47 protein-coding genes (1 of these 47 running past the window's edge) are annotated in these 57,671 nt (G+C 63.9%); 28 read left to right on the top strand and 19 right to left on the bottom strand.

Annotated elements, in window-relative coordinates; genetic code table 11:
• From CKO40_RS13790 to CKO40_RS13695, 20 genes are all read left to right on the top strand, one after another.
• Positions 1-545, top strand: partial view of a murein hydrolase activator EnvC family protein gene (locus CKO40_RS13790; protein ID WP_200346809.1) — the 3' portion only. It extends 781 nt beyond the left edge of the window; only the last 545 of its 1,326 coding nucleotides appear in the window; its start codon lies off the left edge, out of view; it ends in the stop codon at positions 543-545.
• A 139-nt stretch (positions 546-684) separates the two neighbouring features.
• Complete coding sequence (locus CKO40_RS13785; protein ID WP_200346808.1) at positions 685-2,379, top strand: S41 family peptidase; 1,695 nt, start codon at positions 685-687, stop codon at positions 2,377-2,379.
• Between the two features lie 123 nt (positions 2,380-2,502).
• A complete protein-coding gene (locus CKO40_RS13780) occupies positions 2,503-3,057 on the top strand; it encodes a DJ-1 family glyoxalase III (protein WP_200346807.1) in 555 nt (184 codons plus the stop codon).
• 64 nt (positions 3,058-3,121) lie between these two features.
• The gene (locus CKO40_RS13775; protein ID WP_200346806.1) at positions 3,122-4,150 is read left to right on the top strand and encodes an MraY family glycosyltransferase; all 1,029 of its coding nucleotides are present in this window, start codon (positions 3,122-3,124) and stop codon (positions 4,148-4,150) included.
• 7 nt (positions 4,151-4,157) lie between these two features.
• A complete protein-coding gene (locus CKO40_RS13770; protein WP_200346805.1) occupies positions 4,158-6,200 on the top strand; it encodes a polysaccharide biosynthesis protein in 2,043 nt (680 codons plus the stop codon).
• A 192-nt stretch (positions 6,201-6,392) separates the two neighbouring features.
• On the top strand, positions 6,393-8,378 hold the full coding sequence (gspE, locus tag CKO40_RS13765) for a type II secretion system ATPase GspE (protein ID WP_200346804.1): 1,986 nt from the start codon (positions 6,393-6,395) through the stop codon (positions 8,376-8,378).
• A 216-nt stretch (positions 8,379-8,594) separates the two neighbouring features.
• Positions 8,595-9,287, top strand: a complete 693-nt coding sequence (locus CKO40_RS13760; protein WP_338074178.1) for an apolipoprotein A-IV repeat region-like domain-containing protein — start codon at positions 8,595-8,597, stop codon at positions 9,285-9,287.
• Positions 9,288-9,329: 42 nt separating this feature from the next.
• Positions 9,330-10,538 carry a type II secretion system F family protein gene (locus tag CKO40_RS13755; protein WP_200346802.1) on the top strand — a complete coding sequence of 403 codons (1,209 nt, stop codon included), beginning with the start codon at positions 9,330-9,332 and terminating at the stop codon, positions 10,536-10,538.
• Positions 10,539-10,720: 182 nt separating this feature from the next.
• A complete protein-coding gene (locus CKO40_RS13750; protein ID WP_200346801.1) occupies positions 10,721-11,326 on the top strand; it encodes a Uma2 family endonuclease in 606 nt (201 codons plus the stop codon).
• Between the two features lie 111 nt (positions 11,327-11,437).
• Positions 11,438-11,899: a type II secretion system major pseudopilin GspG gene (gene gspG / locus CKO40_RS13745; RefSeq protein WP_242477032.1), complete on the top strand. Its 462-nt coding sequence runs from the start codon at positions 11,438-11,440 to the stop codon at positions 11,897-11,899.
• A gap of 219 nt (positions 11,900-12,118) precedes the next feature.
• Positions 12,119-12,580 (top strand): GspH/FimT family pseudopilin, encoded by a 462-nt coding sequence (locus tag CKO40_RS13740; RefSeq protein WP_200346799.1) that lies wholly within the window; start codon positions 12,119-12,121, stop codon positions 12,578-12,580.
• A 176-nt stretch (positions 12,581-12,756) separates the two neighbouring features.
• Entirely contained in the window at positions 12,757-13,230 is a 474-nt protein-coding gene (locus CKO40_RS13735) for a type IV pilus modification PilV family protein (RefSeq protein WP_338074177.1), read from the top strand.
• Between the two features lie 183 nt (positions 13,231-13,413).
• Positions 13,414-14,136 (top strand): prepilin-type N-terminal cleavage/methylation domain-containing protein, encoded by a 723-nt coding sequence (locus CKO40_RS13730; protein ID WP_338074176.1) that lies wholly within the window; start codon positions 13,414-13,416, stop codon positions 14,134-14,136.
• Positions 14,114-15,061, top strand: a complete 948-nt coding sequence (locus tag CKO40_RS13725) for a type II secretion system minor pseudopilin (RefSeq protein WP_200346796.1) — start codon at positions 14,114-14,116, stop codon at positions 15,059-15,061. The genes CKO40_RS13730 and CKO40_RS13725 overlap by 23 nt, the downstream gene beginning before the upstream one ends.
• Positions 15,062-15,120: 59 nt before the next feature.
• Positions 15,121-16,212 carry a PilN domain-containing protein gene (locus CKO40_RS13720; protein ID WP_200346795.1) on the top strand — a complete coding sequence of 364 codons (1,092 nt, stop codon included), beginning with the start codon at positions 15,121-15,123 and terminating at the stop codon, positions 16,210-16,212.
• A 38-nt stretch (positions 16,213-16,250) separates the two neighbouring features.
• Positions 16,251-16,862 carry a type II secretion system protein GspM gene (gene gspM / locus CKO40_RS13715; RefSeq protein ID WP_200346794.1) on the top strand — a complete coding sequence of 204 codons (612 nt, stop codon included), beginning with the start codon at positions 16,251-16,253 and terminating at the stop codon, positions 16,860-16,862.
• Positions 16,859-17,458, top strand: a complete 600-nt coding sequence (locus CKO40_RS13710) for a hypothetical protein (protein WP_200346793.1) — start codon at positions 16,859-16,861, stop codon at positions 17,456-17,458. The genes gspM and CKO40_RS13710 overlap by 4 nt, the downstream gene beginning before the upstream one ends.
• Positions 17,448-19,664: a type II secretion system secretin GspD gene (gene gspD, locus CKO40_RS13705; protein ID WP_200346819.1), complete on the top strand. Its 2,217-nt coding sequence runs from the start codon at positions 17,448-17,450 to the stop codon at positions 19,662-19,664. Before CKO40_RS13710 ends, gspD begins: the two co-directional genes overlap by 11 nt.
• A 3-nt stretch (positions 19,665-19,667) precedes the next feature.
• Entirely contained in the window at positions 19,668-20,612 is a 945-nt protein-coding gene (locus CKO40_RS13700) for a KpsF/GutQ family sugar-phosphate isomerase (RefSeq protein ID WP_200346792.1), read from the top strand.
• Positions 20,613-20,974: 362 nt separating this feature from the next.
• Entirely contained in the window at positions 20,975-22,039 is a 1,065-nt protein-coding gene (locus CKO40_RS13695; RefSeq protein ID WP_200346791.1) for a hypothetical protein, read from the top strand.
• 94 nt (positions 22,040-22,133) lie between these two features.
• Here CKO40_RS13695 and CKO40_RS13690 read toward each other — a convergent pair whose 3' ends face one another.
• From CKO40_RS13690 to tssA, 17 genes are all read right to left on the bottom strand, one after another.
• Positions 22,134-22,802: a hypothetical protein gene (locus CKO40_RS13690; protein WP_200346790.1), complete on the bottom strand. Its 669-nt coding sequence runs from the start codon at positions 22,800-22,802 to the stop codon at positions 22,134-22,136.
• Positions 22,789-23,595 (bottom strand): hypothetical protein, encoded by an 807-nt coding sequence (locus tag CKO40_RS13685; RefSeq protein WP_200346789.1) that lies wholly within the window; start codon positions 23,593-23,595, stop codon positions 22,789-22,791. The genes CKO40_RS13690 and CKO40_RS13685 overlap by 14 nt, the downstream gene beginning before the upstream one ends.
• An 11-nt stretch (positions 23,596-23,606) precedes the next feature.
• Positions 23,607-23,954, bottom strand: a complete 348-nt coding sequence (locus CKO40_RS13680) for a hypothetical protein (RefSeq protein ID WP_200346788.1) — start codon at positions 23,952-23,954, stop codon at positions 23,607-23,609.
• Positions 23,955-24,103: 149 nt separating this feature from the next.
• Entirely contained in the window at positions 24,104-24,268 is a 165-nt protein-coding gene (locus CKO40_RS25365; protein ID WP_420827381.1) for a PAAR domain-containing protein, read from the bottom strand.
• A gap of 408 nt (positions 24,269-24,676) precedes the next feature.
• Positions 24,677-25,201 (bottom strand): DUF4123 domain-containing protein, encoded by a 525-nt coding sequence (locus CKO40_RS13670; RefSeq protein WP_200346786.1) that lies wholly within the window; start codon positions 25,199-25,201, stop codon positions 24,677-24,679.
• Positions 25,202-25,282: 81 nt separating this feature from the next.
• Positions 25,283-27,451, bottom strand: a complete 2,169-nt coding sequence (locus CKO40_RS13665; RefSeq protein ID WP_200346785.1) for a type VI secretion system Vgr family protein — start codon at positions 27,449-27,451, stop codon at positions 25,283-25,285.
• Positions 27,452-27,465: 14 nt separating this feature from the next.
• The gene (locus tag CKO40_RS13660) at positions 27,466-29,016 is read right to left on the bottom strand and encodes a tetratricopeptide repeat protein (RefSeq protein ID WP_200346784.1); all 1,551 of its coding nucleotides are present in this window, start codon (positions 29,014-29,016) and stop codon (positions 27,466-27,468) included.
• Positions 29,003-29,761, bottom strand: coding sequence for a hypothetical protein (locus tag CKO40_RS13655; RefSeq protein WP_200346783.1), 759 nt, complete (start codon positions 29,759-29,761; stop codon positions 29,003-29,005). The genes CKO40_RS13660 and CKO40_RS13655 overlap by 14 nt, the downstream gene beginning before the upstream one ends.
• Before the next feature lie 34 nt (positions 29,762-29,795).
• Positions 29,796-32,543: a type VI secretion system ATPase TssH gene (gene tssH, locus CKO40_RS13650; protein WP_200346782.1), complete on the bottom strand. Its 2,748-nt coding sequence runs from the start codon at positions 32,541-32,543 to the stop codon at positions 29,796-29,798.
• Positions 32,544-32,610: 67 nt separating this feature from the next.
• Positions 32,611-33,609: a type VI secretion system baseplate subunit TssG gene (gene tssG, locus CKO40_RS13645; protein ID WP_200346781.1), complete on the bottom strand. Its 999-nt coding sequence runs from the start codon at positions 33,607-33,609 to the stop codon at positions 32,611-32,613.
• A complete protein-coding gene (gene tssF, locus CKO40_RS13640; protein ID WP_200346780.1) occupies positions 33,606-35,492 on the bottom strand; it encodes a type VI secretion system baseplate subunit TssF in 1,887 nt (628 codons plus the stop codon). The genes tssG and tssF overlap by 4 nt, the downstream gene beginning before the upstream one ends.
• A gap of 4 nt (positions 35,493-35,496) precedes the next feature.
• Positions 35,497-36,000: a type VI secretion system baseplate subunit TssE gene (gene tssE / locus CKO40_RS13635; protein ID WP_200346779.1), complete on the bottom strand. Its 504-nt coding sequence runs from the start codon at positions 35,998-36,000 to the stop codon at positions 35,497-35,499.
• Positions 36,001-36,048: 48 nt separating this feature from the next.
• Positions 36,049-36,846, bottom strand: a complete 798-nt coding sequence (locus CKO40_RS13630; protein ID WP_200346778.1) for a type VI secretion system accessory protein TagJ — start codon at positions 36,844-36,846, stop codon at positions 36,049-36,051.
• Between the two features lie 107 nt (positions 36,847-36,953).
• A complete protein-coding gene (locus tag CKO40_RS13625) occupies positions 36,954-37,433 on the bottom strand; it encodes an Hcp family type VI secretion system effector (RefSeq protein ID WP_200346777.1) in 480 nt (159 codons plus the stop codon).
• Positions 37,434-37,549: 116 nt separating this feature from the next.
• Positions 37,550-39,046 (bottom strand): type VI secretion system contractile sheath large subunit, encoded by a 1,497-nt coding sequence (gene tssC, locus CKO40_RS13620; protein WP_200346776.1) that lies wholly within the window; start codon positions 39,044-39,046, stop codon positions 37,550-37,552.
• Positions 39,047-39,099: 53 nt separating this feature from the next.
• A complete protein-coding gene (gene tssB, locus CKO40_RS13615) occupies positions 39,100-39,630 on the bottom strand; it encodes a type VI secretion system contractile sheath small subunit (RefSeq protein ID WP_200346775.1) in 531 nt (176 codons plus the stop codon).
• Between the two features lie 40 nt (positions 39,631-39,670).
• Positions 39,671-40,750, bottom strand: a complete 1,080-nt coding sequence (gene tssA / locus CKO40_RS13610) for a type VI secretion system protein TssA (protein ID WP_200346774.1) — start codon at positions 40,748-40,750, stop codon at positions 39,671-39,673.
• Positions 40,751-41,021: 271 nt separating this feature from the next.
• Between tssA and tagH the strand changes: the two genes are divergently transcribed.
• From tagH to CKO40_RS13575, 7 genes are all read left to right on the top strand, one after another.
• Positions 41,022-42,770: a type VI secretion system-associated FHA domain protein TagH gene (gene tagH, locus CKO40_RS13605; protein ID WP_200346773.1), complete on the top strand. Its 1,749-nt coding sequence runs from the start codon at positions 41,022-41,024 to the stop codon at positions 42,768-42,770.
• Positions 42,771-42,835: 65 nt separating this feature from the next.
• Positions 42,836-44,167: a type VI secretion system baseplate subunit TssK gene (tssK, locus tag CKO40_RS13600; protein ID WP_200346772.1), complete on the top strand. Its 1,332-nt coding sequence runs from the start codon at positions 42,836-42,838 to the stop codon at positions 44,165-44,167.
• A 10-nt stretch (positions 44,168-44,177) separates the two neighbouring features.
• Positions 44,178-45,554 (top strand): type IVB secretion system protein IcmH/DotU, encoded by a 1,377-nt coding sequence (gene icmH, locus CKO40_RS13595; protein WP_200346771.1) that lies wholly within the window; start codon positions 44,178-44,180, stop codon positions 45,552-45,554.
• An 84-nt stretch (positions 45,555-45,638) separates the two neighbouring features.
• Positions 45,639-49,193 (top strand): type VI secretion system membrane subunit TssM, encoded by a 3,555-nt coding sequence (gene tssM, locus CKO40_RS13590; protein ID WP_200346770.1) that lies wholly within the window; start codon positions 45,639-45,641, stop codon positions 49,191-49,193.
• On the top strand, positions 49,193-49,900 hold the full coding sequence (gene tagF / locus CKO40_RS13585) for a type VI secretion system-associated protein TagF (protein WP_200346769.1): 708 nt from the start codon (positions 49,193-49,195) through the stop codon (positions 49,898-49,900). Before tssM ends, tagF begins: the two co-directional genes overlap by 1 nt.
• 33 nt (positions 49,901-49,933) lie before the next feature.
• Positions 49,934-50,710, top strand: a complete 777-nt coding sequence (locus CKO40_RS13580) for a PP2C family protein-serine/threonine phosphatase (protein ID WP_200346768.1) — start codon at positions 49,934-49,936, stop codon at positions 50,708-50,710.
• 94 nt (positions 50,711-50,804) lie between these two features.
• A complete protein-coding gene (locus CKO40_RS13575; protein ID WP_200346767.1) occupies positions 50,805-54,254 on the top strand; it encodes an SUMF1/EgtB/PvdO family nonheme iron enzyme in 3,450 nt (1,149 codons plus the stop codon).
• A 15-nt stretch (positions 54,255-54,269) separates the two neighbouring features.
• Here CKO40_RS13575 and CKO40_RS13570 read toward each other — a convergent pair whose 3' ends face one another.
• Positions 54,270-55,058: an alpha/beta fold hydrolase gene (locus CKO40_RS13570; protein ID WP_207173642.1), complete on the bottom strand. Its 789-nt coding sequence runs from the start codon at positions 55,056-55,058 to the stop codon at positions 54,270-54,272.
• A 201-nt stretch (positions 55,059-55,259) separates the two neighbouring features.
• Here CKO40_RS13570 and CKO40_RS13565 point away from each other — a divergent pair, with 201 nt between their 5' ends.
• Positions 55,260-56,234 carry a tetratricopeptide repeat protein gene (locus tag CKO40_RS13565; RefSeq protein ID WP_200346765.1) on the top strand — a complete coding sequence of 325 codons (975 nt, stop codon included), beginning with the start codon at positions 55,260-55,262 and terminating at the stop codon, positions 56,232-56,234.
• A gap of 132 nt (positions 56,235-56,366) precedes the next feature.
• Here the strand turns inward: CKO40_RS13565 and CKO40_RS13560 are convergent.
• Positions 56,367-57,671 (bottom strand): autotransporter outer membrane beta-barrel domain-containing protein (locus CKO40_RS13560; protein ID WP_200346764.1); only part of this gene is annotated, 1,305 nt, incomplete at its 5' end.

Genomic DNA, 57,671 nt, shown 5'->3' with positions numbered 1-57,671 from the left:
CCGATCTGGAGCGGGCGCTGGCTGAGGACCGGGGCCGCGTAGCGGCGCTTGCGGCCGATGCCGAGGCGTTACATGCACTGATCGAGCGGCTGAAGCGCGAGGCCGAGATCCGCGATGAGATCGAGCTGGATCAAACCGAGATCAGTGAGCGGCGGGGCCAACTGACCTGGCCGATTGCGCCGGCGCAACTGGTGCGGCCCTTCGGCAAGGACCGCGGTTCCGGCGCGCTGCATGCTGACGGTGTGCTGCTCGCCGCGGCCCCGGGCGCCGAGGTGCGCGCGGTGCACCACGGGCGCGTTGCCTACGCCGATTGGCTCCGCGGCTTCGGCATGTTAATCGTGATCGATCATGGCGGTGGCTACATGACCCTCTACGGCCATAACCAGACGTTGCTCAAGGAGGTTGGCGAGTGGGTCGCGTCCGGCGATCTGATCGCGCTCTCGGGCAACAGCGGCGGTGCCGAGCGCGATGCGCTCTACTTTGCGATTCGCCATCAAGGGCAGGCGCTCGATCCGAGCGATTGGTGCCGGGTGCGGGCCGGCTGATGCCGGTCGGAGGCCCCGGAGGCTCCGGAAACCCCCGAGCCCCTGGGGCGGAACGCAATGGCGCTTCAGCGCTCCGACTACACTGACCTGACGAACCCCATTCAACCGGCCTGCGCTGTGGGCCAACAGGATAGAACCTATGATCGATCGCCAGCTTGCGCTTGCCTGCCTGCTCTCGTTGATCTCAGCGTCCATCGCGCTGGCCGAGCCAGGGCAAGGCGGTGAGGCCGTCCCGGAAACGGACGCGCCGCCAGCAGCCCCGCCAGCAGCCCCGTCACCAGCCTCCCCGGCAGCCTCTCCACCAGCCTCCCCCGCAGCCCCGGCCGGGTCGACTGAGACAGGCCCGGCCGAGTCGAACGAGCTCGACGGCCCGCCGGGTGCAGTCCCGGCCACGGTGCCGCCCGCGGTCCAGCCACCCCCACCCGGGTTCAGGCCCACCGGGACCCGGCCCGAGCCGAGCATCGAAGAGGCCCAGAAGGCTGCTCAGGCGGCCCTGGACGAACAGGATGACCCGGATGGTCTACCGCTCAAGGAGCTGCGCGTCTTTGCCGAGGTCTTCGGCCGCATCAAGAGCGACTATGTCGAGCAGGTCAAGGACCGGGAGCTGCTCGAGAGCGCCATCCGCGGCATGCTGGCCGGCCTCGACCCGCACTCGGCCTATCTGGAGCCCGAGCAGTACAACGACCTGCGCGTTGGCACCTCGGGCGAATTCGGCGGCCTCGGCATCGAGGTCGGCATGGAGGACGGCTTCGTCAAGGTGATCGCGCCGATCGATGACACTCCGGCCCAACGCGCCGGGATCCAGGCCGGCGATCTGATCGTGCGCATCGACGACAAGCCGGTCAAAGGCTTGAGCCTGAGCGAGGCGGTCGAGCTCATGCGCGGCGAGCCCGGCAGCACCATCAAGCTGACCCTGATGCGGGACAGCGAGGCCAAACCGCTTCAGGTCGAGATCGAGCGCGCCGTGATCAAGGTGGCCTCGGTCAAGAAGCGCCTGCTCGAGCCGGGCTTCGGCTACCTGCGGATCGCCAACTTCCAGGCCCGCACCACCGATGACCTGGTGAAAGCGGTCGAGGCCCTCCAGCAGAAGAACGACGGCCCGTTGAAGGGGGTCGTGCTCGACCTGCGCAACAATCCCGGCGGCGTGCTGAACACCGCCGTCGGCGTGAGCGATGCCTTTCTCGAGGACGGCCTGATCGTCTACACCGAGGGGCGGATGGAGGACGCCAAGCTCGAGTTCCATGCCGGCCCAAACGACGTGCTCGACGGCGCACCGCTGGTCGTGCTGGTCAACGGCGGCAGCGCCTCGGCCTCCGAGATCGTCGCTGGCGCGCTGCAGGATCAGCGCCGGGCGCTGATCATGGGCAACCCGACCTTCGGCAAGGGGTCGGTGCAGACGATCATCCCGGTCGACAACCGCACAGCGCTGAAGCTCACGACCGCTCGCTACTTCACCCCGTCCGGACGCTCGATCCAGGCGCTCGGGATCGAGCCCGACATCATCCTCGAACGCGGCAGTCTGACCTTGGCCGCCGAATCCGACGTGGCCCCCCTCAAGGAGGCCAACCTGATGCGCCACCTCGAAGACGATCGCAGCCAGAGCGACGAGAATGACGCATCGGCCTCGCCCGATAACCCGGATCAGGAGGCGGAGCAGGATCAGGAACAACCGTTGGCTGCCGAGGACTACCAGCTCTCCGAGGCGCTCAATGTGCTCAAGGGGCTGGCGATATTGGGCCAGACGCCGGCTGCCGCCGCCAAGGCCGGCGTTGCCGACGCTGACGCTGAAGCGGCCGCATCGAGCCCGGCGCCCGAATCGAGCAGCACGCCGTAGAACGATGCAGCGCGCGCCCCTGAAGCAAACAACAGCCACCGCACCGAGCGGCGCGCCCCAGAAACCCGAGCAGAATCTGGTGACGACGCGCACCCGAACCCAACTCGCATACAGGAGGAGCCCATGCCCCGTGTTCTGATCCCCCTGGCGCCCGGCTGTGAAGAGCTCGAGGCCGTCACCATCATCGACCTGCTGCGCCGCGCCGAGATCGAGGTCATCACGGCGGGCATCGAGCCCGGCCCGGTCCAGTGCAGTCGCGGAACCCGGCTCGTCCCCGATGCCGACCTCGATGAGGTCGCCGAAGACGAGTTCGATATGGTGGTCCTCCCGGGTGGACAGCCGGGCGCGACCCACCTGGACCGCGACACGCGTGTACACGATCTGCTGGCCCGTCAGGCCGCTGCCGACCGCTGGAGCGCGGCGATCTGCGCGGCGCCGCAGGTCCTCGCCAGCACCGGTCTGCTCGACGGGCGCACGGCGACCAGCTTCCCGGGCGCGATCGACGGCGCCCGCTATCCCCAGGTGCAATTGGTGGAGCAGCCGGTGGTCACCGACGGTAAGGTGGTCACCTCACGCGGACCGGGCACCGCGATGGATTTCGCCCTGCACCTGATCGAACTGCTGATGGGTCCCGAGCGTCGCGGCGCCGTTGAGGCAAAACTGATGCGGCCGGCCTGATGGCCCCTCTCGCGGGTATGCGGTCGTCTCCCGCGGCAACCGGATTGGACTGGATGAGCCCGATATGGACCTGATCGCCGCGGTGCCGGTATTGATAGCGGCAGTGATCAGCATCACGGCGACGGCAGGGTTGGCTAACAGGCGCTGGCCTGTGCTGCAGGTGCTCGACCAGCCCAACGCCCGTTCATTGCACGCGCGCCCGGTGCCGCGCAGCGGCGGTCTTGCGGTGCTCACCGGCTGGTTGGTGGCGCTGCTGCTGATCAGCGTCCTCGTTGGCCTGCGTCCGGAGCTCGCCTGGCTGGCCCTGGCGGTGATGCTCGTCGCCGCGGTCTCCTATTGGGACGACCGCCATGACCTCTCGACGCGCACCCGGCTCCTGGTCCATCTTCTAGCCGCCGGTCTGCTCTGGCTCGGCGGGCTGCGCTGGGACCTACTCGGGCTGCCCGGCCCGCTGGTCCCGCTTCCTCAATGGCTCGCCCTTGCGCTCACCCTGCTCTATCTGACCTGGATGATCAACCTCTACAACTTCATGGATGGGATGGATGGACTGGCCGGCACGATGTCGGCCGTCGGATTCGGCGCGCTGGCCTGGCTCGGCCTCGCCGGCGGCGACCTGCTCTACGCGACGACCTGCGCCGCCGTGGCGGCAGCGGCGGCCGGCTTCCTCACCGGCAATCTGCCGCCAGCGCGCATCTTCCTCGGCGACGTCGGGTCATCGAGCCTCGGCCTGCTGGCCGGCGGCCTGACCCTTTGGGGGGCATCCGCCGAGCTGTTCCCCCTGTGGGTGGGCTGGCTCGTCTTCTCGCCCTTCATCGTCGATGCGACTTGGACCCTGCTGCGCCGCGCCTTCCGGCGCGAGCGCTTCTGGGAGGCGCACCGCTCCCACCACTACCAGCGCCTGGTGCTCGCCGGCTGGGGACATCGCCGCACCCTTGGCTGGGCCGCGGTGCTGATCACTGCGGTGGCCGCGAGCGCCCTGGCGGCAGTCGATATGACGACGGCCGAGCAATGGCAGCTGATCGGCGCCTGGGGCCTCGTCTACCTGCTGATCCACCTGCGCGTCGGTCTCGCCGAGCGCCTCCAGCGAGGCTGATCCGGCCATGTGGCGGCGCTGGTACGAACGGCTGCGCTCGCGCACCGCGGCCTTCGCGCACGATCTGGTGATGGTGCCCGTCGCCTGGCTCGGCGCCTTCTGGATGCGGTTCAATCTGAGCGACGTCCCGGACGCGTTCATGACCGCCGCGGTCGACCAGCTGCCGCTGGTGATGCTCATCTGTGCCGTCGTCTACTGGTCGTTCGGGCTCTATCGCGGTGTGTGGCGCTTCGCCTCGCTGCCGGACCTCGCGCGGATCGCCAAGGCCGTGACGCTTGCCACGCTCCTGGTGGTGCTGGCGCTGTTCGTGCTCAGCCGCAACGAATTCCTGCCGCGCTCGGTACCGCCGCTCTTCCTGTGCTTCCAGGCGATCCTACTTGCCGGTCCAAGGCTGCTCTATCGGCGGCTCAAGGACCACCGCCTCGGCCTGCGACCGGGCGAGCGCGTGCTCGTGGTCGGCGCTGACCGCGCCGGCGAGATGCTCGTGCGCGACATGCTGCGCGATCCCGGCCGCAGGTACTTCCCGGTGGCCTTCGTCGATGACAAGCTGCGCCGGCACGGCGGCGACATCCATGGGGTGCCGATCAAGGGCGGCTCGGTCCAGATCCCGGAGCTGGTCGAGTCCTTGGGGATCGACCTGATCATGCTCGCGGTACCGACTGCGACCAACGCCCAGATGCAGAGGTTGGTCGAGCTCTGCGAGTCTACCGGGAGGCCATTCCGCACCGTGCCGCAGCTCAAGAATCTGCTCTCCGGTGCGGTCACCATCCGCCAACTGCGCGAGGTCTCGATCGACGACCTGCTCGGCCGCAATCCGGTGCAGCTCGATTGGGCTGCGATCCGCGCCGGTCTCACCGATCGTGTGGTGCTGGTGACCGGTGCCGGCGGCTCGATCGGCGCCGAGCTCTGCCGGCAGATCCTCGCTGCGCAGCCGAGGCGATTGCTCCTGGTCGACAACTGCGAGCTCAACCTCTATCGGCTCGACCATGAGCTCGCTGGGCGCGAGGACCGGCCCCCCTACGAGGTCCAGCTTGTCGACGTGACCGATCGCGCCGCGATCGAGTCGCTGTTCGCTGCTCAGCGCCCGCACACGGTGTTCCATGCCGCAGCCTATAAGCATGTGCCCCTGCTCGAGACCCAGGTCCGGGCCGCCGTGCGCAACAACGTGCTCGGCACCGAGACCGTTGCCGATTGCGCCAGCCGCCACGGCTGCGAGCGCGTCGTGCTGATCTCGACCGACAAGGCGGTGAATCCGGCCAACGTGATGGGAGCGACCAAGCGCGCCGCCGAGATGCTCTGCCAGGCGCGCGCTCAAGCGGCGTCAACGACCCGCTCGAGCGCCCTGACCGAGACGGCCTCGACCTCTATGGGCTCGTTGCCGACCGCGAGCCCATCGACAGACCAGCGAGCGGCCCAGCGCTCAACCGGACTGCTGATTTCGGCACCGGCAACGCGCTTTATCACCGTGCGCTTCGGCAATGTGCTCGGCTCCGCCGGCAGCGTCGTCCCGCTGTTTCGCCAGCAGATCGAGCAGGGCGGGCCGGTGACCGTGACCGATCCGGAGATCGAGCGCTTCTTCATGACCATCCCCGAGGCCTGCCAACTGATCATGCAGGCCGCGCTGATCGGCGCCGGCGGCGAGATCTTCGTGCTGGACATGGGTAAACCGGTCAAGATCCGCTACCTTGCCGAGCAGATGATCCGCCTCGCCGGGCGTGAACCCCACACCGAGATCCCGATCGAATATGTCGGGCTCCGCCCCGGCGAGAAGCTGTACGAGGAGCTGTTCTACGATCGGGAAGACCTGATGCAGACCGAGCATCCGAAGATCAAGGCCGCGCGTCGCGAGCGAATCGATGCCGACTCGCTCGACCATGATCTCAGGCGCCTGCGCACCGCCTGCGACGGCGCCCCGCCGGACGAGCTGCTCCAGCTCTTGCGGGAGCTGGTGCCGGAATGGCGGACGCCGCCGGCAACGCGCGGCGACCCTGCTGCCGCGCAACCGGCGGCTGAGCGGGCGTCGAGCCCGCCGGTGCGAGCGGCGAGCTAGCGCAAGACAGCGGAGCTCCCGAGACCGATTGCCGCTGCCTCCAATGGTCGTAGGAGCCCGCTTGCGGGCGACCAGGCCGCGCTCGCGGCTGCGAAAATCGCCCGCAAGCGGGCTCCTACAGCGCTGAGAGTCCGATGGCAGGAAAAGGCTCTCGGCATTTCTGACGCGATGCACTAGCGAGGTCGAATGAGCATGAAGCAAGCCAAAACCTCCGTCGCGCCGGAGGACACCATAGCGACGCGACTCGGACCGCAGCCATTCGGTGAGACCCGCGAGCCCCGCGACACCCGCGAGACCGGGCAGACGACACGCAACGCACGCGACCACCGGCGCGAGCCCAAGCTCGGATTGTTCGATGAGCCGGTTGGTCCGGATTACAGGCGCGCCCGCGAGAGCGGTGCCGACGAGCCGGTTGGTTCCGGGCAGGGCCTTTCCGATACCCGACCAGACTCCACGCCAGGCGAAGCCCCAGCTGTGACAACGAGCGAGCCGAGCACCGAGCAACGGCTGATCGAGGCCCTGCAGCAGCGCGGCAAGTGCTCCCCCGGCGATCTGGCGCGGGCGCGCAAACTGACCGAGGAGAGCGCCGATCCGCTTCGATTGATGCTCGTCCGTCTGGGGTTGGTCTCGGAGCGCGATATGGCCGCAGCGGCGGCCGAGGTGCTCTCGATCCCATTGATCGGCGCCGACGACTATCCCGAGACCCCGGTCGCTGAGGCAGACCTGAGCCTGCGCTTCCTGAAAGACGCCAAGGTGGTGCCCTTGTTCGAGACCGAGCAGGCGCTCGGCATCGCGGTCGCTGATCCGCTCGACAGTTTCACGACCCAGGCGCTGCAGATGGCAACGGGCAAGGAGATCGACCTCAAGGTCGGTCTGCCGACCGAGATCCAGGCCGTGCTCGAGCGGCTCTACGAGCAGCCGAGTGATGACGATGCCGAGGCCGAGGCCGAGGCCCAGGCCGAGCTCGGCAACTTCAGCGAGGAGGACATCGAGCACCTGCGCGATCTCGCCAGCGAGGCCCCGGTGATCAGGATGGTCAACCAGATCCTCCAGCGCGCGGTCGAGTCACGCGCCTCGGACGTCCACATCGAGCCCTTCGCCGATCAGCTCAAGGTGCGCTATCGGATCGACGGCATCCTCAAGGAGGCCGACTCGCCGCCGGTCAGCTCCACCGCAGCGGTGATCTCGCGCGTCAAGATCATGGCCAAGCTCAACATCGCCGAGCGCCGGCTGCCCCAGGACGGCCGCATCCCGCAGCGCATCCAGGGCAAGGAGCTCGATCTGCGCGTCTCGACAGTACCGACCATGTTCGGCGAGAGCGTGGTGATGCGCCTGCTCGACAAGGAGAGCGTCCGCTTCGACTTCGACGCCCTCGGCTTCGACGGCCTGCCGCGTGAGCGGATGCTCAAGGTGCTCGATCAGCCCTACGGCATCTTCCTGGTCACCGGCCCGACCGGCAGCGGCAAGAGCACGACGCTGTACACGGCACTGAGTCGGCTCAACACCGAGGACCGCAAGATCATCACCGTCGAGGACCCGGTCGAGTACCAGGTCCCCGGCATCAACCAGATCCCGGTCAAATCCTCGATCGGCATGACCTTCGCCGGCGCCCTGCGCGCGATCGTCCGCCAGGACCCGGACATCATCATGGTCGGCGAGATGCGCGATCTCGAGACCGCGCGCATCGCCGTGCAGTCGGCGCTCACCGGCCACGTCGTGATCTCGACGCTGCACACCAACGATGCCCCCAGCGGCGTCACCCGTCTGCTCGACATGGGCGTCGAGGATTATCTACTCACCAGCACCATCAACGGCATCCTCGCTCAACGGCTGGTGCGGCGGCTCTGTCCGAACTGTCGTGCCTCCTACCGGGCCCAGCCCGAGCTGGCCGGACGCTTTGCCCACATCAAGGGATTGTCGGGGGTGGTCGACCTGCACCGCGCCGTCGGCTGTGACCAGTGCAACGGCACCGGCTATCGCGGGCGTCTCGTCATCAGCGAGGTGCTGCTCATGTCCGAGGCCCTCCGCCAAGCCATCCTTGCCCACGCCACCGCGACCGAGATCAAGCGCATCGCCATCGACGAAGGCATGGAAACCATGTATCAAGACGGCCTGCGCAAGGCGCTCGATGGACGCACCACCATCGAGGAGGTGCTGCGCGTGGCTGAAGTCGACTAACGTTCATCGCACGGTGCCACCCCGGACGATCAATTTCGCGTGATTCACGCGAACAATTGCTTGCTACTCAGTGGCTTAATCGTCTATCGTCGCTGGTCGTCGTGACTGCCCGTAACCCAGGCTGCCGAACCGAGGCCACCCAGGATAAACATGCTCTCTGCCGTTGAGCTCTACGAGGCCCTTGCAAGCGCACCCGATGATCGCGCCCGCGCGCGCGTGATCGCCGAGGCCTTCGAGCAGCTTGAGGAACGCTACCCTCATCTTCCTGATCTCGCGACTCAGCAGCATCTGGGCGAGACCGAGCTGCGCCTGCAACGAGAGATTGAGCAGATACGCGCAAACCTGTCCGTGCAGGTCGAGCAGGTCCGTGCAGAGCTCAAGACGGACATTGAGCAGGTGCGTGCGGAGCTGAAGACCGAGATCGAACAGGTGCGCGCGGACCTCAGCATCGAGGTCGAGCGGATACGCGGGCACTTCAGTACTGAGATGGAGCAGATGCGCGGTCATTTCAGCACTGAAATTGAACAGGTACGGAGCGATCTGCGAACCGAGCTTGAGCAGATGCGCGGTCATTTCAGCACTGAAATTGAGCAGATGCGTAGCGATCTGCGAACTGAGCTTGAGCAGATGCGCGGCCATTTCAGCACTGAAATTGAGCAGATGCGGAGCGATCTGCAAACTGAGCTTGGGCAGATGCGCGGCCATTTCAGTACTGAAATTGAGCAAGCGCGTGGCGAACTGCGCACCGAGATAGAGCAGATGCGCGGGCAATTCAGTACTGATCTTGAGCAGATGCGGGGGCAACTGCAAACGGAGATCGAGCGCAGTCGCAACACGCTATTGGCCTGGCTGATACCGCTGATGTTCGCGCAGGTCGGCGCCATTACCGCGCTGGTCAAATTGCTCTGAAGGGTGGACGCTGCTGCCCAGCGCTCGATCCACCACACAGCCATGCCTCGATACTTCTATAAAGCGGTCAAGCTCGATGGCGAAGAGGTCGAAGGCGAGCAGGAGGCGGCCGATGAGGCGACCCTGATCGCGCGGCTGCAGGCCGACGGGCTGCTGCCGCTGAAGACGCGCTCGGCAGGCGGGTTGACCGCCCAGCTCGCGCGCCGGCGCCAGCGCGGGCTTCAGGCCAAGGACATCGAGGGCATGACCCGCCAGCTCGCGACCCTGCTGGAATCGGGTCTGACGCTGGACCGCTCGCTCGGCGTCCTCGCCGAATTGACGCCGGAAGAGCACGTCAAACGGGTGCTGATGGATCTGCAGGAGCGGGTGCGCGGCGGGGCAACCTTCTCGACCGCACTCGAGGCCCAGGGCGGCCAGTTCCCGAAGCTCTACGTCAACATGGTACGGGCCGGCGAGGCCAGCGGCGCGCTCGATCAAGTGCTCGGCCGGCTGGCGGACTATCTGGAGCGCAGCGCCGAGCTTCGCGGCACCGTGACCTCGGCGCTGGTCTATCCGTCGATCCTGCTGGTCGTCGCCGGCCTCTCGGTGATCATGCTGCTCGTCTTCGTCGTGCCCCAGTTCACGGTGCTGTTCGACGACATGGGCGCGGCCCTGCCAACGCCGACCCGTATCGTCGTTGGTGCCGGAGACCTGTTCCGCGACTACTGGTGGGCGCTGCTGGTGTTGGTCGCTGTAATCGCCGTGGTGCTCGAGCGCTGGCTGAAGAACCCGGACAACCGCCGCCGCTTCGATTACAGGGTGATGGCCGTTCCGTTGTTCGGCGATCTGATCTGGAAGATGGAGACGGCGCGCCTCTGTCATACACTCTCGACGCTGCTCAAGAACGGCCTGCCGCTGCTGAGCGGGCTCAACCTCGCCAAGGAGGTCGTGAACAACCGCAAGATCGGTGACGGCCTCGACGAGACCGCCGAGGACCTCAAGCACGGACGCGGTCTCGCCGAGCCGCTGACCAGCCGCGGCGTGCTGCCGCAGCTGGCGCTGCAGATGATTCGCGTCGGCGAGGAATCCGGCACGCTCGATGCGATGCTCGCCAAGGTGGCCGACATCTTCGACCGCGAGACCCGAACCAGCGTCCAGCGCCTGTTGACCCTGCTCGAGCCGGCGCTGATCATCGGCCTCGGCGTCATCGTCGCTGGTATCATCATCTCGATCCTGATGGCGATCCTTGGTGCGAACGAGCTGGTGTTCTAGAGGAGATGCTGATTGATCGGCCATCCTGGCCAAAAATCAGACGGGGCTCCTACCCCGCGTGAGAAACGCTGACCAATCAGCGTTTCCCTGGGGCGGTCCGCAACATCTGATGCCTGACAACATCGAGAATCATTTGCTCAGACCACGCAATAAAACCACGCAATGAGAGGCGTTTTACATTCATGGAAGCCGTCGCCCTGTCTCGCCCAGAAACGCTGCTGAATCGGCAGATTCTTGACCGCCAGCGCCATCGGCTGTGTCGCGCCGATTATCACCGCATGGCTGAAGCGGGGATCTTTTCTGAAGACGATCACATTGAATTGATCGACGGTGAAGTGATTGACATGCCGCCCATTGGTGACGAGCATGCGGGATTGACGACCCAACTCAATCATCTCGTCCATCGGAGTGGAATCAAGGATGCGCTCGTATCGGTGCAAAGCCCTTTGGTGTTGGGCGAGCACAGCGAGCCTGAGCCAGACCTGATGCTGCTACGTTTTCGCGCGGACTATTACAAGCACGCCAAGCCGCGCGCGGCCGATGTTCTGCTGTTGATCGAGGTCGCGGATTCTTCGCTGAGCTATGACCGCTCGGTCAAGCTGCCACTCTATGCTCAGCATGGCATCGCGGAAGTCTGGATCCTGAATCTTCAGGATCGCGTCGTGGAAGTTCATCGCAATCCAGATGGGCAGCATTATCGCGACACCTGGTTGGCCCGCGCCGGGGATCTCTTGCACTCGCAACAGGCGCCGGATTTTTCCCTTTGTGTCTCCGAGTTGCTCGCTTAGAGGCCCTATCAAAACGCCCGGATAGCCCGCCCACGTTGCTGATTTCTGATTTATTAGTCCACAGAGGGCATTCTGTTAGCGCTCTTAGGAGAGTCGGTGCTGCATTTAGCCATGAAGATTGAACCCATGCTCCCACAACAACGCTCAAAGCTAGAACGAAAAAGCCGCGGCTTCACCCTGGTCGAGCTGCTCGTCGTGCTCGCGATCCTCGGCCTGCTCGCCGGGCTCGTCGGTCCCCAGGTGATGAAGTTCCTCGGCAGCTCGAAGACCAAGACTGCAGCGCTGCAGATCGAAGATCTCAGCGCAACGCTCGACCTCTACCGGCTCGAGGTTGGGCGCTATCCGTCCACCTCCGAAGGACTCGAGGCGTTGGTCTCGGACCCGGGCAACGCCCCTAACTGGAACGGTCCCTATCTGAGGAAGGCGCAAGTGCCGGACGACCCCTGGGGCAACGACTACCAATACCGCTCACCCGGGCAGCACGGCCCCTACGATATCTGGTCGCTCGGCGCTGACGGCCAGGAAGGCGGCGAGGGCGAGGATCGGGACATCACGAGCTGGGAGCGTTCATGAGGTACCCCGCTCGGCGCTGCTCCATTGTGGCCGATACTGCCGCGATCGCGCCTGGCGGCCTGCGCCTGGTGGCCTGCGCCGGGCGGTGCTGTGCGGCTAAGAGGCCTGATCAAAATGCCCGGCTACCCCGCACACGTTGCTGATCTTTAAAGCCATAGAGGGCATTCTGTTCGTGCTTCTAAGTGACCTGCGAGCCGATTGGCCGCGGCGCATTCCGCCATGAACGAGCGCACGCGCATCGGCGGCTTTACGCTGGTGGAACTGATCGTGGTGCTCGCGATCGGCGGGCTGCTGCTCACGCTGACGCCGCCGCTGATCACGGCGGCACTGCCGGGCGTCGAGCTCAAGGCCGCGGCCCGGCGCACCGCTGGCGCCCTGCGTCAGACCCGTGAGATCGCGATCGCCAGCGGTCAGGATGCCGCTTGGCGCCTCGACATCGAAGCCGGGCGCTACCGCGTACCGGGCCGCAACCGCGATGGCGCGTTGCCCGACGGGCTCGAGATCGAGCTCATCGCAGCCCAGGACGAGATGGAGAGCGAGCGCATCGGCGGTATCCGTTTCTATCCCGACGGAACATCTTCCGGCGGCCGCGTGATCCTCAAGCACGGCGATCGCGGCTATCAGGTCGGCGTCAACTGGCTGACCGGGCGCATCCTCATCGCCGATTGGGAGCGCGAATGAGCGGTGCGCCGCTAGCTCGGCCGTGCTGTCGCGGCGTTGAGCCTCAGGGTGCGGGGCCTCAAGGAGCTGGGCTACCCCAGCATGGCCTTCACGTTCAGTGGCGTCAGGGCGACGGGCTGCCGCGCGCGGCCATCGAACACGCACCACGAGTGATTCGTGCTCAGCGGCGGCACGCTGTGCTGCATGTCCGGTCGCGGCCAGGGCTCGGCTCCGCTACCCGTCTGACCCTCAGGCCTAGCGGTCATGGCTATCGGCGGCGAGGAGGCGAGCGCGGTTTCTCGCTGCTCGAGGTCCTGGTCGCCTTTGCGATCCTGGCGCTGAGTCTCGGTGTCTTGCTCCAGATCTTTTCGCGGGCACTCAACACCACTGCGCTGAACGAAACCTATAGCCGAGCCGTCGCGCTCGCCGAGGCCAAGCTCGATCGCGTCGGTATCGCGATTCCACTCGAGGAAGGCGTGTACAGCGGCGAGCCCGAAGACGGCATGGACTGGATCATCTCCATCGAGCCCTACCAGCCCGGCGGCTGGCTCGGCGACGCGGCGGCGTTTGCGTCGTACCAGGTCACCGCTGTGGCCGCCTGGCCAAGCGCCAGCGGGACCCGTCGTGTCACGCTGCGCACCATCCGGCTCGGCCCGGAGTCGGGTCTCTGATGGTGCGCGGAACGCTGCCCAATGACTGTCTTGCAGCCACTGTCTCCCGCTAAGGCTTTGTCCATCAACTGCTGTCCGAGGCTGCCGCGGCCGGTGTTCTCGGAATTGGGAGCCCATTCGCGGACAGGCGCCAACCGGTCTTTAGACACTGGTTCCTTGCCCGGGCCTGCCTTCTCGGGACCTGTGCCGCCGTGTCCCGCGCACGCGCGCGGCTTCACGCTGGTCGAGCTGCTGATCGCCCTCGCCCTGATCGGCATCATCACCATCCTGCTGTTCTCGGGACTGCGCCTTGGGTCACGCGGCTGGGAGGCGGTCGAGACGACCTCAGAGCGGGTCGCCGACCTCCGTGTCGCGCGCCAATTCATCGCCCGGAGCCTGCGCCAGCAGCGCCCGGAGACCGTCGTCGTCGATGGCGTCGAGCAGCCGGTCTTCGCCGGTGAGCCACAGGCGATCGAATGGGTCGCGCCGCTGTCCGAACATGTCGGCATTCCGGGGCTCTACATCCTCAGGCTGAACCTGGAGGAGACCGAGGGCGCGCCGCGCCTGGTCCTGAGCCGCTGGCTGTTGCACCCTGAGATCCTCGAGGGCGGCGACGACTTCCCACCATGGGAGCCCTTGCTCGAGACCGGCGCCTCCGCGCTCGATGCGGGGCCGTTCGACCAAGACCTCGCGGCCGGCGCCCAAGGCCGCACCGTGCTGCTCCCGGCGGTTCAGCGCTTCCGTCTCGACTACTTCGGCCGGATCGAAGGCGACACCGAGCCGGCCTGGCATGAAGCGTGGCTCGACCAGCGCGAACCGCCGTCCGCCGTTGCGATCGATCTGACGACGCCGGTCCAGTCCTGGCCGGCGGCGCTGATCGCGTTGGACCTGAGCCTCGCGAGTGATGCAACCGAATCGCTGCGCTGACCCTTGCCGCCAGCGCGGGATCGCCTTGGTGCTGGTGATGTGGGTGCTCGCGTTGCTGACCGTGATGGCGCTCAGCCTCACCACAACCCAGCGCACCCAGTCGGCGCTGACCGCCAACCAGATCGATGCCGCCCGGTTTCGCGCCCAGGCCGATGCGGTGCTGAATCTGGTCGCGCTGAACCTGCTGAGCACCCCATTCCTGGCACCCGAGGATTCGAGCACCGTCTGGGTGCCGGATGGTGAGCCTCGGCAACTTCAGCTCGGCGGGGCGCGTCTCGAGCTGCGCCTGTTCGACGAAGCCGCCCGGCTCAACCTGAACAGCATCCCGCGGGAGCAGCTTGCGACCTTGATCGAGCTCGCTCAGGGAGAGGAAGGCTTCGACGAGGTCCAGCGCGACCAGCTCGCCGATGCGATCCTCGACTGGCGTGATCCCGATGACCTCGTGCGCCTGAACGGCGCCGAGGACCCGGATTACTTCGCCGCTGAGCGCCCTTTCGGCGCGCGCGACGGACCCTTTCGCAGTGTCGATGAGCTCCAGCAGGTGCTCGGTATGACGCCGGCGCTCTACCGCCGCCTCGCGCCCCATCTGACCGTGGCCGACACCGGGCAGCGCGTCTCGACGACCTATGCGAGCGCCGAGGTATTGGCCGTCACCCAGGGACTCCTGCTCGAGAACGCGCGCCAGCTCGTGCGCGAGCGCGACCAGCCGCTCTTCGATGAGGCCATGCAGGCCGCAACCCCTGCCGACCGCGGCGGCCCGCTCTACCGGGCGCAGGTCAGCCAAGGCGGCGCTGACGGCGGTCGGACCATGCAGGCATTGCTGCGCGTTCCCGGCGAGCGCGGCCGACCATTCCAGATCCTCTGGCGGCGCGATGGTCTCGGCAGCCCGCCGGACCCCGCGGCTGACTATACTGAGGGTTCCTGATCCGCCCTCTTCAGGGTCGGATCATCCGATGCCATGCAACACAGCCCGCGCACCCTCCGATGTCGCTGACCCCCCGGCTAGACGCCCTGCGCCTCCCATCCAACGGTCGCCTCCTCGCTCGCCTGCAGGGCTGGCTACAGCAGCTGTCGCAGTGCTTCCCGCCGCGGCTGCGCAACTGGATCGCCGAGCGACGTCCTCGCCGCGTCATCGAGGTCGATGGCACCCAGGCGCGTGTGATGCGTGACACGGGCGGTCACCGCCAGCAGCTCGGGGATCTCGCGCTGGACATTCGCGCCGAGCAGTTGCCGGGTCAAGCCGCTGAGCGGCAGCGCCCGGCCTGGGTCGAGACCCTGCTCGAGCTGCCCGCCGACGCGGTCCTGATCCGCAGATTGAGACTCCCGGCCCAGGTCCGCGACCAGCTCCGCACCGTCCTCGGTTACGAGATCGACCGGCTCACCCCGTTCAGCCGCGACGATGTCTACTTCGACGCCCGCATCCTGGGTGAGCAAGGCGCTGGCAAGCAGCTCGACGTCGAGCTGGCGATCTGCCGCCGTGATCAGACGCGCGGCTGGCTCGAGTATCTGCGCCGCATCGAGGCCCCAGCGGATCGCTTGACCTGGTCAGGCACTTGGGCCGGCGCCAATCTGCTGCCGCCCGCCGAGCGCCCGCGGCGGCGGCGCCTGGGCCTGCTCATCAACGCCGCGCTTGGCGGGATCGCGCTGCTGCTCGTGCTGATCCTGTTGGTCTCGCCGCTGTGGCAGCGGCAGCAGATCCACCAGGACCTCGAGAACCGGCTCCGAGAGCTGCGCGGCCGGGCGACCGAGGTCACCCGGGTCCGCGAGGAGCTCGAACAGGCGCGCGTGGGCAGTGTCGCGGTGCTGCAGCGCAAGGCCGAAGCGCCGAGGATGACCGATCTGCTGCGCGAGCTCACCGATCTGCTCCCGGACGGTACCTGGGTGCAGACCCTCAACTACCGCGATGGCGAGGTCGATATCCGTGGCGAATCGACCCAGGCGACGGCCCTGATCGCGCTGCTCGAGAACGGTCCTGGTATCAGCAACGTGACCTTCCGCTCACCGGTGATGCAGATCGCCAGCTCCGGCAACGAGCGCTTCCACATCGCCTTCGACTACCAAAGGCCCTCTCCCTGAGCCCATCCCCATGAGCCCATCCCCATGAGCCCATCCCCATGAGCCCGTCCGAATCGGCCGCTCCAACGCACTGTCTGATCGCTTGGGCCCTGCTGCTGCTGTTGCCGCTGACCCTGGTCGCGGCCATCGGCCTACCCTGGTGGGGCGAGCTAGACGACCTCTCGCGGCGCATCGCTGACGATCGTGACCAGATACAGCGGTATCAGCGCGTCGTCGCCACCCTGCCCGTGCTGCGCGAGGAGCTCGCCCGCGAGCGGACGAATGACGACTTCAAGGCCTTCTCCTTCGATGAGGCGACCCCGGCGCTCGCCGGCGCCGCCCTGCAGCGCCGCGTGCAAGAGATGATCCGCGCCGTCGACGCCCGCCCGATCAGCGCCCAGATCCTGCCGACCCAGGAGGCCGACTCGCCGCCCCGCGTGCGGCTGCGTGTCCAGATCCAGGCCCAGACCGACCAGTTGCTCGACCTGCTGTTCCGGCTCGAGGAGGCGCGGCCGTTCTTGTTCGTTGATCAGATGTCCATCCGCGCCAGCACCCGGCGGGTCCGGCGTGTCACCCGCGGGCGCTCGCGTGGGGCGCCGAGCGCGACGCCAGAAGACCAACTGACCGTGCGCCTGGATATCTTCGGCTATTCGCTGGGGAGCGCCTCATGAGGTCTGTGCTGATCTCGCTCATCGTCCTGCTTGCGTTGGCGGCGGCGCTGCAATGGCGAGGCTGGCCCCCGGCACCGCCTCCGGCGCCAGCCTCCGGTACCCTCGACTTGCCCGAGCCGCCCGCGCGGCCATCGATCGCATTGGATGACACCCGGACGGCCGAGGACTATCTCTCGGTCGCCGAGAGACCGCTGTTCAGCCCGGACCGACGTCCGCCATCGGATGAGCCGGCTCCCGTTGTAGACGCCGATGCAGCGACCGCCGAGGAGCTCGCAGGGCTCGATGTCAATGCCATCCTGATCCAGAGTCCGACTCTCGCAACGGTCTGGCTCGTCCCCCCGGCCCAACGGAACGAATTGGTCAAGAAACGCCGGGGTGACGACTACGAAGGCTGGGTGATCACCGCGATCGAGCCGGATCGGGTGCGTTTCGAGCGACAGGGGCAAAGCGAAACGCTAGAATTGAACGACTTCAATGCACCCCCAGTCCGGCGTTCGCCGCCGACGCAACGCCGCGAGGCCAGACGTCCGCCCGCGCGAACGCCACGGAAGCCTGCCCCTGCATCGCAGAACTCCGGCGCCGATGATGATCGATAACCAGCGGTTCTCCGCTCGCTTGCAATACCATTGGCCCGGTGCGCTCGCCAGCGCCCGGCCGAGAGCCTCGGCTGCTCGGCGCCTGCTGCTCGTGCTGGTGCTGTGCCTCCTGCAGCTGGGGTGCAGCAGCCTGGTCTGGGACCCCACCGAGAAGGTCGGCAGCGCCGAAGGTCACCGGCTCGCGGACGGGTCGGACTCGGAGCCCTTCCGCTCGTTTCGCGAGGACAGGGGCATTCAGCTGGAGGACGATCGGGTCGGTGAGCCTGAGGACTCGATCCAAACCGGCACCGGCACCTTTGTCCGGCCGGTGCGCGCACCGCGCTCGTCAGCGCCGGACATCCAGGGCGCCGATGTCACCCTCAACTTCGACAACACCGATATCCGCGAGGTGGTCAAGATCATCCTCGGTGATGTGCTCGAGCTGAACTACACGCTGCACCCAGCGGTTCAAGGGACGGCCTCGCTGACCACCGCCAGCCCGATCAGCCGCGATCTGCTGCTTCCCACCCTCGAGACCCTGCTGCGCATGAACAATGCCGCTCTCGTCAGGCGCGGTGGCAACTATGAGGTCGTACCGATCGCCAACGCGGTCCAGGGCCGCGTCGTGCCTCAGCTCGGCAGCTCCGAGCGGGCGCTACCCGAAGGCTACGCCGTGCAGGTGGTCCCGCTCGAGTATGTCGGCGCCGAGGAGATCGCCAACATCCTCGAGCCGCTCGCGCCCGAAGGCAGCATCGTCCGCGTCGACACGCTGCGCAATCTGATCGTCGTCGCCGGCACCGGGCCCGAGATGACCACGATGCTGGACACCATCCAGATGTTCGATGTCGACTGGATGGCAGGCCTCTCGGTCGGCTTCTTCTCGCTGGAGTACGCGAAGGTCGGGGACGTCGTCACCCAGCTCGAGACGCTGCTCGCCGATGAGAGCGTCGACGCCGCGAAAGGGCTGTTTCGGTTCATCCCCGTCGAGACCGCCAACGCCCTGCTCGTGGTCTCGCCGCAGCCGAGCTACCTCGCGCGGATGGAGGACTGGATCAAACGGCTCGACCTGGCCGAGGCATCCGGTGACGCCGCCCGCCGGCTCTATGTCTACCGGGTGCGCCACGGTGACGCCGAGAACCTGGCCGACATCCTCACCAAGCTGTTCTCGGACGAAGGCGGCGCGCGCAGCCGGCGCAGCATCGGCGGCGTGGCGCCCGGCCTGAATCAGGCCGCCATCGGCGGCGCCGAGGGCGAGGCGGGTACCGCTGGCGGTCAGTCCAGCGCGCGCTCCCGCGGTGCGACCGCCAGCTCGCTTACCCTCAGCTCCGAGGTCAGCATCGTCGCCGACAACACCAACAACTCGCTGCTGGTGCGCTCCAGCCCGCGCGACTATAAGCGCATCCTGAGCGCGCTCAAGGAGCTCGATATCGTCCCGCTGCAGGTCCTGGTCGAAGCGACGATCGTCGAGATCCAGCTCACCGGCAGCCTGCGCTATGGGGTGCAATGGCGCTTCAAAGGGCCGGCCGTCGACGATTACCAAAGCCGGCAATCATTGATCGCGACAGACGACTCCAACGTACCGGTACCGAATTTCCAGGGCTTCAACTGGTCGGTCGTGCTGCGTCCGAGCGAGATCCGAGCGACCCTATCGGCCCTGGCCGAAGACAACCTGGTCAACGTGCTCTCTTCACCATCGGTGATGGTCATGGACAATCAAGAGGCCAACATCCAGGTCGGCGACGAGGTGCCGGTTCCCACGACCCAGCAGCAAGGGACCGCTGTCACCGATCGGATCATCAACCAGATCGAATACCGCAAGACCGGCGTCCAGCTCTCGGTGACACCGCGGGTCACCCCGGGCGGCCTGGTGCAGATGCAGATCGATCAGGAGGTCAGCTCCGTCATTCCCGATGCCGCATCGATCGAGACCAATAACGCCCCCTCCTTCCGCACGCGGAACATCACGAGCAACGTCGCCGTGCGCTCCGGTCAAGCGGTCGTCCTCGGCGGCCTGATCGAGGATGAGAGCTCCGGTGGCAAGTCCGGTGTGCCGGGTCTCTACCGGGCGCCGATCATCGGCCCGCTCTTCGGGCAGACCAGCAGGGATGCACGCCGCACCGAGCTCGTCGTCGTCCTGACCCCGCGCGTGATCGCCGGCGACAGCGACATCGACGCCGTCACGCGCGACTTCCGCCGCAAGGTCAAGAACCTCGACCCCCGTTTCTGAGCGATGTCGCCACAAGCGGACCACGCTGCTGTCGCGCGCGAGGTGCTGCGCATCGAGGCCCGCGCGATCGCCGATCTCGAGGCCAACCTCGACGGCCGCTTCGCCGATGTCGTCGAGCGCATCCTCGCCGCCAGCGGCCGCGTCGTCGTCTGCGGCATGGGCAAGTCCGGCATCATCGGCAAGAAGATCGCCGCGACCCTCGCCAGCACCGGCACCCCGGCGTTCTTCATGCACCCGGGCGAGGCCTTCCATGGCGACCTCGGCATGGTGACACCGGATGATGTCTTCGTTGCGCTCTCCAACTCCGGAGAGACCGAAGAGCTGGTCAAGCTGCTACCGTTCCTGCGCGACAACGGCAACGCCATCATTGCGCTCACCGGCAACGCCGGCTCCACCCTCGCACAGCACAGCAGCCTGCATCTGTCGGTGGCTGTGGAGCGCGAGGCCTGCCCGCTGCAGCTCGCGCCCACCGCTTCGACGACAGCCACCCTGGCGATGGGCGACGCGCTGGCCGTCGCGCTGATGAAGGCGCGGAACTTCCAGGCCCACCATTTTGCGCGTTTCCATCCCGGTGGTAGCCTTGGGCGCCGGCTGCTGCAGCGGGTGCGTGACGAGATGCGCAGCTGGAAGCTCCCATTTGTTGCCGGAGATGCCGCTGCCGAGTCTGTGCTTGCTGTTATCAGCGAGGGAGGGCTCGGGATTGCACTCGTCACCGGCGCACTGGGCAATGTCCGCGGCATCATCACTGATGGCGACCTCCGTCGCGCCCTGCAGGTACGTCAGTCCGGCTTCTTCTCGGCAACAGCGGAGGATTTGATGACGCCCGACCCGGTGACGATCGGTGTAGACAGCAATATGAGTGCAGCCCTTGAACTGATGGCCAGGCACGAGATCACGCTGCTCGTCGTGGTCGATGACCAGCGCGTGGTCGGCGTTGTGCAAAAATAGCCTGTTGCTTCTTTGACTACACTGCGTCCAGTTTGGGATGTGCAGTTTTGACCGCGCCTAATGCGGAAAAATGACGTTTCTGTCTCTGGACGCGGTTTAGAAGCGGCAGTTGCACGGCCATCAGGGTGCGTTCCGCGTGCCAGCTCGCAAACAAGCCAGCAAGGCGCAACGAGACGGCATAGCCATGCTATTCCAATGCGCACTAACGCAGCGGGGCGCCGCGCGGGGTGTGCCCTAGAGACCGTAGCGCCCTGCACCAGAAGGGCAGCTTGAGAGTCGCTTAGAAGCCAACTTCCCTCAAACGGTCGTTCCTATGGGAAGCGGTCAACTGCTGTTTCTAGTTAATGCAATGGTGAGCACTGTTGGAAAGACTATTCGATCTGCATTGGCGTGGCGATCTGAAGGTCCAACTGAGGCCAATTGACGTCAAGGGCTCAGTCCTTGAGAATCGTATCAAAGAGCTAAGCTTTCTCAATTACGCTTTCGCGCTTTTCTATGCATTCCGGCAGGGTATCGCACGCTGCAGCGACCCCAAGATGCGTGAGCGCATGACGCAAACCTTAGAAGCGGCAGCCCAAAACGGCTCCGGCCATCGCGAATGCGATGACCTACGAGGGGCGATCTACCATGCGATTGCCTTGAAGGTGCAGAATGGCCACCAAGCCCCATATCAGTGGCAAAACAACAAGCTCGAGACCTATCAGAGCGTTGGCTTTGATCAGCCTACTGCCTTTGCAGCAATCGTGGGGCGGCCCGCAACCGTTTGGCAAGAGGGTGATGTAGTATCGGCGAAAGCCGCAGTTCGGTTTCTTGCCGAAATCGATGGGTATGTGGGCCTCCTGCAGCGGTATTTCGCTCGAATAGAAGAGCGCTGGCGCCTCGTGCACCGTGCTGGAATGGGGGTGCGCCAGCCTCAATCGGAGCTCGCTGCCACGGACTGGAACATGCTGGGATCTCTGCTCGGGAGTATCAGCCGGACGGTGTTTGACTCACAGGATGCTATGTGGTTATCCGTCTCCGAAATTGACCAAAGATTTAGCCATGCGGGCCGCCATTGCCTGGGAAGCGAGACGAACGTGCTGGGAGTCGCCCGGCGCATCGAGGCACTCGCTGCGCGGATGCTCAAGGGAAACGCTGTCATCATTAATCTTCGGGACGCGATGGAAGCGCTCTGCGTTCTCGCCACGTTCTACGCGCGAGCGTTCGAAATGATCCCCGGAGCACAGGCATGGATCAGCGGAATCGCCGCACACCGCTGGAACGAAGTGCAGCTTTTCGCGCATGCGGCCCAATCAATGACCTCGGCCGAGGTCCGAACAGGTCGAGCCTATTCGCGCGGGCAGGCATCACGGAGCAGCTTCCCACAGTTCGGCCACTATTGCCGATGCCTCAGCCGCGACGTACTCGATCGTGAAGCATTGCTTTAAAAAGCCCTAACAGCATGACCCCGCGGCCTGCAAAATCAGAAAGCGGCCTAAGGCATAGCAGCCATCGGCAGCTGGCCAGACAGGCGTTGACCTGCTAACCGCTAGTGGCTGCGGAAATCGGGCGCAGCACGTAGCTTCCATCTTGGAGCACGCTGACCTCCTCTTCCAGTAGGTCCGGGCGGTTTTCGAAACAACTCGGGAGAAGCCAAGGCGTAAGGCGGCTCCTCAATCGGAGGTCCGCTTCCGGAAAGAGCTTGAAAACGGCTCGTCCATCAACGTCGTACTGATCGAAAAAGCGCCCCTCATTCTTAAGAATGGCGCGGTATGACGTCTTCGATTCCGCCTGCGTGACAATGAATCGACACTGAGTCTTGGCGGTCGCTACCCATGCCTGTTGGGTGACTGCAATAAACCAGTACTCGAAGTAGCCATGGCCGATGGTCTCGCTCGCGACGACCGAGATGTCGTAGTATATTCCCCTCGAGAACGGGATAAAATGAGGCCAGCTAGTTTCACTGTCTAATCCAGGCTTGTTGTATGACCTTAATTTAAAACGGTCGAGCAAGGCTGACTGGATTTGATCACCTCGTCTGGGCTCCTGATAGAGCTCTGCAACGACCTCTGTAATGAGCCATTTGCTGGCATCTTCCAAACGCGCAATGGTGGTATCCTCAGGCTTGCGAGACATGGCGGCATCTAATTGGGGGCGGCGGATGGTACGTACGTAAGCCGGTGGTGATTCCGCAGAATCAGGACTTAACATGGGTCAGATAGGGCCCCACGTCCACAGCGATGTGGGTCAACGGGAATGCATGCGGACTAAAGAAATTGAACGTCCCATGGAATGCTGACCGGGCATCTAAGGTGCCGTCGGGCTTGAACATAATCTCACGATGGCCATCCTTTGCGACAAACCTTCGATATCCAATCGGAACCGAATCGTGGGTTAGAGGCGTCGTGGTTGTTCGCTCAAGCCAGCCATCGGTTTCTTGAGCGGCGCGGATATCCAAGGGCGCATTGCCGTTCAAAATCGCCCGATAGTGCAGATGAATGTCCGGGTCGCTGGTCAGAATCGCTCGTGCCTGGGCCGGATCGGTAAACAAGATGCCGACAAGATCGCGTGTTAGAGTCTTCCCGGTTTCGCATTCGTAAACGGCGAGCGATTGCTCGAGCGTTAGACCGCCAGTCCACTGATAGAAGCTTTCTTCGGAAAAGGTCACATCGACCGCTTCGCTGCCGATCAAGGAATTGAGCCAGCCATCGAACGGCGCGCCTTGACCATGTAATTCTTGACGGAAGAACGCCTCTATCGGAACGGAGCGCTTGGTGCGGGTGACGCGGAAGTCGGTCGGTGTATGGCTGAGGTCACGCGAAAGCGCATTGAACAACGCGGCGATCTTTTCAGTTGGCACGTTGGTCGGATTGCGAGCCTCTTTGTTACCGTCAGGAGTCTGTCCAGCGAGCGCAGGCCCGCCACCTAGTAAACCCCGTGCTGCGGCCCGTGCCGACGGGGACGCTTGAGCCCAGGCTTCTGAAAACAGCTTACCCCAGTGCACGATTATGGTCTCTATTCGTTGAGTGTTGTGAACACGACTTCGGTCCAGCTCCGCAGCCATTGAGCCTTGTCGCGTCCTGCGGTGTCGAGGGCCAAGACCTTCCCGGCCTCGGGAAAACGCTCATCAAAATCGTCGCCCAGTAACAAGGCGCAGAGCACGTAAACGGACACCTCGTATTCGCTTTCTAGCCTGTACCCGCGTGCCCGTTTGATCTGTTGGGCGATCGCGTCGACTGTGACCTCACGGTCATCCTCAAGGCTCTCGGGTACATGCTCGTTGAGGATGTCGAACAAGCGGTGCGCCAGGACGTCAGGCGCAACGCTCGCCAGTGAGTCCCATTGATTTGGACTTATCCTCATCGCCTCACCTCGCCTGAGAAGCCCAATACAGTGCAGTAGTCTTCCGGCATGCGGTAGTCTCGATCAAGCAGCCTGTTGCAACGGCCAAGGCGGTTCAGCCAGCGGAATAGGCACGGTGGCTGACCGAGTCCAAGGGCACCCAGTTCGAACTAACCGATCATGACCGTTAAGCAGCCTTTCACGATCTTATTCGCGGGGCCAAGTGCCTCGACCAGGGTGTCGCCGACACGGCAAGCAGGGAGATTGTTGACGGTAACAGTCATACTGCCGTTGACCACGACGCCTGGACCATGTGGTGGCGCTGGGAGTGGCATTGGACAGGCGTGAACGTCGGCGCCCCCGGCCATACTGGAGATCAGGCTCCCCATTGCTGCGGCTTCTGCTAGTTTCAGGCTTTCTTCGGCCGCCTTGGCTGCAGGCCCACCGGGCGTGCCTGCAGCAGCGGCCGTGGCCGCTTGTGCAGTGGTGATCCGCGCCTGAGAACCGGCTTTCGCTGCCTGCAAGGCGCCAGCTGAGGCTAGCGGAAGCCCTCGCCAAGCAGGCAAGTACCCAATGAGTACATTTGGGCTGCCCGGGCCAGGGCTTAATGGGGACATCATATGTGCCGTTGCATCCGTCGTACGTGCGGCCGGCTTGCCCGCCATCGTCATGCTCCTCCAAGGGTGAGGGTTATCGCTTCAAGGCCGAACCGTCGCCGAGCATCGAGATCCCTGCGGGACTGTTTAGCGACGATGCAGTGCCCCTTCCCGGAGCTCAAATATCTCCAGCATCATAGAATCGTCGCGTTCTGCCAGAAAACAACTGATCGGGCCGAAGAACTGGGCAAGTTGTTGGTCCTCACAGGTCGGCAAGTAGGCGCGTAGCACCCTTGGGTCGTAGAAACGAAACAGCAGCGGTTCGCTGTCAGGCGAATACACATGCAACGGTGTCTGCAGATGCTGACGCAATGTCTGAAAGGCTGCGGGTGTTACCAAAAACACGCCCCAATGCTTGCCCAGTCCTTCCTTCAAAAGCCACTCAAGAAACGCAGGTTGCTCGTTAAGGTGGGCCAGGTGAGGTGCGACCCGCCTCAGCTCGGAGTCGACCTCGCCAGGCAACAAGCAACCAGACTTGATCGCGTACTGACGAAGACGTTGAACGATGTCGGGGATCATCGCCGCACCATCCAAGACTGCGTACAGCTGCGAATCATCGCCGGCTGCAGCGCGGAGTCGCTCATGGTTTGCAGCGATGGTTTCTTCGCGCATACAAAGGTGCCTCGAGAAGTATCCGCCTACAAGGACCGCGGCATCGAAGCCGTTGGCCAGTACCAGCCCAGGATCAACGGACTAGCGGTTGAGCTCGACGAATGGTGTCCCCGACTGCGCCGCTTGAGTCATGGATTGGGCTTGAGGATTCGAATAGTCTCGCACTGTTGTCGAGTCCCAAGAGCGAGGCCCCGAGGCCTCGATCGGAGAGGCTTGCGTTTCAGTCACGCCTCCGGCGTCCGCTCGATCGGCTTCCTCGGCGTCTTGAGGACTGTCCGGCGCATTCGGTGTAGCGCCCGATCCTCGTCCGGCACTCCCACCGCTATTAATCATCACCATCGAGCCGCTCAAAAACAGGCCAGCGGAATTGATGTCAATGAAGTTGCCGCCCACCTTAAGCGTCAGCTGGGTCCCAGCTTCGATGACGACATTCATCCCTGCCTTTAGGTGGATTTCCATGCCCGCATCAAGTGCATGTTTCCTATCTGTTTTTTCTTGGATGTCACCCTTGACAGCCACAGAAAGTGTACCCTGAACTTTCTGGTTGTGATCTCCCTGAACCTTTTGGTGCTTGCCCCCTTCCACCTCCTCCATCTGGTCCGCTTGCACTTTGAGATGAGTGCAGTTCTCGATGTTCTCGAACCTGTCTTTCTTAACGATCAAGTGCCTATTATTACCGATCCACTCAAAGCTGTCGTTTTTGATCCTGGTGTCTTGATTTCTCTCACCATGTACAAAAATCTGCTCGTCCCCTTTCTTGTCCTCAAAGCGAATCTCATTGAACCCACCACCACCTTTGCTTGAGCAGCTTTTCAGTGTGGATTTTGTCTTTTCCGCCGGCAGTTCATAAGGTGGCATGGCATCGGCGTTGTAGACTCGGCCAGTGATAATGGGCCGGTCTGGGTCGCCTTCCAAGAACTCGACAATGACCTCCTGACCAATCCGCGGGATATAAATCGCCCCCCACTGCTTACCCGCCCAGCCTTGCGAGACTCGAATCCAGCAGGAGCTGTTCTCATCCTTTCTGCCATAGCGATCCCAGTGAAATTGTACCTTTACCCGACCATATCGGTCGGTCCAGATCTCTTCGCCAGCCTTACCAACCACCGTCGCCGTTTGTGGCCCACTAATGATCGGTTTCGGCGTGCTGCGGATCGGACGGAACTGTTCTTGGCCATCGATGGTCGAGAAGCTGACAAGAAATGGCTGCTCGCCGGCACCGAGGCCGGAGCCCGTCTCGAATTCTTCAGACCACATCTCGTAGGTGGCATTCGTGACGAGATGCTCTCGGTTTTGGCGTGTACGCGGGTGGTCCCTGAGATTGAACAGATAGCCAACCGCGAGCCCGGCAGCGTTACCGCGTCCGGATGAGACTTCGTATTCCGACTGTAGCTCCTCGATGCGCTTCCGCGCGTAAGTATCCCCTAAGTCTTGTTCGCGATAATCCCCCGGATAATCATAGATCTCGAAATCAGATTTTGTATGAGGCCGTGTCTTGGGCCCCTTTGCCTTCAAGTCTGCTTTCGGCTTTTCAAAATTGAAGTCATTCAATGCCACAACGCCCGGCAATACCTTTTTGCGGACGTCGAGGTAGCTAATATGCTCGGTATGGATCGGCCGGTTCGAGGGATTGCAGCAGATCTCAGCATAATTAGGATAACGATCGTGAGCACCATAACTGTCGGCAAGTACAAGTACATGCCTGCCATTGTCGTGCTTGAAGAAATAGTAGATTCCCTCCTGCTCCATCAGACGGCTCACAAAGTTGAAGTCGGTTTCCCGGTATTGTACGCAGTAATCCCATTCACTATAGTCTCCAGTCAACGCCTCCTCGTAATCGGTTAGGCCATGTTCCCGAAACAGTTCTTTAATAATGTCAGGAATACTTTTGTGCTGAAAGATGCGGCAGTCACCTGTCCGGGTGAGGAACCATAACCACGGCCGTAATACCATATCGTAGGCGGCGTAGTTTCCGCGTTCTCCGGCATACCGAAATTCACTGACGAAGCCGTTGAAATAGCGTGTGCCGCCTTTCGGCTGCTGGTATCGTACCGTCGCGTTGGTGCCGAGCAGGGCATCAAGGTCGAGCTCGGCGTCGGTGCTGAGGAGATCGAGCTGGAATTCAAACAGCCGCCCAAGCGATTCCTGGCCGACCATGCGCTGCAGCAGCAGCACGTCCTCGCCGAGCACCGTATTGATTGCACTCGAGCGGAATCGTTGGGTAGCGACGGACTTTCTAAGCTCGGCCATAGGTTTCGTCGACTTTAGCGGTGTAGCGGATAGGGGGCCGTCGAGCGCTCCGCGACAACCAGGAGTCCGGCGACCGGATTGGCCATTTCGAGCCGTAGCACGACCTCGTCACTGCGCAGCAACCGCAAACCGGTATGCTCGATGACACGCTGGATATAGGCCGCCGAGTGTGCGTAGCGGCCATTGCCCTGCAGGCGATAAACGGCGCCGTTGGTAGCAACCAGTTGCTCAACGGTGAACACGAGCCGCCCTTGGGCGCGTAACGCCCTCGCACTGGCGCGCAGCGCGTGCTCGAGATCGCCGAAATAGACCAGCGTGTCGGCTGAAACCACGGCATCATACCGAGCGGAGTGTTGCTCCAAGAAAGCGGTCAACTCGGCCTTCACTAACCGATCATAGCAACCGCGCTGCTCGGCGCGCTCGAGCATCGCGCGCGAGAGATCAACGCCCTCAAGGACCGCGGCGCTGTCGCGCAGCAAGGGCCCGCACAGCCCGGTGCCGCAGCCCGCATCAAGGATATGCAGCGCGGTGACGTCTGCGCGGTCCTCCACTAATGCGCGGGCGACCAATTCGGGCGCGCGATACTCAAGGCTTTGCAACCGACGATCGAAATGCCGCGCGAACCCGTCGAAAATCGCTTCCACATAGTCATCTGGCGCCCGTGAGGGCAATTGATGCGAAGTGTTAGCGGTGTTTGCCGATAACATATGCGCTGCCACCGGATTATCGGGGTCCCACGTGAGCCATTGCTGGAAGACATCGGCCGCTTCCGCCTGCTTGCCTTGCGCGCTGAGCAGGCTGCCCAGACTGTGGAAGAGGCTCGGATCGCGGGCGCCGAGCTGCCAGGCTTTTCGGAACGCGGCGATGGCCTCTTCGACCAGACCTTGTTTACGTAGCGTCGTCGCCAGGCCTAGGAGGCCGTCCGCCCCGAGCTCGACGGCGCGTTGATAGGCAGCCGTTGCTTCAGGCAGGCGGCCTTGAGCGTGGTAGACATCGGCGAGGTTACGGTGCGCCGCGGCAAACTGTGGCTCCAGCTCGATGGCGCGCTCGAGTAGGGTTTCAGCCTCCTCGTAGCGCTCCCGATCGGCGAGCAGATGGGCGAGATTGCTATAAGCCGTGGGATTCTCAGGTGCTTGATCGATCGCTCGGCGGAGCCAGCCTTCTGCAGCCTCTGGATCGCCGCGACGTTTCGACAGCAGCCCGAGATTGTTCAAAGCATCGGTGAGCGCCGGCTGCAAATCCAGCGCCGCGAGATAAGCGGCCTCGGCGTCATCGAACTCATTGCGTTCGTAGAGCATATTGCCGAGGTTGCATTGGGCCTCGGCGTAGTGCGGTGCGACGGCCACCGCTTGACGGACATAGTCTAGACCGTCATCAGGGGCGCCGAGCTGATATCTCAACATCCCTAGAAAATGCAGCGCTTCCGCGTGCATTGGCTCGACCTCGAGCGTGCGCTGATAGAGGATCGCCGCCTCAGCGAAGCGTCCTTCTCGGTGCCAGGCAAGGGCCACCCTGACGGCCTCGTCCGGGGAGACCAGGGTGGGCGTGTCGCTAGGGTCTCCCATCGGTCAGTCTCCCGAGATGGTTGGCTTCCATGATGACCTCGGTACGCAGCAAGCGCAGTTGGCGGATCAACTGCGTGAGCGTTAACTGGTGAGCACGCAGCAGCGTGCTCACCGTGGCACGCTGGCATCTCGCATCGGCGAAGGCGCTGGGGAGGTGCGAGAGGATCAACGGCTTGGCCCAGAACAGCGGGCAGCTTGGATCACACCAGGCCTGGGCGTTGGTCGCGGGCAGGCACCAAGGTACCCCCCTTGCCGCGCGGGTAAGTAGGGAAAGGAGGGAGGCTGCAGCCTCGGCATCACCGAGCACCCACCGTTGCAGCGCATCGCTGAGCAGATCGTGGTCGCGATGACTGCAGCGCCAATCTGGCGCTTTCAGAAGGCTGATGGCTTCGGTTGCGGTGGACACAACGCTATGGATGACGCTGCTCATCACCGCCTGTGGCGCACTGGGTCCTGTCGTCCCGAACGGAGCTAGCAGCAATTGGCGCTGTTTGTCCGCAAGCGTGTTGACCTGCTTTTCAAGCCCTTCCAACTGGGCTTGTCGCAGGCTGAGCGCTGCCTGTTGCTCGAGCGCTGACTCGGGAATGGCGATCTCAGCGCCTTGCGGTATGGCCCAAGGATCGGGGAACTGCTGTCGAAAGGCGCTATTGACCGCAGCGAAATAAAGCCCCTGCCAGCCCGAGAGCTGATACGTCGCCGCAAGCGTGCTCAAAGACTCAGTCGCTTGGATGAGGTGTCGGGTCAAAGGCTCGTTCTCCGCTCAGTTCGCCAAGCCTAATTCAAAAGGCATAGCAGAACTCGCCGTCCTCGACCGACAGCTGAACCTTTCCGAGGGGCTCATCACGGGACAGGCGCATGAGGAATTCTTGACTGATCCGTGGCAACAGCGTGTTGGTCAGTATCGCATCCACAATGCGTGCGCCGCTATCGACCTCACGACAACGGCTCGCGATCAAATTGACGACTGCCTCATCATAAAGCAGGTCAACGCCATGATTCGCCTCCACCCGATATTTGATACGATCGAGCTGCAATCGGATGATCGCTGTCAGCGTGTCGTCGCTCAACGGATAGTATGGGATTACAACGAGCCGGCCGAGCAGCGCAGGCGGAAAGACCTTGAGTAATGGCTCCCGGAGTGCTTCGGCGATGCCATCAGGCTCCGGCATCAGCTCTGGGTCTCGACACATGCCCATGATCAGATCGGTGCCGACATTCGTTGTCAGCAGAATCAGCGTATTGCGGAAGTCGATGTAGCGCCCTTCAGCATCCTCCATCCACCCCTTATCGAAGACCTGGAAGAAGATCTCGTGTACGTCGGCATGGGCCTTCTCGACCTCGTCGAGCAACACAACGCTATAAGGGCGTCGCCGCACGGCCTCGGTGAGAATACCGCCTTCGCCATAGCCGACATAGCCGGGGGGGGCGCCCTTGAGTGTCGAAACGGTATGGGCTTCCTGGAACTCGCTCATGTTGATCGAGATGATGTTCTGTTCACCTCCATACAGGGCCTCGGCCAGGGCCAATCCGGTTTCGGTCTTGCCAACTCCGGAGCTGCCGGCCAGCAAGAAGACACCGACGGGCTTGTTCGGATTGTCCAGATTCGCCCGCGACGTCTGCACCCGGCGGGTGATCATCTCTAGCGCATGGCGCTGGCCAATGACTCGCTTCTCGAGGGTCACGGCGAGATTCATGACCGCATCGACCTCGTTCTTGACCATGCGTCCGACCGGAATGCCGGTCCAATCCGCAACCACTGACGCCACAGCCTGGGCGTCGACGCTTGGCAGGATCAGCGGCCGCTCCCCTTGTAGCGCGCGCAGTTGCTCTTGCAGGGATCGCAGCTCCTTCAGCATCGCGGCGTTATCCTCACCGGCCTCACCGGCATCCGTTCCACCGGCATCCGTTCCACCAGCATCCACCCCGGCCGCTTGCGGGCTGGACCCGGTTGTAATCTCCGGCACCGCCTCATCGACCTTGCCCTGAGCATCCCGCAGCCGGGCCCGAAGCGAAAGAATCCGCTCCACGAGCGCCAGCTCCTCTGTCCAACGCGCCTCGAGCCCCCGGAGTATCTCGCTCTCCTCGTTGATCCGGGCGTTGATCCGGGCGGGGCGGTCAGCGACCTCGAGCCCAATGGCGCCTTCGCGCTCGATGATCTCGAGCTCCGTTCGCAGTGCCTCGATGCTCCGGCGTTTGTCTTCGACGGCGGCGGGAACCGCATGTTGACTGACGGCGACCCGGGCGCAGGCAGTGTCGAGCAGACTGACAGACTTGTCCGGTAGCTGGCGCGCTGGGATATAGCGATGCGAGAGCTTGACCGCAGCAGCCACCGCCTCATCGAGGACTTGGACGCGGTGATGTTGCTCCATCGCCGTCACCACCCCGCGCATCATCAGCACCGCCTGGTCTTCACCCGGCTCGTTGACATGAACAACCTGGAAACGACGCGTCAAAGCCGGGTCCTTTTCGATATATTTCTTGTACTCCGCCCAGGTCGTCGCGGCGATGGTGCGCAGCGTGCCGCGCGCCAACGCCGGCTTGAGCAGATTCGCCGCATCACCAGTGCCCGCTGCGCCGCCGGCCCCGATCAGCGTGTGCGCCTCATCGATGAAAAGGATGATCGGCGTCGGCGACGCCTGCACCTCGTCGATCACCTGACGCAAGCGTTGCTCGAACTCCCCCTTCATGCTCGCGCCCGCCTGAAGCAGCCCGACGTCGAGCACGCGCAGCGCAACATCTTTGAGCGCCGGCGGCACATCGCCGTTGGCAATACGGGCCGCGAAGCCCTCGACCACAGCGGTCTTCCCGACGCCAGCCTCGCCGGTGAGGATAGGATTGTTCTGACGCCGCCGCATCAGGATATCCACCAATTGACGAATCTCGTTGTCGCGGCCCACTACGGCATCCAGCTCCCCTTGCCGGGCCCGCTCAGTCAGATCAATGGAGAACTGCTCGAGCGCTTGTTGCTTGTCCCGGCGCTCGTCCGCGATCGCCCCGGTGGCTTCGCCAGGGGCGGCGGCATTAGAACCGTCGCGCGCGCCGAGCTGATCCTCAGGTGAGCCCTTTACCCGGGCCGCGAATTGATCGCAAAGATCGTCGAGCTTGATCTTGTCGAACTCTGGCGACATCGCCGGCAATGCGTTCCTCAGTCCGGGCGTCTTTAGGATGCCGACGATCAGATAGCCGCTCCGGACCTGCGTGTCCCGAAACATCAGGGTCGCGTAGACCCAGCCGCGTTCGACCGCCTCTTCAACATGCGAGGAGAGGTCCGAGATCGAGGTAGCGCCACGCGGTAAACGGTCCAAGGCCGCGGTCAGATCCCGGGCTAGGTGCGCAAGATTCAAATCGTAGGCCGCAACGATCCGGTGCACATCCGAATCCTGTAGCTGCAGCAGCTGATGGAACCAATGAGCAAGCTCCACATAAGGATTGCCCCTGAGCTTGCAGAATGCGGTTGCACTCTCGATGCTCTGGAACGCCACCGTATTCAATTTGGAAAACAGCGCGGAGCGACTGATCTCTGGCACGACCGATCTCCTGATGTGAATTGGCGAATAAAGGATGTTCCCAGAACACTGACCACGCGCGAGCGAGCTATCCCGGCCGCCGATGCGGGTCGATGATGACATCCTCGGCATCCTGCGCTGTGGTCCAATGTCCCAGCCAAGTTGTCCACCCTAGTCTGGCTGTTGCGGCCCCCAATTGGGTCTGCGGGATCGCGTCCCGTTTCAGAATCAATTGGAGATCCCAATGATACTGATCGCCAATATAGTTTCTTACCGTTGCGCGAAGCGCGGCCGTTGCCGGCTGTCCGGGTAAAAACCCTTCGAGCTCGCTGATCTCCAATGGCCCCAGCCGAATACGAAACCGGTGCTGACATTCAAAGACCGCAGCGCCAACGATGGTGTTTTCGCCGAGCAGTCCGGTTGTGACCGACGAGCCCAGTTGGCACTGCTCATCCTTGGCGATGTCCAGCCATTCTCCGACCAGCTCCACCACGGCGGCCGGCACACCGAAGTATCCTTGAAGTATCGCAACCAAGCCCTCCGGATGTTTTGCGCCGTCCAACAACAGACCGGCGAAATGCAGCTTCACGTGATCCTGCATCTCGTCGCGGTCGCGCAGTGACCTGAGGCCCAATCCCGATAATGAGGCGATATAGTCCCCGAACCGATCCTGTTCCGGGCGATCATAGCTAACCGCCGGTTGTGAGCGGGCCCAGGCTTGATAAAAGAATGAGAGGAAACGGTGCTCGAAGAGATTCAGAAAACGCAGAAAGGTCTCATCCTTGAAGCGCTGTTTTCGCTCGAGCGCATGGTCGGTCAGATGCAGCGGCAGCGGTCCGTTTGGCCCGAGCAGGCCAAGGAAGGCGACCCCGAGGCGTGGGCGGTGCTCCTGATCGCGCTGGGTGAGGGAGCTGAGCGCCGATGGTGCAAAGGCCATTGAGCAATCCTGACCGAGTCGGATCGGCTCGTCGCGCGCCCATCGCGAGGTCCCAATGCGCGGTAGCTCCGGATGCTGGCAGTCGAGCACTCGCAGCGCCTGGAAGAAATCCCAGCCGTGGATCTGCTCAGGATTAGGCAAATCGCTCATAGCATCTGCCGCCGACCAGTGCGCCGAGGCCAGCGCATGATCTCGCCGCGCTCGACCGTTCTGATCACGGTTTCGGTAAAGGAATTGATCGAGACGTGACGGCTCAGGAACTGTTCCAGTACAGCGCCGAGTAGGAAACAGCCAGAACCTTCGAAGAAGGCCTCGTCGACGAGGATCGTGATCTCGAGACCGCGGACGAAGGAGCTCCCTTGAGGGTGCAAGACCCGGCGATGGATCGGTTTGGTATCGATCTGTCTGATGCCTTCGAGCTCTTTGCGTATCTGGCTCTCGTTCAAAAAGCCATAGAGGCCCAGGATCTCTTGGAACGCTGCAGCGGCATCGCCCCCATCGGTATCGACGAGCGACAGGTAATTGAGTGACAGATGGCTGATCAGCCGCCAATGCGCCTCGCCTTCGAGCGGAGCGGGCCGCGGACGGCTCGGACCCGAGATGCAGCGAATCGACTCGACTGGCCCACTGAAATCCCAGGTGAAATCGGTCGAGCCTGAGCCCAGCGAAAGCGACAGTGGCAGGTCCCGGTTCGTGCAGAGGGACTCGACGCCGAGCTGCTTCAGTTCCGATGAGAAGGGTGCATTGTTGGGATCGACCAGCGAAATGAATGCCTCAGACCCGATATAACTCGATCGGGGTCCGATGTTACGCTCCTTGCGCCAAGAAGCGAGCAGACGCTGCTCCCGCCTCACTGTGAAATAGGCGTTGGGAGCCGAATGGAAGGTCGAATGGCGCGCGCTGTAGAAGGGGAGGAACTCGCGCTCCGCCTCCTTCGCGCGCCCATACCCCCGCACCCGCTCGACCGCGAACAGCTCGAAATCCATTGGTCGTGTGCGTTCGGCAACGAGATGAAACTCCCGCTCGGTTGCGTTCAGGTGAATCCGGTCCATGCGTTTCGGGAACAGGTTGATGACCGGGGTAGCATTGAGATGGAACATCTCGGCCGAAACCGCCTGCTCAAGTGCGGGATCAGCGCGATCGAACAGGAACACGAGATCGATTGAGGGTCCGAGTGTGCGTCGGACGAGGCGCCTTAGGCTGCCGACGCGCAGGAACATGAAGCGTTGTGGAAACGCGAAATACTCGTGCAACAGCCGGTAGCCATCGAAGCAGCGCCCGTCCACGGGCAGTAAGGCCTCATCAGGCGAGAGCCCAAGCGGCTGCAACCGCCGCGGCTCGGCGACGACCCAGTCCGACTTCTTCGACGACGTCGCCGCGCGCCCTGCCACGCCGATGGTCCGCGCCACCAGATACTCGTACAGCCGCATCGGCAAGCCATCGCTGCCGGTCAGATGCAGATCCAGCGTATCCAGGGCGAGATCGGAGATCTTCGCATGGCCGGTCACTGACAGACGCAATCGTACACCGGCGCGGGGTGGCGACTGACCAGGAACGCTGATTTCTGGAAGGAGGCTTGCAGAGCCAATGTACTCGGCGCGCTCGATACGGATCGGCCACAGGGTGATGTCATGACCGGTCACATAGGTGCAGGGGGTCGTTTCTCCCTTGCGCAGCGCACTGCGTAGCGGCGTACCCCGGGGCACCGGGAAACCTTCTACAAGCGAGCCCTCGGTGGCGTCCGGCATGAGCTCGACAACGGCCATCGACGGGGTGGGCGCTAGGAAATGGGGATAGACCGACTCGATTAGATGGCTTGTGAACTGGGGGAATTCGGCTTCGAGCTTCAGCCCGACCCGCGCAGCGAGGAAGGCGAATCCCTCGAGCAGCCGTTCGACGTAGGGATCGGCGCAGTCGAAGCCATCCAATCCAAGACGGGACGCAACCTTCGGAAACTGCGCAGCGAACTCACCGCTCATCTCCCGGATATAACGCAGCTCCCGGTTATAGAGGTCGAGGAACCGAGCGTCCACGGAGTCAGCTCCGGGCCGATACGTCCGACACTGCGACGTTTCCGCTCTCGAAGTCCAGCGCGGTGCGCAGCACCAGTTCGAGCGGGGCAGGCTGGGCCCACAGATCGCAAGCAATATGCAGGATCAGTGTATTGTGATTCATCGATTCCGGATCGAGCTCGGCGTGTAGCCGGATACTGTGGCGGATCAGGCGTGGCTCATAGCGCTCGAGCGCCGTGCGAATCGCGGCCTCGAGCACCCCAATGTCGAGCGAGGAGACGGTGAAGCCGGCGAGGTCGGGGATACCGAAGTTGAGAACCGAGCGCTCAACCTCGTCATAGCCACTGACGGCCTTCTCCATATTACAGGCATTGAACAGCCAGCCGATATCCCGCTGCACGAATCGCCGAAGCTGCTGCACGCTCAGGAAGTGGTTAGCTGGCGGCTCTGTCCGCTCCTCGGGATGGTCGTCGGTGAGTCGATCAAGCAGCGAGGGCTGCAGCCGCTCCTGTAAAGATAGCTCCGGCATGGCGAGAACAGACCTGCAGGGAGAATAACCGAGGCGATATCCTGATCCTTAATTGTCCGCCTCCAACGTAAAGCTGAGAGAGCGCAGATCGAGTATCGACACCTCGGCGGAATCGGTCACAAAGACCCGCTGACCAACGCCAATGTAGTCGCCGCCATCAGGTATCCACTCAGTGCGCGCCGAGCGCTTGATACGATCATCGGCCTGTGAATCAGACCCAGGATAGCGGGTTGGTATGAGGCCGAACGATTCGCCTCCATTTAGCCACCGGAAGTGAGTCGGCGTCCAGACCAGATCCCTCAGGTCGCTGGGCGCCTCGATCGTCAGCTCGGCGATGCGCGAAAAGGGCACCCAATAATATTTGCCGTCGATCACAGCGTCGGTGATCGGGCCGAGCCGCGGATCAGCATCGGCGAGCCAATCGAACGCGAGTGCCTGCTCCGCTTCGAGCTGCCCCGGGCTTGTCGGTGCCAGCTCGAACGCCTCCTCGCGCAGGGCTCGCACCTGCTCGGGCTGACCCTTGGCACCCGCCCGCAGCGACTCCAGCATGAGGGCGATCCAGCGCTCGGGCTGCCCGAGGATCAGCGGTTGGATCCGCCCCGCGAACACCGCGCGCCGCGTCTCTTCGGCGGCAATCGCCGCCCGATAGGTATGCACCATCGCCAACGACGCGGCATCGAGCTCACCAATCACTTGGAGCTGGGTCAGAGCGCGGTCCCAGCTTCCGAGCACGCACAGCAGCTGGAAAAGAAAGATTCGCGGCTTTGGATCGGCTGGAGCGCGGCGGACATCGCCTTGCGCGAGCTGCAATGTCTCGTCGAGCGACTTGCCTGCAAGCCATTCCATAGAAGCTCCTGGACGTTTGAGGAAATCAGCGCGCCAGATTGAACAGGAGGCGGCCCCGCCGACCAGCAGACGGCAAGGCCAAGCGGATCATCAACCGGTGGCTGAGACTATTCGGTGTTCGCCCGAATATCGAAGGTCTGCGTGATTGCTGGCTCCTTAGCGCCGGTCGCGCTCTGCGGTGTGTACTCGTACTTGAAGTGTGCGAAGTTGAGGGTGACGCTCTCCGTGACCCGGTCCTCGCCCGTGCCGCCACCGGTGCCAGCTGAGGTAACGATGACTTCCTTCATCGTGAGCTTCACGTAATCAACCGGCTTATCGCCGGCCTTTCGCGCGATGAAGGTTGCCTCTGGGTAGTGCTTGCCCGTGCAGCACTTTTGTATGATGTTGGGGGTCGACTTGTCGACGAATTTGGTCACGCTAAAGTCCTGCACGTTGACTTTTCCGGTACCACCGCCGGTGCCGGAATGCATGGTGCCGAGCTGAGACATCCCCCAGCTCCAGGAGAGAACCTCGATCCAATCGGCATACTGATGATCCTTGGATTCGCCCTTGATATCGCCTAGCTTTAAGAAGCAATCAACCGCCATGAGAATGTCCTCAACAAATTAGTCAAACGCCGTCTATCTGCGAACCCCAAAGGGGCCGCAACCCACACCGAGCCCGACGGCCGGAACAACTCACGCCACGCCCGGAAACCAGGCCTCTATGCCGCCTTGACAGAAGGCAGCTTCGACACCAGCCGGAGCGAAACCGTCAGGCCCTCGAGCTGATAATGAGGCCGCAAGAAAAACTTTGAGGTGTAGTAGCCAGGATTCCCTTCCACCTCTTCCACCTCGACCTGTGCATCCGCGAGCGGTTTTCTCGACTTCGTCTCCTCGGTCGAGTGCTCGGGATCGCCATCGACATATTGGACGATCCAATCGCTGAGCCATCGCTGCATGTCGTCGCGCTCTTTGAACGAGCCGATCTTATCCCGGACGATGCACTTGAGATAATGCGCGAAGCGGCAGGTCGCGAACAGATAGGGTAGCCGTGCGGCAAGGTTCGCATTCGCCGTGGCATCCGGATCTTCGTACTCGATCGGCTTTTGTAGCGATTGGGCGCCGATAAAGGCCGCGAAATCAGCGTTCTTCTTATGGACCAGCGGCATGAACCCGTTCTTCGCGAGCTCGCCCTCACGCCGATCGCTGATCGCGATCTCGGTCGGGCATTTCATATCCACTCCGCCGTCGTCGGTCGGGAAGGTATGCGTGGGCAGCTCTTCGACGGCACCGCCGGACTCAATCCCGCGAATCCGGCTGCACCAGCCGTAGTTCTTGAACGAACGATTGATGTTCACCGCCATCGCATAGGCGGAGTTGGCCCAGACATACTTGCTGCTATCCGCGCTCGCGGTATCCTCTTCGAAATCGAATTCCTCGACCGGATCAGTGCTGTTTCCATAGGGCAGCCGGGCGAGGAAGCGGGGCATCGCTAGGCCGATATAGCGGGCGTCTTCTGATTCGCGCAGTGAGCGCCAGGACGCATACTCCGCAGTGGTGAAGATCTTGGTGAGATCGCGGGGATTGCTGAGCTCTTGCCAGCTCTCCATCTGCATCACGTTCGGCGATGCACCGGCGATGAAGGGAGAATGCGCGGCGGCGCTGATCTGCGAGATACCGCGCAGCAGATCAATGTCCTGAGGCGAATGGTCAAAATAGTAATCGCCGACCAAGCAGCCGTAGGGCTCACCGCCGAACTGGCCGTACTCTTGCTCATAAATCTGCTTGAAGACAGGGCTCTGATCCCAGGCCGTGCCCTTGTACTTCTTGAGCGTCTTGTGCAGGTCCTTCTTCGAGATGTTCATGACGCGGATCTTGAGCATCTCATCCGTTTCGGTGTTCGACACCAGATATTGCAGCCCGCGCCAGGCGCTCTCGAGCTGCTGAAAATCCTCATGGTGCATGATCAGATTCAGCTGCTCGCTAAGCTTCGCGTCGATTGCCGCGATCAGGCGCTCGATCGAATCAAGCACATCATCCGAGATCAGATTGGTGTTTTCGAGTGCCTGTTCGGCCAGAGTCTTGACCGCCTCGCCGACCGCTTCGCGCGCTTCGTCCGTTCTCGGTTTGAAGTCGCGTGCCAATAGGGATTCGAATTCGGAGAGGTCAGCAGTCTCCGTGGCGGCTTCAGGTTGCGCTTGGCTTTCGGCTTCTGCCATTGTCGGGGCTCCGGTTCAGCTAGCGGGTATCAGTGCTCAAGGAACAGGGGATGCTATTCGCTCGCTGCTTGTTCCTCGGCCTCCGAGTCCTTCGGCTTCGGTGCCGAAGCGAGCGCACGCAGCAGCGCCGGGTCGGACAGGAGCTCGCCGATGCGCGCCTCCGCCCCGGTCTTACCGTCCATGTACGTCAGCAGGTTACTGAGCTGCGTGCGGGCATCGAGCAGGGTGCGCAGGGCGTCGACCTTGTTGGCGACGGCGGCCGGAGAGAAATCGTCCATATCCTCAAACGTAATATCGACCGAGAGGTTGCCTTCACCGGAGAGCACGTTTGGGACTGTGAAAGCCGCTCTTGGCTTCATCGCCTTGAGTCGGTCATCAAAATTGTCAACGTCGATCTCGAGGAACTTGCGGTCAGCCACCGGGGGGAGAGGCTCGGCCGGATTGCCGGACAAATCCGACATCACGCCCATCACGAACGGGAGCTGAACCTTTTTCTCCGAACCGTAGATCTCGACGTCATATTCGATCTGTACACGGGGGGCACGGTTTCTCGCGATAAACTTTTGGCTGCTTGCTTTCGCCATAGTCAGCTACCTACTCGATGTTTAAGCAACGGGCAGTCTGTCAATACCGCCCATCGTTCGGATCGGGGGGTTTGGCTCCCGTCACCGTTTCCGCCTGAGCCAGCGCATCAGGTGCAATATCGCTCAGAATCTCCATAAAGTCTTGTGAAACGAGACGCTTGGCGCGTTGCAGCAGAAGCGGTACCGGGCTCGACGGCTCGCTGCGCTGGTAATACCGGATGATCTTGTCAAGCGCAGCGGTCACGTCGGCCGGAGAAGTAATGTCGCCGCTGAGTCTTTTCGCTGGAGCACCCCGCTGAGCGGATGTGCCCTCGGACGCCGCATCGGCGAGGGCATTGTCGCCCGTATCGCGGCCGGTATCACCGTCGCTATCGCCCTCGTTTAGCTGGGCACCAAGAAACTGTGCGATCTCAGTCAGTGTCTCGGTCAAGGCCGAGAGGCCAACGGCGTGGGCAACCCCGACCTTCTCCGTTAGGGCCTGCTCGATCGCCTTGGTATCCTGCAGCGCGGTATCGACCAACGTCGACATTGAGCGCAATCGGTCGGGGTCGGTATCGCCTGCGGCCGCCTCGATCGAGTCCAGCTTGAGAGCGTCCTCATCGTCCTCCGTCGGCGCAAGATCGCCGCGCGCGATACGCAGATCGCGCAGCGCGATGCCGCCGATGCCGGGAACCTGCAGCATCGGCGCGGTCTCGACGGCCCGAATCATCCGGGATTCATCACAGAGCGAGGCAATGATGTTGACCCGCGCAGTCGGGTCGTAATCGTCGTCCGGGTCGAGCTGCGGATGGAGGCTGTCCCAGAAGTCATCCAATGCGCCGCGCAGGAGCGCGAGTCCCTGCTGTAGCCCTTCGAGCCCCTGCTCGTGGGTCAGGGCCTGCGTCAAATAGACCAGTACGCGCAGATCCTTCGACCGCTGCAGCAGCTCGAGGGCGAGCTTCATCGCCGCCTGCCAGTCGGCCTCGGTCCCGGCCACGATGGTCTCGCCGAATTGCTGTTCCGGCTCGCTACGCATCGCGTCCTCGAGCGCAACGAACTGAGGATCGTACTCGAGATCCTCGCCAGCCGGCGCAGCGGCTGAAATCGGGGCTAGAAGCTCTGAGTAGTTAAGGTCGGCCATGAGCTTCCCGGGTAATGTTGACCGTAGCGCGCCGCGAACGGGTCCCCGTCCGTGGGCGACTAGATGGATCACCTAAATCTTATCGAAGTCTCCTAAAAGCGCAAGCAATCATACAAACACAGTTGTCGCGACGCGAGTGCGGATGCAGAGCGGCCCCTTTTCCTTCTATACTCGACCGCCGGTTAAGAGGAGCGGTGGCGTGCGAGTTTCGGGCGTCGCCAAACACCGTTTGTAGCAGACTCAAGTATCCTGCGAGCCAGCGCGCATTGCGATGCAATTGAAGTTGAGTGTTTCCAGTGTCCAGGGCCCAAGCCTCGGGCCAGATGCGCAGGCACGATTTCGTCTCCGGGGCGGGACCATCGGGCGTGCGCGCGACAATGATTGGGTGCTGCCTGATCCGGAGCGGATCGTCTCCGGGCACCATGCCCGCATCCTTTACGAGCAAGGGGGTTATTATCTGGAGGACACCAGCTCGAATGGGACCTTTCTCAATGGCCAGGCGACGCCGCTTCCCCAGGGGCAGCTGACCGAGCTCCAGCATGGCGATCTGATCGCGATTGGCGACTACGAGATCCGCGTCGAGCTCGAGGACGATGCGGGTGCGAGCGCGGCCGAGGCATGGTCGAGCAGCGACTCCTCGTCCCAGCCGACCTCCGCTCTGGCGCCGCAATCCCCGCCGGCCTTCATCGGGAAGCCGTATGCGCCACCGTCGCAGGGGCCAGCGGCGACCCCAAGCGATGGCGACCGGGCGCCTGGCCAGCGATCAGCGAGCGCGCCTGACGACCCCGATCCCTGGGCCGCCCAACGCTATCCCTGCTCGACAACGCAAGCGCCGTCAGGCGACGGCTGGGCAGGGGTGCAACCGGACCACCTCGCGCCGGACGCGGCCCACTTTCGGCCCCCCAGCGCAACACCCGAGCGGATACCCGAAGAGGGTGAAAGCGCTGCACCGGACGAGATCCTCCCCGATGACTGGTGGAAGATCGACGATGAGCCGACCGATGCGCCTTCGGCGACGCCGCCGCCCGGCGTTCCCGGCACGCCGCCCGCTCAGCCGGATATCCCCGAGCCGCTTGAGCCGTTCTCTGATCCCGCCCGGGTCCAGCCGCCGTCGCAGCCAGCGGTCCAGGCAGCGCTCCAGCCAGCGGCCGAGCCGGCTGCGCCGGAGCCACCTCCGGCACCTCCAGCACGGCCGGAGCCACCGCCGGCGCAAGCCGCGCCAACCCAAGCGCCACCCTGGCCCGCGGCACCGTCGTCTTCCGGACCCGCGCCCGCGCCCGTTTCCGAGCCGGCGCCTGATTCGGCCCCTAATTCGGCTTCTGAATCGGACCCTGAACTGGCGTCCCAGCCAGCCTCGCCGCCTGCCCAACCGGCACCGCCACCGCAGCAGTCGGCACCCCCTTCGGAGCAGCCAGCGAGCCTGTCCGCGACAGCGCTGGCCGAGGCCTATTTCAGCGGCATGGGGCTCTCGGCGCCAGACCTGAGCGCCGCCGAGACCGAAGCCCTGTTCCGCCAGACAGGACGTCTGTTGCGCATGCTGACCGATGGGCTCATGGAGGTCCTCAAGACCCGTTCCACGCTCAAGAGCGAGTTCCGTCTATCGCAAACAATCGTGCAGAGTGCCGAGAACAATCCACTGAAATTTTGCGTGAATGCCGATCAGGCCCTCGCGCAGCTCTTTCTTGACAAACGGCCTGGCTTCATGGCGCCCGAGGCCTCCTTCGGTGAGGCGCTCACTGACGTCAAGCAGCACCAGCTCGCTGTCGTCGCCGGCATGCGGGCGGCCTTCGATTGCCTGCTCAGCAAATTCGATCCAGAAACGGTCGAGGCGGCGCAGGCCGCCGCCGGAAAGAAGCGAGGTGGATTGTTTGCTGACAAGTACTGGGACTTCTACCGTGACTACCATGCAGACTTCAAGGCCAATGCCGGGGACGATTTTCGAGGCATCTTCGGTGAAGATTTCGTCCGTGCCTATGAGGCCCAGATTCAGCGCCTGTTATCGGGTGATCATGACGACTGACAACTGGCGCGCCGCGTCTGGCTCATCGCGCCAGCCCGCCGCGCACGGCTAAGAGGAGGAGGGGCATGTCCTGGTACAGCCGCGTCGTCTGGTCGGAAGGGATGTTTCTGCGTCCGCAGCATTTCCAGCAGCAGCAGCGCTACACCGAGCGCTTCGTCGAAGGCCGTTCGAGCGCCCTTGTCCCCTTCGGATGGGGCCTGGAGCGGTTTCGGATCGATATCGACCAGCTCAGCGACGGCAAAGTCGCCATCGCCTCGGCAAAGGGCATCTTGCCCGATGGAACCCCCTTCGACATCCCCGCCCACGACCCACCGCCACCGGCGCTCGAGATTCCAGAGAGCGCGACCAATCAGCTCCTCTACCTCAGCCTGCCGGTGCGCAAGGAAAACGTCACCGAGCTCGCCCATGAAGGCACCCTGACGCCAACGCGCCAGCTGGCCCAAGAGCTGGAGCTGCGCGACATCACGGCCGCGGACAGCCAGCCCGCCGTCGTGCGCATCTCAGGGCTCAATCTGCGCCTGCTCACGAGCGACGACGAGCGCGGCGATTACGCATGCATCGCCTTCGCCCGCATCATCGAGCGCCGCAATAACCGGCAGGTCATCCTCGATGAAGACTTCATCCCGACCGTAACCGGCTGCGCGGCGGCAGCCCGTCTGCAAGGTTTCATCGATGAGCTCGAGCGTCTGCTCCGCCATCGCTGCGAGGCCCTGGCGGGACGGGTCGCCGAGGCCTCGCGCGGCGGCAACGCCGAGATCACGGACTTCATGCTGCTAACGGTCGTCAACCGTTACCTGCCCGTGCTGAGCCATTACCGCTCGCTCGACCCGCTGCATCCGGTCACCCTGTATCGGGAGTTGATCGGGATCGCCGGTGAGCTCGCCACCTTCACGCGCCAGGAAAAGCGTCCGATCGCGTTTCCGGAGTACCAGCACGACAACCTGCAGGCGGCCTTCGAGCCGGTCATGCGCGAGCTGCGCCAGGCACTCAGCATGGTGCTCGACCGCAACGCGATCCCGATCCCGCTGCAACTGCGCAAATTCGGTGTGCGGGTCGCGGCGGTCTTCGATCGCCGCCTCCTCACCGAGGCCACCTTCTGCCTGATCGTGAAGGCCGACATGTCGGTCGAAGAGATCCGCCGTATCTTCCCGGCGCAGGTTAAGATTGGGCCGGTCGAGAAGATTCGAGACCTCGTCAATCTCGCCCTGCCCGGCATCTTGCTCAATCCGCTGCCCGTTGCACCGCGTCAGCTTCCCTTCCGCAGCGGCGCGGTCTACTTCGAGCTCGACCGCAGCAGTGAGTTCTGGAAGCAGCTCCACAACTCCGGAGGCTTTGCCATCCATGTCAGCGGCGAGTTTCCGTCGATCGACATGGAGTTCTGGGCCATCAGAGAGTAGGTAGCGCCTCATGTCCAATCATGATCCCTGGCACGGCGGCAGCCCCGACGACCCCTCGAAGACCGTCGTGCGCCCGCGTCCGGGCTTCCGGCCCGATGCCGGTTCCGCGCCGGCGCCCGGCTTCGAGCATCGCCGCACCATCGCCGCGCCGCACCACGCCCCCGCCGCTGTCGGGCCGGGCGCCGGCGCCTCGGCGCAGATCAACCCCCTGATCGCCGCCGCCTCGCCGCTGCTGTTCCGCGCTGCGGCGATTCGCAACACCGCGACGCAGGACGACATCTACGGACTGCGCAGCGAGTTCGTCTCGGAGCTGACCGCATTCGACCACCGTGCGCGCGCGCTCGGCGAGGACGGCGAGCGGCTCTCCGACGCCCGCTACGCCCTCTGCACCTTTATCGACGAGACCGTCCTCAACACGCCCTGGGGCAGCCAGAGCAGGTGGCAGGAAGACAGCCTGCTGAGTACCTTCTTCAACGAGACCTGGGGCGGCGACCGTTTCTTCGTCATCCTCGACCGGGCCAAGCAGCAGCCGGGACGGAACCTGGCATTGCTCGAGCTGCAGTTCGTCTGCCTGATGCTCGGCTTCGAGGGCAAGTACCACGTCCTGGAGCGCGGCCGTGCGCGGCTCGACGAGGTGATCGACGATCTCTATCAGGTCATCCGCGCACAGCGCGGCGAGATCGACCGCGACCTCTCACCCCACTGGCGCGGGGTCGAGACCAGCGGGCGCGACGTCTCCAGCTATCTGCCGCTCTGGGTCCTTGCGGCGATCGCCGGTGCCCTGCTGGTCAGTCTCTATCTGTCGTTCCGATTCGCGATCAGCGGCGCCGCCTATCCCGTCTTCGAGCGACTCGCCGGGATCGGCCAGGAGCGCATCAGCATCGTTCAGAGCCTGATCCCGGACCAGAGCCCAGACCCGGAGCCGGTGGTGGTAGAGCCCCCGCAGCCCAAGCTGCGCCTCGCCGAGCAGCTCAAACCCGAGATCGACTCGGACCTGCTCAGTGTCGAGCAGGATGGCATGCAGTCGATGATCCGCATCAACTCGGACACCCTGTTCCCCTCTGCGAGCGCAACCGTCGAGCCCCGCTACGTCCCGATCCTGGAGCGCATCGCGAAAGCGATCGATGCCGTCTCCGGCCGCATCCTGATCGTCGGCCACAGCGACAACCTGCCCATCAACACCGCCCAGTTCCCCTCCAACTGGGAGCTGTCGCGCCAACGCGCGGTGAACGTGATGGAACAGCTTGCCCGCCACCTCAGCGACCCCAGCCGGATGACCCCCGAAGGCCGGGCCGACACCGAGCCGGTCGCCCCGAACGACACCAAAGCGAACCGCGCACGCAATCGACGGGTCGAGATCTACGTGTATGAGCAAGAGCAGCTATAGACCCCGCATGAGCACCACCCGGGCGCGTCACAGCAGTCGCCCGCTGCGGTATCCGCCGCTGCCAACAGCAGTTGGAGAAAGGCCGTGAGCCGCTTCTTTCGCATGCTGTCCAATCCCTGGGTGCTGGCGGCGATCGGCTTTATCGCCCTCGCGCTGGTCATCTGGCTGCTGGGCCCATTCCTCGCTTTCGGCGAATTCCGTTTCCTTGCATCGGTCAGCGCGCGCCTCGTCGCCATCCTCGTGCTGCTGGTCCTGGTGCTCGGCCTGCTGCTGCTGCGCCAGCTGCGCACGCGCCGCGCAGAACGCAAATTGCTCAACGAGATGGGCGGCGAGCCTGCGGACAATCAGCGAGCCGCGTCATCGCACGCCGAGCAGGCCCGGGCCGAGGAGGAGCAGATTCTCAAGGAGCGCTTCGAGGAGGCGATCAAGCTCCTGCGCCAGCCTAAGCAGAAGGGTTCGGGCAAAGTCGCGAATCTCTACGAGCTCCCTTGGTACATCATCATCGGGCCGCCCGGCTGCGGCAAGACCACCGCGCTGGCCAACGCCGGCATCGACTTTCCGCTCGCGGCCGAGCTGGGCCAGCAGACCATCGGCGGGATCGGTGGCACCCGCAACTGCGACTGGTGGATCTCCAATGAAGCGGTCTTGATCGACACCGCCGGCCGCTACACCACTCAGGACAGTGAGCCCGAGACCGACCGCGCCGCCTGGCTGCGCTTCCTCGAGCTGCTCAAGCGCTACCGCCGTCGCCGGCCGATCAATGGCGCCATCATCTCCTTCAGCGTCCCGGACCTGATCACCCTCGATGACGCCGCCATGGCCGCGCATTGCCGCGCCATCCGCAAACGGCTGCAGGAGGTCTCCGAGCGCACCGGCGTCTCCATCCCGATCTACCTGCTGCTGACCAAGGCGGACCTGATCGCCGGGTTCACCCAGTTCTTCGACGACCTCGGCCGCGAAGAGCGCCGTCAGGTCTGGGGGACGACCTTCCCCGTGGAGCTGCAGCCGGCAGAGTATGCGGAGCGTTTCGGCGCCGAGCTCGATCTGCTCATCCAGCGACTGAATGACCGCCTGAACCTCCGCCTGATCTCCGAGCGCGACCACCAGCGTCGCGCGCTGATCCTCGCCTTTCCCCAGCAGGTGGCCGCGCTCAAGCAGCCGCTGCAGCGTTTCATCACCGATGTGTTCCACGGATCGCGCTTCGAGCGTCCGGTCATGCTGCGCGGCGTCTACCTCTCGAGCGGCACCCAGGAGGGCACGCCCATCGACCGCATCATGGGCTCGATGGCGGCGGCGATCGGGCTCGAGCGCAGCGCCGGCGGCGCCGGTCAAGGCAGAAGCTACTTCATCACCGACCTCCTGCGCAAAGTGATCTTCCGCGAGAGCCAGCTCGCCGGCTCCGATCGCCGAGCCGAGCGTCTCCGCGCCTGGCTGCAGCGCGGTGCCTATGCCGCGGTCGTGCTGATCACGGTGGCGGCCGGCTCACTCTGGGCCATGAGCTTCGCGGCCAACAAGGCCTTTACCGCCGACCTCGAGGCACGCCTGGAGCAATTCCAGGCGCTCAACGCCGAGCCCCCGGAATCGGCGATGGCTTATGACCAAATCGTCCCGCGCCTGAATGCGATCCGGGCGCTGTTGGAGCACGTCGAGGAGACCACCGACAGGCCGCCGTTCACGATGCGCCTCGGTCTCTACCAGGGCGCGGGCGTGGCCGCGGCAACACGCGATGCCTATGCTCGGGCGTTGAACGCGCTGCTCGTGCCGGGCCTCGCCTCGCAGCTCGAAGCAGCGCTCGCAAGCTCCCTCGATGATCCCTCATTGAGCTTCGAGCTGCTCAAGCTCTACCTGATGCTGGTGACGCCTCAGCGCCTGGATGAATCCTTGCTCAAGGCTTGGGCGGCGGCTGACTGGGAAACGCGCTACCCGAACGAGTCACGACTCAGGGCGAGGCTGAATGCCCATCTCGATGTCCTGCTCGAGCAGGGCGTCAACCCGATCGACCCGAACCGCAAGCTCGTCAAGCAGGTCAGGGAGAGGCTCGCGCAGCAGCCGCTTGCAGAACTCGTCTACGGGCGCCTGAAGTTTGCGCCTTCGATACGAGACGCGAGTCCGCTCGGCCTTCAGGAGATTGCCGGGCGCAACGCCGATGCGGTCTTCAGCGTGGGGAGTGCCGATCCTGCCGTCTTGCAGATCCCGGCATTGTTCACCTATCGAGGTTTCTATCAGCTCTTCCAGCCGCAAAGTTTGCTCATCATCCGGCGGCTCAAGGACGAATCCTGGGTCTACGGGGCCGATGAGTCCCCGATCATCGCCGGCCAGCTCGAGGAGCTCGAGGAGTCGGTCCTCGACCTCTATATCGATGAATACATTCGCCGCTGGGACAACCTCCTCGGTCAGCTCAATATCCGCGCATTTCCGGACTTGAAGCAGGCGGTTGCGGTGACCGGACGCCTGATTCGGCCCGATTCACCGCTGAAAAAGGTGCTGGATACGCTCCATGCCAATACCGAGCTGACACGGCTCCCAAAGGGCTCGGAGCCGGCGGCCGAGCTCGCGCTCGAGACCCTGCGCCGACAAAACTACTACCTCTCGCGCCTCGTCGGCGAGGCCACGCGAGGCGGCTTGAGCGATACCGCTGACTTCCCGCCCAAGCGGGTCGAGCATCATTTCGCTCAGCTGACCGAGCTGGTCTCTGGTAAAGGCTCCGCGGTGATCACGTTAGCGGATCTCCAACGCCGCCTGACCGATCTCTACAGCCAGCTTTCCTCAATCGAGCCGGAAAGTGGCATCTCCGAAAACCCGTTCAGCGCGCTCGGCCTCGGCGGGCAGCGGGACATCTTCCATGAGCTCCGAACCGATGCGGCACGCCTGCCCGATCCGGCTCGCCGCTGGATCAGGCAAGTGGTCTCGGGCGCGCAAGCAGTTGCGTTGGGCGATGCCGGACAGCGCATCAACCAGATCTACCGCTCTTCAGTGGCCCCCGTCTGCAACGAGCTTGTCACTAATCGCTATCCATTCAACCGCCGCGCATCGCGTGAGATCAGCGTCTATGATTTCGGCAAGCTGTTCGCCGAAGACGGCATTCTGGACCGCTTCTTCTCCGAGAACCTCGCCGCCTTCGTCGACACCAACGCCGAGACCTGGCGCTGGCGCCAAACCGCAAAAAAAAACTTTGGCGTATCGGATGCCTCACTTGCCGAGTTCCAGCGAGCCAGTGTGATCCGGCAGGCCTTCTTTCCCGAAGGCGGGAAGCTGCCGACCGTCCGGTTTTCGCTGATACCGCGTCATCTCGATCCCCTGATCGAGTCGTTCAGTCTCCGCTTCGGGGGGCAGACATTTACCTTTGACCCGCTCAAGCCGGCACCGATTGATGGTGTGTGGCCCGGTGCGACCATCTCCAATCAGGTTACTCTGACAGTGGTGGACTTCGAAGGCCAGCAGTTCGAGCAGCGCCGCAGCGGCCAATGGGCGTTCTTCCGCCTGGTCAGTCCGGGCCGGCTTGGCGCCAACGTCCGAAGGTTTCGCACAGCCTTCAATGTCAACGGATTCCGACAAACATTCGATATCCAGGCATTCAGCTCGCTGAACCCGTTTGGACTGGCGGCAACCACCCGGTTTCAATGTCCGGAGCAGCTGTAATGGACCCCGCGTCCCCAGGTTACGGCTTTTATGGCAAGCTCATCACCGCCGGCGATTTTATCCGCCGCGGATTCCCGAGGGATCTGTACGAGCACTGGGACCCATGGCTGCAGCGGGGCTTGGTGGTCAGTCGTGAGCAGCTGGGTGAGACCTGGCTCAGCGCGTACCTAAGCGCCCCCATCTGGCGCTTCGCACTCGCGGCGGGGGTGGCTGGCGACCGCGCCTGGGTTGGCGCCATGATGCCGAGCGTGGACCGCGTAGGCCGGTACTTTCCGTTGACGGTGGTCGCCGAGGCCCCGCCTGGCGCCAGTGTCTTCAGCGCCGCGCGAGCGGCTGAACCCTGGCTGCAGGAAGTCGAGCAGACGCTGCTCGAGACCCTGGAAGGCGAGGGCATCGACGCCGACAGCCTACTCGAGCGTCTCGCCGTTCCGGCCAGTCTATCGGCAAGCCCGGCACCGGAGACGAGCGCTGCCGAAGAGCCGCCCCCGCACCTCGCCATCCAGACCTCGGCGCGGCCGGATAGCGACCTGATCGCGCGCACGATGGCGGCCCTGCTCGCCCGGCGCCAGCTCGGCGCGCAGGTGTCGCTCTGGTGGAGCGCCGGCTCAGATCGGGTCGCCGCAGGGGCCCGCCTCTATCAAGGGCTCCCGGCCGAGAGCGACTTCTGGCGCCTGCTCGCCGATGACGGCCCAGCGATCCAGCCATAGCGCAGCTGCTTGCGTGACCAATCGGGGCCAGCGATGACAGAATCCAGCGCTTTCGTCTTCCACTCAGCAGGTACAACACACCCCGGCCGAGTCCGCGCGGTCAATCAAGACGCCTTCGTTGATCGGCCGCGCCAGGGCGTTTGGGCTGTGGCCGATGGGGTCGGCGGTCATCAGCAGGGCGGGGCCGCGAGCCAAACCCTGGTATCCGCGATCGCCGAGATCGCCATTGCGCCAACCCATGAGCCGCTGGTGGAAGCCGTGCGTCAGCGCATCATCGCCGTCAATCAGGAGCTGGTGGATCGTGCCCAAGCCCTCGGCGGCGATACGCTCATCGCGAGCACCATCGCGCTGATGGTCGCCGAAGGCAGCCGCTGCATCTGCCTGTGGGCCGGTGACAGCCGCATCTATGGCTTCCGGGGCGGGCGTCTAACCCGTCTAACGCGTGATCATAGCCAGGTTGAGCAATTGGTCGAACAAGGCGTCATCAGTGCCCAAGAGGCAATGCACCATCCCGAGGCAAACGTAATCCTGCGCGCAGTCGGGCAGACGCGTACCCTGGAGCTTGATGCCGTCGTCTACGATCTTTACGATTGCGACAAGTTTCTGCTCTGCACTGATGGCATCACCAAAGAGCTCGAAGAGCATGAAATCGCCGCTATCTTGGCGACCGGCGATTGCCGTGAAAACTGCGAGCAACTGCTCCAGCTCGCCTTGAGCCGAGCCTGCGGCGACAACATCGCCCTCGTCGTCGTCGACGCGCGGCGCGTCGTCGACGAGACGACGGCGCCACGCTGGATGCGCGTCGACTAGCGACCGCGATCCCATTCAAGCCAATCATACCGATGAAGGACGCCGCCATCGCCTGGGCAATCCCACCAGGTGCTGAAACCGTCGTGGCTCGATAATGGAAATCCCCGGCTACACGATCATTCGCGAGCTCGGCCGTGGCGGCATGGCCACGGTCTATCTCGCGAAGCAGGACCGTCTGGGGCGCAAGGTCGCCCTCAAGGTCATGCAGCCGCTGCCGAACAGCAGCGATGATTTCACCGCCCGATTCATCAAAGAAGGGCGGATCATCGCGCAGCTGCAGCACCCGAAGATCGTCACCATCTACGATTTCGACATCGTCGAGGGGTATCACTACTTCTCGATGGAGTACCTGCCGAACGGCACGCTTTCTGACGCCATCCTCAAGGGCATGTCCGTCGAACGTGCCCTCGAGATCACGCGCGGCATCGCTGAAGCCCTAGCCATTGCGCATGATCACGGCGTCATCCACCGCGACATCAAGCCTCAGAACGTCCTGTTCCGTGCCGACGGCACACCGGTGCTGACCGACTTCGGGATTGCCCGCGCCGCGGGAGCCGGTGGCGACGCCACCCAGGTGACCAACTTCGGGATGATCATCGGCAGCCCGCGCTATATGAGCCCGGAGCAAAGCCAGAGTAAGCCGGTCGACGCCCGCTCCGATCTCTACAGCCTTGGTGTCGCCTTCTACGAAATGCTCACCAAAGAGCTGCCCTACCAGGCCGACGATGTCATCAGCCTGGCGATGAAGCATTGCACGGCCCCCCTTCCGGTGCTTCACGGATCGCTCCATCGTTATCAGCCAATCCTCGAAAGGCTCCTCGCCAAGCGCCCAGAAGAGCGTTTCGGCAGCGCGCAAGAGCTCATCACTGCCCTGGATCACATCGGCTCGGGCGGCGCCATCGACACCGGCTCGCGTGATGATGCAACCCGCCTGGTCAACAACCGCAAACAGCCCGCGCAGCCGGCCGGCTCTCGCGCGGATGAGCCCTCCGCCAAGCGCCCCGAACGGCGCCGCTCGCCACTGCCGATCCTGGCGATCGCCGCGGTTGCGCTCGGGCTGGCTGCCGCGGCCGGTTGGTATCTCCTCGGCACGCAAGACGCCGACAGGCCCCTTGCGCTGGACCTCCCGCCAGTGAGCGGCACGCGCGCCGAGGCCGCAGAGAACTACGAGCGGCTCGCCTCCGAGCACTTGCTTGAAGGCCAGTTTCGCGAAAGCCTCCAGGTGCTCCAGTTGGCCCTCACCCAATTCCCAGACGATGCCAGGCTCCAGGCGCTGAAAACGCGCAGCCAAGCCGAGCTCGAGGCCCGGCGTCACCAGCGCGAAGCCCAGCGCGCGCTCGAGGCCGGGGCGCTCGATGAAGCCGAGCAGCAGATTGCCGCTGGCCTCGAGCAGGTGCCCGATCAGCCGCGCCTGATCGCGCTGCGCGACCAGCTCGAGCAGCGTCGCCAAGCGCAGAGGACCGAACGCGCCAAGACGCTAACGCAACAGGCCGAGCAGGCATTGACCCAGGGCAACCTGAGCGAGGCGATGCGCCTCATCCAAGACGCGCTCGAGTTGCGTCCAGACGACCCCGACGTCCAGGCGCTGGCAGGGCGCATCGAGGCCGCGCTGGCCAAGGAGAAGACGCTTGTTGAGCTCGTCGACCAGGCCAAGGGACTGCTCGCGGATGATCTGCCGCTGCGCGCGCTCGCGCTCATCGACGAGGGGCTCGCCAAGGCCCCAGGGCATGCCGAACTCAGCGATCTCAAAGACACCGTCACGGAGCAGTTGTTGCGCGAGGCCCGCGCGTTAGCCGAAGCCGCCGAGGCCGCTGCGCGCGACGGGCGTTATCAAGACGCCCTGGCCAAGATCGAAGAGGCGTTGGAGCTCGCCCCGGAGAATCCCGAGATCCGCGCCGCCGAGCAGCGGATGCTTGAGGCGCAGCGCCAGGCGACCGTCAACGAGCTCTTCGAGCAAGCGCGGCAGGCGCTGGCCGAGCGCCGCCTGCAGGAAGCCCTGGAGCTGGCCGACCGCGGGCTCGGGCTACAACCGGACAACCTCGGGCTGTTCACCTTCCGCGAGATCATTCAAGCCGAGGTGGCCTCTCAGGCGCGCATCCAGCAAGCCGTCGAGCAGATTCGCGCGTTGCTTGCCGCCGGCGAGGTCGAGCAGGGGCTCGAGAGGGTCGAGCAGGCCCTCGAGCGCGATCCTGAGAGCTCGCGCCTCTCGGCCCTCAGGGGCGAGCTCATTGCCGCCCAAAAACAGGTCAAGTCCGAGCAGGTCCAAGAGCTGCTACGCCAGGCCTCAGCCCTTTACCGGGACGACAATCTCGACGCGGCCCTTGCACTCACCGAGCAAGGGCTCGCCCTTGCGCCCGAGCATGGCAGCCTGCAAACCCTGCGCGGCTTGATCAGCGAGGAACGGCAGGCTCGGGCCGCGCGCGAGCAGCAGCTGCGTGACTGCGCGGCAATGGTTGCCGAGCCCGTCGAGGCCAGCACCGACGTTGAGGCACTGAGCCGCGCAGGGCGCTGCTATCAACAACTCCTCGCCGCCGACGCCTCGAATGCGCGCGCACAGAACCGGCTGGACAGCATCCGCACCCGGTTGACGGAGCGTTTCGAGCAGCGCCTGCAGCAGGGCGACAGCGAAACCGCGGCCCGCGCCCTCACGGCACTCGAAGCCCTCAAGCTCCCGGCCTCCGAGCTTGTCGCCATGCGGGCCGCGCTGACGCAGCAGCTTCTGCTGATCCCGAGAACCGCCGCCATCGCCGCCGGATGTTTCCAGATCGGCAGCATCGACGGCGAGGCGGACGAGGGGCCAGCCCGCATCTGCGTCGAGCCCTTTGAGCTTGCGGTCAGAGAAACCTCAACCGCGGCCTTCGAGCGTTTCGTTGCAGCAACCGGCTACCGCACCGATGCCGAGCGCGGCACCGGCGGGGTCAAGGGTTGCTACACGCTCGACCTCGAGAGCTCGGGAGAGACCTGGGCTTATCACCCTTGGGCAACTTGGCGCAAGCCCAACAAATACCAAGCGCCTCGCGGCGACAAGCCCGTCAGCTGCGTCAGTCGCAACGACGCCCTGGCCTATATCCAGTGGCTCAGCGAACGCACCGGCCAACGTTATCGTTTACCCACCGAAGCGGAATGGGAATATGCCGCGCGCGCCGGCACGAGCAGCGCCCGTTTCTGGGGCGATGCCGCCGATGCCACCGCCTGCGACTATGCCAATGTCGCCGATACCGGGCACGATTGGAGCGGTGGCTTCCCGTGCGATGATGGCTACGAATGGGCCGCGCCGATCGGCGCCTATCGCCCGAATCCCTGGGGGCTGCACGACATCCTCGGCAACCTGTCGGAATGGACCTGTTCCGCCTATGCCCCCGAATACACCGGTGCCGAAGCCGTCTGCGCACCGGCGTCATCGACTGATCCCATCAGTCTGCGCGGCGGTGCCTGGAACAGTGGCCCGAAGGTCCTGCGCTCGACCCATCGCAACCGTAACTATCCGGAGTCCCGCTACAGCTTTGTGGGCTTCCGCGTTCTCAAAGAGCCGCCGGGCGACTGAAGGGGTCGCAGGCATTCAAGAGGGGTCGAGGGCATTCAACAGCGCGGGCCAGTGCTCGAGCCAGCCCTCCGCATGGCCGGCCTCCACGAGCTGGCGTCGAAAGGCCGGGCCAAAGCGCGCCTGCATTGCCGCGGTCAATGCGGCCGGGGTATTGCGATCCTGGCGCCCGAACAGATGCAGCTGCTGCACACCAGAGCGCATCGGCGCTCCCGTGGCCGGGTCCAATGAGCCTATCAGCGGGGAGTAGCGATGCCGCAGCGACCAGGCCTGCAGGTCCAGGTTCGCGGCAAGCGTGACCAGCTGATCCACCTCGGGGACCCGTTGTGCCAGATGCCAGCCAATGACCCCACCGCCGCTATAGCCGATGACCGTGACCTGCGCGATCGATTCCGTTGCGATCAGCCTCTCAAGCGCAGCCGCCATCGCGGCAATCACCGGCTCCGAATAGCGCCCGGCCGTCCAAAGCCAAGGGCTGCAACCCGCAGCGTCCTGCTCGCCGTGATAACAGGGGCGTCCCAGGTACAGCGCCGGCGCCGGCCCTTGTGCGAGCAGCTCCAGCACCAGCGGATTGTGCGGGGTAGGGTCGGCAGCCACCTTGGTCCGTGTCAGCCAGGGCAGGCCATCACCGTCCAGATAGAGATAAAGCCGCACGCCAGGGCTGATCGTCCGGTTGCGGAAAAGCCTCAGGCGGTAGCCCCCGGCATCGATCCAGCCTGGCGCCAGCCCAAGCGCCTGCGCACGCGCCTCGAAGCGACCCTCCGAGCGACCTTCGAAGCGATCCGGCACCGCGGCGCAGCCGGCCAATACCAGGCCAATGACCAGCGCAGGCGCGCGCTTCAGCAGCCGTCCCCAGGCACAATCAACATTTCCCCCGTGACAACGCCTCATTATCCTAGTGCCCGGCACCAGTTCACTCAAACGGTTGCGTCGACGGGGAAGCGGTCCACTGCCGTTTCTCGGATTATACTCTGGGCCATATTGAACCCTTTTCGGAGATGAACAGTCATGCGATCCAAACAGCACCCAATCGGCTTGCCGGTTGCCCTCAGCTCACTCTTATTGACGGGTCTCGTCGGCTGCGTCTCCAATCCGGCGCCCTCCAGCGCATTGCCGGCTATGGCGAGCAACAGCGCCAACGCCAGCCTCGACGACCTCATGCTTGTCGACTGCCTGCTTCCCAGCCAGGTCCGCCAGCTCGGCACCAAGATGACCTACCTGGCCCCGCGCCGCTACATCAAGACCACCAAGTCGGATTGCGGCATCCGCGGCGGTGAATTCATCCTCTACGACCGCTCTGACTACCGCAGCGCACTGCAAGCGTTGCTCCCCGAAGCGCGTGCCGGCGATCCGGTTGCGCAGACCTATGTCGGAGAGATCTACGAGAAAGGGCTGGGTCTGCCGGAACCGGACTATGCGGCCGCGGCCAGCTGGTACCGTAAGGCTGCCCAAAGCGGTCATCGGCCTGCTCAGGCCAGCCTCGGGTCGCTCTATGAGCGTGGCCTCGGCTTGGATCAGGACCAAGCGACCGCGCTGAACTGGTATCGGAAGGCCACCGGCATTGCTGATGACAACCTGATGTTCGAATCCCAGCTCAACGCCGAGCGCGCGGCGTTCCGCCGCGAGCTGGCACTCCGCAACCAGGTCGCCGCCTCGCTGCGCGCCCAGCTCGAAGATGCGCAGGCCAGTGCGGCGCCTGCCGCTGCGTCCGCACCCTCGACAGCGGCAGCTGCCGCCGACCGCGAGGAGCTCGAGCGCTTGGCCACCAGTCTCCGCCGCGAAGCCGCGAGCGAGGCCGAGCAAATCGAAAAGCAGATCCGCGCCGTAGAGCGGGTTCGCGAGGCTGAAGCGCGCGGGGAGGGGAGTGACGGACCGAGGACCAACAAGAAATCGGCCCAAATGGGCAAACTCGAGCTCACGCTCCGAGAGCAAAAACGGTCCCTGGAAAGCACCGAAAGCCGTCTCTCGATGCTCGCCCCCTAACGGTCTCATGGTGGCCCGCCACCCCGGCGAATGAGACGACCACAGCGGTTGTTTTACGGTCTATCGCCAGGCGCCTGAGCCTGGCGACGACGCATGCGGCGACGAGCCCTTGGACTCGCCGCCGGCGCACCCTCAGAAGGCGAGCCGGACACCGGCCCCGACCGAGTCCACGTCCAGATCCCGGTAGCCGAAGATCTTGCTGTAGTAGACATAGGCGCTCGTTCCGCCGGGCAGTTGCGCGCTGAGGGCGAGCTGGCCATTGAAATAGTCAGTATCGGGCCGATCGCCCTCGATGCCAAAGCGATTGCGATTCGGGTCCGCGACAAAGCTGCCATTGATCGACAGCGCATCATCCCGGAACTCATGCACCCAGTTCAGATTGAGCTGCGGCGAGAGGACCCCCCACTCCATGCTCATCGCCCGGCCCACCTGAAAGCCCAGCGACGAGGTGAACGACTCCTGATCGAGATCGTCCAGCCGTGTCGCCCAGCCGCCGCCGGGCGCTGACGGATTCGACATCTTCTCGGTGTAGCCATCGACCGACGCACTGATGTACTCCAGGCGCGCCGTCGGACCATAGCTCCAAGGCCCGTTGGAAAGCTGATAACCGCCGCCGACCGCCGCCGACCACTGCGAGCCGTCGTAGTCTGCAGACGCGGTCTGCCGGACTGGCGTGCCACCAAGGGTGTAGTGGATGTTGCGCTTCTGATCGTAATCGTTGCTGCTGTAGGTCAGCATCCCATCCAGATAGAGATGCTCGTCGGGGAAATAGGTCGCATAGAGGCTGGTACTGAAGGTATCGGTGTCCAGGCGGCCGCCATTGTTATCGATGTCGGTATCATTCTCGCTGTAGCCGAGTGCCAGCCCGACCGCAGCGCCGTCCATCACGCGGTAGTCAACGCCCGCCGTAAAGCCCCAGCTGTCAAAATCGAAGCCATCCTCGTTTGCGGAGGGATCGCGGTCGCCCCGATTGTAGGTGCCGTTGAAGAACACACCGAGGCGCTCATCGCCGAGAATCACCGGTCCGCCATCGTCCGCGCTCGCGGCGCCGCCGCTGTAGCCAAGGGGCTGCTCAGACAAGCTCGCGCTCGTCAGCCCGCCAACGGACAGGCCCACGGCACCGCTGCGCAGCGCCGATAGGCGCGACCCAAGGTTCTGCATCTGCGTGCTGAGGCTGGAGCGGGAGGAGGACAGCGGCACGGTCGCCTGATTGGCTGTCACGGCATCCAGCGCCGTGGCGGTCTCCCGCTGCAAAGTCGCATCGCCCGAACCGGCTGCCTGTAATAAGTTGGTGCAGTCTTCGCTGAACTGAGTGCCCGAGCCCACCACTTGCGGACAGGCCGTGCCGACGACATCAGCGGTCGATTGAGTGTTCGGTGTCGGGGCGATGCGCCTGAGCTCCTCGGTCGGCGAGGGGGTTTCCGGCGCTGGGGGGTC

Origin of the sequence: Halochromatium glycolicum (genome assembly GCF_016584085.1) — a bacterium.
In the GTDB taxonomy this organism is placed as follows: domain Bacteria; phylum Pseudomonadota; class Gammaproteobacteria; order Chromatiales; family Chromatiaceae; genus Lamprobacter; species Lamprobacter glycolicus.
The sequence above is the reverse complement of the archived record's forward strand: the minus strand, read 5'-3'. Positions and strand labels throughout refer to the sequence as shown.

What these genes read in the sequence shown, in the direction of transcription:
- CKO40_RS13680 (WP_200346788.1), bottom strand. Translation starts at nt 23,954, where the DNA reads ATGAGGATAAGTCCAAATCAATGGGACTCACTGGCGAGCGTTGCGCCT.
- CKO40_RS13575 (WP_200346767.1), top strand. Translation starts at nt 50,805, where the DNA reads ATGGAAATCCCCGGCTACACGATCATTCGCGAGCTCGGCCGTGGCGGC.
- tagF (WP_200346769.1), top strand. Translation starts at nt 49,193, where the DNA reads ATGGACCCCGCGTCCCCAGGTTACGGCTTTTATGGCAAGCTCATCACC.
- CKO40_RS13710 (WP_200346793.1), top strand. Translation starts at nt 16,859, where the DNA reads ATGAGGTCTGTGCTGATCTCGCTCATCGTCCTGCTTGCGTTGGCGGCG.
- icmH (WP_200346771.1), top strand. Translation starts at nt 44,178, where the DNA reads ATGTCCAATCATGATCCCTGGCACGGCGGCAGCCCCGACGACCCCTCG.
- CKO40_RS13580 (WP_200346768.1), top strand. Translation starts at nt 49,934, where the DNA reads ATGACAGAATCCAGCGCTTTCGTCTTCCACTCAGCAGGTACAACACAC.
- tssE (WP_200346779.1), bottom strand. Translation starts at nt 36,000, where the DNA reads ATGCCGGAGCTATCTTTACAGGAGCGGCTGCAGCCCTCGCTGCTTGAT.
- tssB (WP_200346775.1), bottom strand. Translation starts at nt 39,630, where the DNA reads ATGGCGAAAGCAAGCAGCCAAAAGTTTATCGCGAGAAACCGTGCCCCC.
- CKO40_RS13750 (WP_200346801.1), top strand. Translation starts at nt 10,721, where the DNA reads ATGGAAGCCGTCGCCCTGTCTCGCCCAGAAACGCTGCTGAATCGGCAG.
- gspG (WP_242477032.1), top strand. Translation starts at nt 11,438, where the DNA reads ATGAAGATTGAACCCATGCTCCCACAACAACGCTCAAAGCTAGAACGA.
- CKO40_RS13740 (WP_200346799.1), top strand. Translation starts at nt 12,119, where the DNA reads ATGAACGAGCGCACGCGCATCGGCGGCTTTACGCTGGTGGAACTGATC.
- CKO40_RS13630 (WP_200346778.1), bottom strand. Translation starts at nt 36,846, where the DNA reads ATGGAATGGCTTGCAGGCAAGTCGCTCGACGAGACATTGCAGCTCGCG.
- gspE (WP_200346804.1), top strand. Translation starts at nt 6,393, where the DNA reads ATGAAGCAAGCCAAAACCTCCGTCGCGCCGGAGGACACCATAGCGACG.
- CKO40_RS13660 (WP_200346784.1), bottom strand. Translation starts at nt 29,016, where the DNA reads ATGGGAGACCCTAGCGACACGCCCACCCTGGTCTCCCCGGACGAGGCC.
- CKO40_RS13780 (WP_200346807.1), top strand. Translation starts at nt 2,503, where the DNA reads ATGCCCCGTGTTCTGATCCCCCTGGCGCCCGGCTGTGAAGAGCTCGAG.
- CKO40_RS13720 (WP_200346795.1), top strand. Translation starts at nt 15,121, where the DNA reads ATGTCGCTGACCCCCCGGCTAGACGCCCTGCGCCTCCCATCCAACGGT.
- CKO40_RS13670 (WP_200346786.1), bottom strand. Translation starts at nt 25,201, where the DNA reads ATGCGCGAAGAAACCATCGCTGCAAACCATGAGCGACTCCGCGCTGCA.
- CKO40_RS13785 (WP_200346808.1), top strand. Translation starts at nt 685, where the DNA reads ATGATCGATCGCCAGCTTGCGCTTGCCTGCCTGCTCTCGTTGATCTCA.
- CKO40_RS13625 (WP_200346777.1), bottom strand. Translation starts at nt 37,433, where the DNA reads ATGGCGGTTGATTGCTTCTTAAAGCTAGGCGATATCAAGGGCGAATCC.
- gspD (WP_200346819.1), top strand. Translation starts at nt 17,448, where the DNA reads ATGATCGATAACCAGCGGTTCTCCGCTCGCTTGCAATACCATTGGCCC.
- tssG (WP_200346781.1), bottom strand. Translation starts at nt 33,609, where the DNA reads ATGAGCGATTTGCCTAATCCTGAGCAGATCCACGGCTGGGATTTCTTC.
- tagH (WP_200346773.1), top strand. Translation starts at nt 41,022, where the DNA reads ATGCAATTGAAGTTGAGTGTTTCCAGTGTCCAGGGCCCAAGCCTCGGG.
- CKO40_RS13775 (WP_200346806.1), top strand. Translation starts at nt 3,122, where the DNA reads ATGGACCTGATCGCCGCGGTGCCGGTATTGATAGCGGCAGTGATCAGC.
- CKO40_RS13770 (WP_200346805.1), top strand. Translation starts at nt 4,158, where the DNA reads ATGTGGCGGCGCTGGTACGAACGGCTGCGCTCGCGCACCGCGGCCTTC.
- CKO40_RS13755 (WP_200346802.1), top strand. Translation starts at nt 9,330, where the DNA reads ATGCCTCGATACTTCTATAAAGCGGTCAAGCTCGATGGCGAAGAGGTC.
- tssK (WP_200346772.1), top strand. Translation starts at nt 42,836, where the DNA reads ATGTCCTGGTACAGCCGCGTCGTCTGGTCGGAAGGGATGTTTCTGCGT.
- CKO40_RS13665 (WP_200346785.1), bottom strand. Translation starts at nt 27,451, where the DNA reads ATGGCCGAGCTTAGAAAGTCCGTCGCTACCCAACGATTCCGCTCGAGT.
- CKO40_RS13700 (WP_200346792.1), top strand. Translation starts at nt 19,668, where the DNA reads ATGTCGCCACAAGCGGACCACGCTGCTGTCGCGCGCGAGGTGCTGCGC.
- gspM (WP_200346794.1), top strand. Translation starts at nt 16,251, where the DNA reads ATGAGCCCGTCCGAATCGGCCGCTCCAACGCACTGTCTGATCGCTTGG.
- tssC (WP_200346776.1), bottom strand. Translation starts at nt 39,046, where the DNA reads ATGGCAGAAGCCGAAAGCCAAGCGCAACCTGAAGCCGCCACGGAGACT.
- CKO40_RS13725 (WP_200346796.1), top strand. Translation starts at nt 14,114, where the DNA reads ATGCAACCGAATCGCTGCGCTGACCCTTGCCGCCAGCGCGGGATCGCC.
- CKO40_RS13690 (WP_200346790.1), bottom strand. Translation starts at nt 22,802, where the DNA reads ATGTTAAGTCCTGATTCTGCGGAATCACCACCGGCTTACGTACGTACC.
- CKO40_RS13565 (WP_200346765.1), top strand. Translation starts at nt 55,260, where the DNA reads ATGCGATCCAAACAGCACCCAATCGGCTTGCCGGTTGCCCTCAGCTCA.
- tssA (WP_200346774.1), bottom strand. Translation starts at nt 40,750, where the DNA reads ATGGCCGACCTTAACTACTCAGAGCTTCTAGCCCCGATTTCAGCCGCT.
- CKO40_RS25365 (WP_420827381.1), bottom strand. Translation starts at nt 24,268, where the DNA reads ATGCCACTCCCAGCGCCACCACATGGTCCAGGCGTCGTGGTCAACGGC.